Consider the following 42876-nt stretch of genomic DNA (forward strand, 5'->3'; position numbering starts at 1 on the left):
CAGTCTTGCTCGTGCTCGGTGTGGCGCTGAAAACAGCGCAGATACCTGCACATGGCTGGCTGATTCAAGTCATGGAAGCTCCCACGCCGGTCTCGGCACTCCTGCACGCCGGGGTCGTCAATCTGGGTGGTTTCGTGCTCATCCGCCTGGGGTTCCTGCTGGATGCCGTGCCCATGGCGCAATGGCTGCTCGTCGGCTTGGGCAGTGCAACGGCACTGCTTGCCGGGCTTTCCATGCTCACGCGGGTCAGCATCAAGGTCAGGCTGGCCTGGTCGACCTGTGCACAAATGGGCTTCATGCTGGTGGAATGCGGGCTTGGGCTCTACACGCTCGCCCTGGCACACATCGTCGGCCATTCCCTGTACAAGGCATACGCCTTTTTGCGCGCCGGGTCCATGGTGCAAGAAACCCTTGTGGCACGCATGGTGCTGTCAACTCCGGCCCGCGTATCGCCATGGCGCTGGGTTTCACCGATTGGCTCCGCGTTGACCTGCTGGGGGCTTGCCCGGCTTGCCAACGAGCAGGCGGCGCAATGGCTGGGTGCCGCACCTTTGCCCGCAGCGTGGCTCGTGGTCCTTGCCTTGGCTTTCGCACCCGCGCTGTGGGTCACACAGCCGGGGGACTGGCGCGAGCTGCCGCGGTCGGCGCTGGACCTCGCGGGGCTGTTTGCCGCCCTGCTGCTGTGCCATCTCGCGTTGATCCATGCTGGCTTGCGCGATGGCGCAACGCGAAGCCTGGCGTTGCAAGTCGCACCCGTCACGGCACTGGCTGTGTTGTATGCGACCCAGGCGGTCCTGGCCCACGGCGCACGGCCACGCTGGTTGCAAGCGATCGGCACCAAAGCGTATGCCGGCTTCGGCCTCGACGATTGGGCCACCCGCCTGGCCTGGCGCTTGTGGCCTGCCAATCTGCCGCAACCAACGCGTACCGTGCCCGCGGCGCGGACGATCGCCCAACCTTTCGGAGAGCGCATATGAATGCCGTTCCTCACGTTCAGCCGACGGCAACCGATGCCGATCTGCAGTTTTGCATCGATGCGGCTTGCGCGCATTGCGCCGAGTTGGCCACTCGACCAGTTCATCGCCGTCAATCCGCATTGGGGTCGTGTCGACTTGCCAATGGAGCACGCGGCAGCGCGCATCGAAGCCTTGGCCGGTATGCGCCTGACCCTGCCGCGCGAGGATTTTGCCCGGCAATGGCGCGCTGGTCGCATCACCGCTCAGGCCTTGCGGCAGGCAGCGGACGAGTTCGACTGCAGGATGGACCAAGCCGCTCTGGTTGCCGCACTCGCGCACGAACCTGAAATCCCGCAGTTGCCGACATTGTGCGAGGTCGAAGCCTTACCGGGAAACATCCACGGACCATCGTGGTCCGATCTGGCTACACACCAGATCAGCCAGTTCTGCGCCAGCCATTTCGACACCGACCAAGCCGACTGGCGAGCCGACGCTGACGAACCCATGTATGCGTCCTGGCTGGCCGCGCTACGGAATGATGGGAACATCCGGCGAAGCCTTGGCGCCAATCGATTTGCGCGCGGGACCCACGAGCTTCCGGCGCAGCCTCGTGAACTCGTGCCTTGGGCGCTCGAACGTCTTGGCCTGCCTCGCCAGCATTGGGTCGATTACCTCGAAGCTTTACTTCTGAGGGTGCTCGGCTGGGCCTCGTGGTGCGCGTATCTGCGCTGGCAGGCCCGTCTGCATGGCGACGACGACGAACACATCGCGCATCTCCTGGCGATTCGTCTGGCGTGGGAATGCCTGCTCGACGATCAAACGCGCGGCGCTGCGAGCGGCCACGCCGCCTGGGTCAGCGAATGGGCACACGCGACGGCGCGCATCGCCCGAGCCCGGCGCGAACGCGTGGTGGACTGGGTCTGGCAACGCGCGATGGAAATCGACTATGCACGCGACCTGGCCGCCAGACTGGCGGGCGCTCCGCAGCCGCGCTCCAGCGCGATCGAACTGCAGGCCGTGTTTTGCATCGACGTGCGCTCCGAAGTCATCCGCCGCGCGCTGGAGGCCTGCAGCGACCGCATTCAGACAATCGGCTATGCGGGATTCTTCGGTTTGCCCATGGCGTTCACGCCCTTGGGCAGCGATGCGGCTCGCCCGCAGCTTCCCGGCTTACTCGCCCCTTCCTTGCTCGCCACGCAAACGCTGGGTAGCCCGTCGGAGGACGCGGCGCTTGCCGCGCTACGCCGCAAGCGCTTGATGCGCCAGGCGCGTGCTTCGCGCCTGCTGCGGCTGCCCGGTGCGGCCTTCGGCACGGTCGAAGCCATCGGCGCGCTGTCCGCGTTCGGCTTGTTTCGCGGTTTGGTGGGCCGGACACAAGCGGCGCTGCCCGTTGAAAACGAAGGCTTGCCGCTCGCGCTTGCCTGCAAACTGCAATACGGGATCACCGGGATTGATGTCAACGCCCGAGTCGAACTGGCTGCCCGCGTGCTGCGCGGCATGGGCCTGACGCGTGATTTCGCGCCGGTGGTGTTGATCGTCGGCCACGCCGGCCAAAGCGCCAACAATCCTCACGCAGCCGCGCTGGATTGCGGCGCCTGCGGCGGAAACAGCGGCGAGGTCAATGCACGCACACTCGTGCATCTGCTGTGCCAGCCCGAAGTTCACGCAGGCTTGGCCGACCATGGCATCCACGTTCCAGCCGGCACCGTGTTCGTCGCGGCACTGCACAACACGACGACCGATGAAATACCCCTGTTCGATGTGCAAGGTCTTCCCGCGAAGGCGCGAGCACATGTGGAACGGGTGCGCACCTGGCTCGATGCAGCAAGCGCGGCCACCCGCAGCGAGCGGGCGCCTGCGCTGGGCCTGGTCGATGAGGCGCAAGAGCCCGCGGGCCTCCTGCAGGCTCTGCGCGAACGCGCGTCGGACTGGGCGCAAACCCGACCCGAATGGGGTTTGGCGAACAATGCCGCCTTCATCATCGCGCCGCGTGATCGAACGCGGGGCATTGATCTGAGTGGGCGGGTTTTTTTGCATGATTACGACTGGCAGAGCGACACCGACGGCAGCGCACTCGAGACGCTGATGACGGCGCCGATGCTCGTCGCCCACTGGATCAACCTTCAGTACCTCGCCTCGACCGTCGACCCGCATCACTGCGGCAGCGGCAACAAGATTCTCCACAACGTCGTCGGCGGCCGAATCGGCGTGTTCGAGGGCAATGGCGGCGATTTGCGCATCGGGCTGCCGCTGCAATCGGTGCATGACGGCGTGCGCTGGATGCACGATCCGATTCGTCTGCACATCGTGATCGATGCGCCGCAAGCGATGATCGACCGTGTGATTGCCGCGCATGAGCAAGTGCGTCAACTTGTCGAAAACCGCTGGCTCTGGCTGTGGCGGCTCGACGCCGACGGCCTGGAACCCTGCGTCCCACCGGGCTTTTCCCAGCCTGCGTGTGCAATCCGCTGAAACTCTCGTTCAAACTCTTCGAGGAGCGCTTCACATCATGCCAACCAGAATCCTGCTCGTGCGCCACGGGGCAACCCGGCTCACCGCCGAAGACCGCTTTGCGGGCTCGAGCGACATCCCGCTTTCCGACGAGGGGCGCGCACAAGCCGCGCGCCTTGGCATCCGCTTGTCAGGCGCGGACGTTGCGGCGGTGTACGCCAGCCCGATGGGTCGAACGCTCGAAACGGCGCGCATCCTTGCCGGGCCGCATGGGATCGAGGCTCAGGTCGAAGACGATCTGCGGGAGATCGACTACGGCCGCTGGGAAGGCCTGACCCGCGCCGAAGTCACCGAGCGCCATGCCGAGGAATATGCCATGTGGGAGGAAGACCCTTTGACCATTGCGCCGCAAGACGGTGAGTCTGGAATCAACGTGGTCAACCGTGCCCTGCCTTTGATGAGGAAGATCGTCGAACGGCATCGGCACCGCACCGTCATCGTGGTTTCCCACAAGGGAACCAATCGCCTGCTCGTCAGCAGCCTGCTCGGCTTCGATATGCGGGGCTATCGCGAGCGACTCGACCAGAGCCCGGCTGCGCTCACCATCCTGGACTTCATGAACGAGGTGCGCCCGCGCCTGCGCTTGTTCAACGACGTTTCGCACTATGAAGATTTTCCCGCCCGCGTCTTGTCCGAGCGGCTGTCCAAGTGGTGGCACCCGATGCTAGGGAAATGACAGAACATTCTGAAAATCGAGGCCATCCGCACCACCCCGCAACCGCCGACAACTCTCTCCTGGCCCCGGCGACGGTTCCCCCGGAAAATTTCGTATCAAGCGAGATTGACGGACAGGACCGATACCGATGCCTCAAATCAACCAGATTCCCTCTGACCGGATGGCCCCGGAGCAGCGGCGGCGAGAGATCGCCGCACAGATGGCCAACGGACTGGTGCGCCTGCGCAGCCGCAGTGTTGCGCAGTCCGCAAACCTGGCCGCAGAGAAAGCGTTTGACCTTGTCTTCTCTGGCCGCCAGCGCGTTCATACAGACCCTGTCAACAACGCGGAATCCCGATGAACACGCAACCGTTTACCACGCCGTCCTGCCCGATTTGCCCATGGCCGAGGTCAAGCGCCTGTGGCGCGATCTGTTTGACCGCGAGGCACCGACGCACAACCGGCAATTCCTCGAGCGCCGCTTGGCGTACCGGCTGCAGGAGGTCGAATTCCGCAAGAGCGACCCCAGTCTCTTGGAGTGCAATCACCGGCGCACCCAGGCGCTGATCGACACCGGACGCCCGCGCGATGACCGTCCGGCAACAGGCACCGTCCTCCTGCGCGAGTACCGCGGCGTCGAGCATCGGGTGGTGGTCACCGCCGACAACCAGGATGCGTTCGAGGGCCGGGCGTACCCGAGCCTGTTCGTCGCTGAAGGAGGTGGCCGACGTGCTGCGTCACCGCTCGCTGAACACCACGATGATCGACGCCAAGCTCGACAGCCGCAAGCTTGCCGAGGTGATACTGCCGTGGCCGGGGAGCGCAGCATGAGCGCGCCGGCCTCTGTCCAATCGCGCGTCGATCTCTACCTGGCCGAGCGCCGCCGTCTGGGGTTCTCCCGTCGCCAAGATGCCTGCACCTTGAGCCGCTGCGCGCGTCATGTTCAGTCCGTGGGCCATCGCGGACCGCTGACGGTGGAAGCCATGGCCGACTGGGCGCGACGCGACAGCCATTGCGGCAATGATCCGCACACCTGGGCGCGGCGGCTGAAGAGGCTGCGCACCTTCATGCGCTGGCTGCAGCAGTTCGAGCCGCACACCGAGGTTCCTGATGACGCGATCTTCGGACGGCCGCCCGAGCGGCTGGCACCGCACATCTACGGCGAGCGGGAGGTCGTCGATCTGTTGGCTGCGGCGCGACGGCTCGGGCCTGCGGGTCGGCGAGGCGCTGTCACTGCGCAACATGGACGTCGATCTCAAGGCCGGAATGCTGAGCATCCACCAGACCAAGTTCGGCAAGTCGCGTCAAGTGCCGATGCACCCGAGCACCGTGGACGCCCTGCGTCGGTATCGCTGGATGCGCGACCTGGCGGGCGAGCCCGATGTGGAGGACGCTGCCTTCTTCATCGGCACCCGAGGTCGACGGCGAGGCCTGCCGCTGGGCGATGGGCAGGCGCATCGCGTCTTCGTTGAGTTGCGCCGGCAATTGGGCTGGCGCAACCGGGGGGCGCCCATCACGCCCGGCGCATCCATGACCTGAGGCACACCCCATTGTCGTTCGGCGCATCGTGCAATGGCAGGCCCAGGGCGTCGATATCGACCAGGCGATGCTGTCGCTGTGGACCTACGTCGGGCATGCGATGGTGACCAACACCGACTGGTCCCTCTCGGCGGTGCCGGAGTTGATGGCGCTGGCCGCAGGGCGGTTCGAGTCGTTCATGTCGCACGCGGAGGTGGAACATGCGTAAGGCCACCGCACCGAAGCCACCGTCGTTCGCCTCGCTGGTGCGGCAGTTCTTCACCGAGTACCTGGTCGCGCAACGCGCGGTCAGCCCGCGCACCGTGGCCTGTTACCGCGACGCGCTGATGCGGTTGCTGCAGACGCCGTAACTATGTGCAGACTTCCCCGGCCTCGACCGCAGGCCGCCATAGGGGCAGGCGACATCCGTGCCGGACCACCGGCACATAGTTGCGGCCTGCGCATAGGGGTCGAGTTCAGCCAAACACCCGGTTCGCCATAAGTCCACACAGCAGGCTCTCACGACTGCTCGGACTTCCGACGGATGCATCAATTCGGCGTCGTCCGGTTCAAACCGGATTTCTTTGTGGCTGAACCCAGCCCAATCCGGATACCCGTCTTGTCTCGCCTCTGGTCGCTTATCGCCGCGCCCAGCGCCGCAGGTCGCGCCAGTCGGTGCGCACCCGAAACGATGCCGCGCCCAGCTTGCGGCGCACCAGGCGTGCGAGATCGCCCGCGATCGGCGCCGCCATGCGCCACAACTCAGGCAGCAGGATGCGCCAGTCGACCCACATCCTGGCCATCTTGCCGAAAAACAGCAACACGGCCAGCGCACCGAGCAGTCCTGTCCACCAAGCCATGCTGCCGCCGCCTTGCATGCCCAGCTTGAAGACCCAGGCGGCCAGGGCAAACGGGGCCAGCAGGATGGCCACGCCCAGGGTGTTGCGAAAGTAGGCCCAGTAACGGGTGATGGTTGGCCACATCCCCAATGGGTCCAATATCTCGCAGCCGAAACTTTCGCTTACATCGGCTGTGCAGCTCCCCTTGAGGTAGATCAAGACCAGGTCAACCAAGGGTTTACTCTGATGCGCTGCATGCGGAATACTGCATCACAACATATAGGAGAAGAGGAAGGAGCGATGATTAATTGCAATTTGATATCAATCATTTTTATAAGAACAATGACTCTTGTTAAGGAATTTTTGAGATTCTTAGTCTCCGTAGCGCTCATAGCGCTGTTCCTTTCGCAGAGTCTCCCGGCACTGGCGGATTCCGCTCTAGCCAGCGATACGTTCATTGGGATGAAGGTAGCGGCACTGCTTGCCAGTCCGGCTGGGCCCATTGTCGGTACCGTGACACCGGGAACCCCCGTCAAAGTCCTGAAGTCCGTCGGAGCAATGAGCGAGGTCGAAATCTCCGGCTGGTCGACGACGAATGCACCGACAAACGTTTTTTCGGCTGAAGGCCAGCGAATGCTCTTGGTCCACATTGCAGACCCCGCTCAACTGACCCCCGCGGTCTCGAAAGTTGTCAAGGACGAGTACGGGACGTTTTGGCAGGATGTAACGGTAAAGGCCTGGATCCAACAAGATGCCACCGTGTCAGATGTGGCGAAAGTGTGGGATGCTGCGCAGGGCCTGTACAACACAAGGTGCAGCGCGTGTCACGCGCTGCACACGCCAGATCAATTCACGGCCAATCAGTGGCCCGGGGTGCTTCGAGTCATGGCAAAGAATGCATCTCTCACGAAAGACGAGGACGCACTCATCCTGAAATTCCTTCAGACCAACGCAAAGAGCCAATGAGATCGCTATGGAAAAGAACGGTGTGAAAAAGGTCAGCCGGCGCACTTTTGTAAAAACTAGCGCGGCCATTGCTGCAGCAGTGGCCGCCAGGCCCTTGGTGTTGGCTGAAGCACAAGCGCTTATTGGGGCGATTGCCGCCAGCCCATTCATGTCGGCTGGAGCGCAAACGCTTGCCGGGCCGATTTACGACGCATCCACGGTCATGAGTTCCTCGCACTGGGGAAGCTTTCTCGCGCAGCTTGAAGGCGGGCGCTTCGTCGGGGTCCTGCCCTTCGCAAAGGACGCTTACCCTAGTCCGATGATTCAAGCTATGCCCGATCGCGTGTACGCGGCGAACCGCGTGAACTATCCGATGGTTCGCGAGAGCTATCTGAAGCATGGTTTTCGCAGCGGTCGGACCTCGCGTGGTCGTGAGCCATTCGTGCGCGTGTCATGGGACCATGCACTCGAACTCGTCGCTCAAGAACTCACCCGGGTCAAGGCAAGCCATGGGGCGCAGGCGATCTTCGGCGGCTCGAACGGCTGGCGAAGCGCGGGGAAGTTGCATGACGCGTCGACGCTTCTTCATCGGTTTCTCGGACAGTTCGGGGGCTACGTCGGTGAGAACGGAGGCTATAGCTGGGCGGCAGCAAAGAAGATCCTTCCCTATGTTGTCGGCAGCGCGCAGCCGATCAGCGGCCCACTGACAACTTGGCCGAACATTATCAAGAACACGCAATTAATGGTCGTGTTTGGATCGACGCCGCTGAAGAATGCTCAGATCCTTCGCGGCGGAGGTGGTGATCACGCGACTGTCACATGGATCCGTAAGCTCAAGGAGGCTCGGGTAGAGGTCATCTCGATCAATCCAGTCGCGGAAGAGGATGATGAATACCTGAAGCCGCAGTTGATTCGGCCGCGCCCGAACACCGATATTGCCTTGATGCTCGGCGCTGCCCATACGCTTTACACAGAGGGGCTCTACGACAAGGACTTCATCAGCAAGTACACCATCGGCTTCGACAAGTTTCTCGATTACTTGCTTGGCAAGGCCGATGGCCAGCCCAAAGACGCACAGTGGGCATCGAAAATCGCCGAAGTCGATGCAGAAGAGATCACAACGTTAGCGCGCAAGATGGCGGCAAAGCGGACGATGATCATCGCGGGGGCGGCACTCCAGCGTGCTAGTCACGGCGAGCAGGTCTACTGGACGCTCATCACGCTGGCCGCGATGCTGGGGCAGATCGGGCTTCCCGGAGGGGGCTTCGGTTTCGGCTATGGGTATTACAGCAACTACGGCGATCCTGGCGGGGCTGTTGGTGTGACTGGTATCCCCGCCGGCAAGAACCCCCTCAACCTCATTATCCCTACAGCGCGGATCAGCGATGCGATTCTCAACCCCGGCAAGTCGATCGAGTTCAATGGCAAAAAGCTGACGTATCCCGACATCAGGCTTGTGTATTGGTCCGGTGGGAATCCATTCACCCATCAGCAGGATACGAACAAACTTGTCAAGGCATGGCAGCGGCCTGAGACCATCATCGTCAACGAAATCTTTTGGACGCCTACGGCGAAGTTCGCCGACATCGTGTTGCCAGCAGTCACCGAGCTGGAGCGCAACGACCTTGCACGGGCTCAAGCCCCCGATCGTTTCATTGTCGCCATGCACCGTGCGATCGATCCCCTCTTTGAGGCGCGCTCTGACTACGACATTTTCACTGCCCTGGCCGAGCGTCTTGGCTTCAAACAGACCTTTACCGAGGGTCGTAGCGAGATGGACTGGCTACAGCATTTTTATGAAACCGCGGCGAAGAGCTCACACGCTCAGGGGTTTGAGATGCCGGATTTCAAGTCGTTCTGGGAAAAAGGCTATGTCGAGTTTCCGGAAGGCCCTGCGGACCACGTCATGTATGGAGACTTTCGCAAGGATCCGGATTCCAATCCCCTCGGCACCCCGTCCGGCAAAATTGAAATTTACTCGCAGCAGATTGCGTCTTATCGCTACGACGACTGCCCGCCGCATCCCGCCTGGCTTGAACCGGCCGAGTGGCTCGGCAGCCCCAAAGCGGCTAAATACCCGCTTCATCTCGACTCGCCGCACCCAAGAAATCGGCTTCACTCGCAGCTCGACAACACGTGGATTCGTGCATGGTATGAGGTCAATGAGCGCGAGCCGGTGTGGATCAACTCCCGCGACGCTCAAGCAAGAAAGATCGCAAATGGCGATGTCGTCCGCGTCTACAACGATCGCGGGCAGGTTCTGGCGGGTGCGGTCGTGACGGATCGAGTGCGCCATGGTGTGGTACGTATCGCGGAAGGCGCCTGGTACGACCCAGAACGTCCCGGAAGCGTCGGCAGCCTGGACAAGCACGGGAACGTCAATGTGCTTACGCTTGACGAGCCGGCGTCACGGCTTTCGCAAGGGTCCATCGCGAAAACGTCGTTGGTTCAAGTGGAAAAGTACTCGGGCGCACTCCCGCCGATTACCGCATTCACGCCGCCGCCGGAACGAACTGTCATAACGAGTTGACCTGAGGACACGCTGATTGATTCGCTCGCAGTCCACACCATGCGGCCTGCAGCGTTGAATGAGCGTCCGGAGCCGGCATCGAGCGGTGCAGTCGGCCCGCATTCGCCGCTGCGAGGTCCTGCGCGGCAAGCGCGCTCGCACACCGTGCCTGACAAACGCATGAACTGCAAACCTCGGCAAGAGGCATTAAACTAGGGTTAACCCTAATCGAGGGTTGCCTTGGCTCCCCACAAGGGAGACGCATCATGAACAAACTCTTGGGCCAACTCAAGGCCATGTTTTCCGCCAGTCACGGCTCGCGCAACGGCGATGAAGCCTATCTCGAGCAAGCCACCGACATTTACGACCTGGAGCGTCGCATGAGTGAGATCGAACACCGTCAAGGTGGCGCTTTCTCAGCGAACATCGGTCCCCTTGGTGCACTCGTCAACCACTGGAGCCCGCGGTGGTAGCACCCGCCCTGCGGGCGAGCACAACACCGCGCATGGCAGATTCGGCGGGCACCGCCAGTCCCGTCGCCCCTCCGGGAGAGGATGCCGAGGTGCTTGTCGAGACCGCAGCTCGACTCGAGCAAGAACCCTTCGACGCCTTGCCTTCGCCGTGCGCCGATGCGGTGCGCGCTGACATGGTTCAGCGGTCCCTGCTGGCCGCGAGTCGATTCGAGCGCGAGTTGGCCGCCCTTGAGCAACTGATACTGGTCCCTTCGGCGCGCAAGCCCTGAAGACCACCAAGGGCGCGACGCCTTCGATCCACGCAGCGTTCACTGGGGCATGGACAGCGTCTAATGGAGGATCTCGAAGTCCTGGAGGCCACGGCGGGAACCATGCTGCGCTGCAATATTTGCTTGCGACTGGGGACACGTCGAAACAGCAGGGCCCGCGGCCTGGGTCTACATTGGTTCGCGTGGAAACTGTCGTTTGCCGGATTTCCTGGCAGCGATGGTGCGGCACAGCAATCCAGGAGGAAAGCATGACGATATATCGCAGCCTGCATGCCAGCATCTTGCCGGCACAGACACGTTTCAGTGAAGTCGATCTCGGCCGCCCTGCCCATGTCGACATGGACGCCCCGGCCACGGCGGTGATGACCGATCTGCGGCGCGTCAGCGCAGTCACCATCAGCCCGGACGCCACCGTGGACTTGGCGCAACAACGCATGATCCACGCCCGCGTGCGGCTGTTGCTGGTGGTGGATGCGAACGATGATGTGCTGGGGATCATCACCGCGCGCGACCTGCTCGGCGAAAAACCCATCCGCGTCGCGGTGAGCGATGGCACGCCGCGTGATGCGGTGCTGGTGGAACGGGTGATGGTGCCGCGCGAGCAGATTCAGGTGCTCGACTACAACGAGGTGCAGCATTCCAGCGTTGGCGATGTGGTGATGACCCTGCGCGCCAGTGGCCGCCAGCATGCTCTGGTGCTCGAGCGCGGCCATGTGCCGACCATCCGCGGCATTTTTTCGACCACGCAAATTGGCCGTCAGCTCGGCTCTCCGATCGAGGCGACCGAGCGCCCGCAGAGCTTCGCCGAGGTCGAGCACTTGCTGGCCGCGAGCTGAACCCATCGCCTTGGTGCCGGCCCCCGCTGGCGCCAAGTCCGAATGCGCCGAGGCGCACGCCCGGGCCGCTGGTCAGCCGCCTGCGCTGCCGGACGGGATGTTGGATTTCGGCTGTACATCCGCTCGGGCGACCGCCCCAGGACGACATTCGCTTGCGCATGCATTCGCCGGCTGTCCGCAGCGGCACAATAGCCAATACCTTCGGGTACTTTGCGCCAGGTTCGGCGTCTGGCGGGCCACCGCTGGCCCGCCGATGGCCAACAAGCACGTCGTGCCCCACTTGCCTCATTTCCCCTGCACTTTGCCCACTTTGCCAAGTCACTGCCATGACCGATCTCGGCCTCGAAGCCCGCCAATTCGTCCGCGCCCATCCCAACGGCGTGCTGTCCACCTTGTCGAAACGCCTCGGCGGCATGCCCTTCGGCTCGATCGCGCCGTTCATGCTCGACCACCAGGGCCGGCCGGTGATTTTGATTTCAACCCTGGCCGAGCACACCAAGAACCTGGACGCCGACCCGCGCGCCAGCATCATCGCCCACCCCTGCGCGGACGATGCGCAGGCGGCGGGGCGCGTCACCCTCGTCGGCCGTGCGAGCCGCCTGGCGGACAAGGATGCGCTGGGCCCGCGCTATCTGCGCTACCTGCCCGAGGCCGAGGGCTACTTCGGCATGCACGATTTTTTCTTCTACCGCATCGAGGTGGAAGCGGTGCGCTTCATCGGCGGCTTCGGCAAGATCCACTGGATCGCTCCGGCCGATTTCGCCCCTCCGGCCAACAGCCTGGCCGAGTCCGAGCCCGGCATCATCCAGCACATGCATGCCGACCACGCCGACAATCTGCGCGCCTACTGCGCCCATCTCCACGGTGTGCAGGCGCAGGAGGTGAGCATGGTCGGGGTGGACACCGATGGCATGGACGTCCGTGCCGACGGCCGGCTGCTGCGCATCGATTTCGCCGCGCCGGTGCACAACGCGGGCGAGGTGCGCGAGGCGCTGGTGGCGCTGGCGCAGCAGTGCCGCGAACAGGCCTGACGCCAAGCGGCGCCCGAGCAAGCGCCTCAACAAGCCGGCAAACTCCAGGCACGGCCGCCTCGCGCAGCGCCCAGTTCCCCTCAGCCTGGCTCCAAGGGCAACGTCATCCAGAAGCTGGCGCCTTGCCCCGGGTCTGATTGCACGCCCACGCCGCCGCCGTGCTTCTCCGCCCACCAGACGCACGAAATACAGGCCCAGGCCGAAGCCGGCGGTGCGGCCGGGCTGCGTGCCCAGGCGCACATGGCGCTGAAAGAGTTGCGCCTGTTGCTGCGTATCCAGGCCCGGTCCGGCAGCGCTTGCGCGGCGTGACCGCGGTGTGCCGCATCAACCCCGCTGGTCTGCATCTGCAGCAGGCCGGCGTTCAGACCTTCAAGCTCGTCGAGCGCCGTGCCCTGGGCGATGATTCTGCGGCGCGCCTGCTGCAGCCAATGCGCCGTCAGGCATGCGGCCTGGGCATCGCTGGCCTCGACTGCGGCGCCACCCTCGGCCATGCGGCGCAGACCGTGGCGCAGTCGCAATTTGCCGGGGCTGCGCCACGGCGTCGTAGCAACTCACCGCCGCGGGCTCGTAAGCCGCAAGGCTGGGGCTGCGCAGCATCGCCGGTTGCTTCGACGGAGGCTGCGTGCTGGGGCTCAGTGCGTGCGGCCTGTCGGCAGGGTCACGGCGAGATAAAGCTCGCTCAGGGTTGAAATCACCTTGTGCGAAATGCGCGCGTATTGGCCCTTGGCCGGTTCCGTGCAGGCCGATTCGCCCGCGCCCGACTGGATCAGGCGCACCACTTCGCCGGCCTGGCGGTGGAACTCGGCCTGCTCTTCGAGCAGGCGCTTGAACAGGCCGAATTGCGCAAGGGGCATGCGCGCCGCGCGATGCAGCCAGATGCCCGGCGCGCAGCGATCGTCGCGGCAGATGGTGCCGACGTCGAGTTGCCCGTCGCTGTCGCCATGGGCGTATTCCCCGAGACGGGCCTTCCATTGTTGGTGGCTCTGGAGGGCGGAATAAAAGTTCAGCCCGCTGTCGCTCGTCTCGTTGTGTTCGGCCGCGATCTGCGAGGACAGGGCCGATTCGGCCGGACGGCTGTTTGTTGCTTCGGGCGCAGCAATGGCGTGAACAGGCCCTAGGAACGCAGCCGCGTTCGGCGCGAGCAATGCCAGCAGCTTCTTACCGCCCGCCAACGGCGGTCAACGAGGGCATGCGGACAAGGCCCTGCCACTGGCTCTATGCTTGACGCCATGCCCGACATCGACCCCGCCCTCGACGCCACCGCCCTGGCCGCGCTCATCGCACGCGGCGAGGTGAGCGCGACCGAAGTGCTCGATGCCGCACTGGCGCGGCTGGATGCGCTCAACCCGCGCATCAACGCCGTGGTGATGGACTGGCGCGAGCAGGCCCGCGCGCAACTTGGCACGCAATTCGCCCAGGGCCAGCACGGCCCCTTTGCCGGCGTGCCCTTCCTGCTCAAGGACCTGGGACAAGACGTCGCGGGCATGCCGTCCACCTGGGCTTCGCGCGCGCGCCGCGAGGTCCTGGCCAGCGCCACCAGCAGCGTGGCGCAGCGCTGGCAGGACGCCGGCTTGGTGGTGCTGGGCAAGACCAACTTGCCCGAGTTCGCGCTCAAGGCCGTGACCGAGCCGCTGCTGTTCGGCCCCTGCCGCAACCCCTGGAACCTGGACCACACGCCCGGCGGTTCGTCCGGCGGCGCGGCGGCGGCCGTGGCCGCGGGCATCGTGCCGGTGGCAGGTGCGTCCGATGGCGGCGGCTCCATCCGCATTCCCGCCGCCTATTGCGGCCTGTTCGGGCTCAAGCCCTCGCGCGGCCGGGTGAGCCATGCCCCGGCGGCCGACGAGGTTTGGGAAGGCGCCAGCTGCACCCATGTGCTCACCCGCAGCGTGCGCGACAGCGCTGCGTTGCTCGACGTGGTTGCCGGCGCCGAGCCGGGCGACCCTTACGCCGTGGCCGCGCCGCTGCGGCCCTATGCGCTCGAAGTGGGCGCCGCACCGGGGCGGTTGCGCATCGGCTTCAGCGTGGCTTCGCCGCTGGGCGGCGCGGTGCACCCCGAGTGTGTCGCCGCGGTGGAGCGCACCGCACATCTGCTGGAGTCGCTCGGCCACCGGGTCGAGCCCGCCGCGCCGGCGATTGACGGCCTGGCGCTGGCGCAAAGCTATCTCGGCATCTATTTCGGCCATGTCGCCGCCGAGATGCGGCGCTGCATCCGCGCGCATGGCGCGCGGCCGGCGGATTTCGAGCTCGACACCCGCGCCATCGCCGCCATCGGCGCCAGCCTGCCGGCCGCCGAATACGTCGCCCTGCACGCGCGTTGGAACGGTTTTGCCCGCGCCCTGGCCGCGTTCCATGCCAGCTACGACGTGCTGCTCACCCCCACCACGGCGCAGCCGCCCGCGCGCATCGGCGAACTCGACACCCCCGCCAGCCAGCAGGCCGCGCTGCGCCTGGTGCTGGCCCTGGGCCTGGGCGGGCTGCTGCGCAAGACCGGCATCGTCGACGATCTGGCGCGGCAAAGCCTGGCGCGCACCCCCTTCACGCAACTGGCCAACCTCACCGGCGCACCGGCCATGTCGCTGCCGCTGCAGGTCGATGCGCAGGGCATGCCGGTTGGCGTGCAGTTCATCGCCCCCTGGGGGCGCGAAGACCTGCTGTTGCGACTCGCCGCCCAGCTCGAAGCCGCCCAGCCCTGGGCGCAGCGCCGGCCCCTGATCTGACGGCTGTCCACACCGCTCCAGCCTCCCCGCCATCCGCGCCCTGATGGACGCCGCCTTCGCCAGATCGGCCGGGTCAGCCTGAGCCGCATGGATGAGCAGGCGCTGCCACCGCCGACTCGGCTGCGCAGCCACTGCCTGCCGAAGGAGCAAGCCCCGCTCCACAGAGTGAGCCCCGCGCTGCAGTGGTTGTGCCTGTCGCGCAGCACCAAGCCGGTGTTGGGCAACATCCCCGGCCGCGCGCGCCACTTACACTCACAGTGTGCCCATGCATTCCACCCACGCTCGCGCCAACCTCTACGCCATCGGCGCCATCACCCTCTGGGCCCTGCTGGCCACGCTCGGCGTGCAACTCGCGCGTGTGCCGCCCTTCCTGCTCACCGGGCTGGCGCTCATCGTGGGCAGCGTGCCGGCCTGGCCTTTTTTCCGTCAATGGCGCCGGGTGCGGCCCGCGGCGCTGGCGCTCGGCGTCTACGGCCTGTTCGGCTTTCACTTCCTGCTGTTCATCGCGTTGCGGCATGCGCCGCCGGTGCAGGCCAATCTGGTGAATTACCTCTGGCCCCTGCTCATCGTCGTGTTGGCACCGCTGCTGCTTCCGGGAACGAGGCTGCGGCCGGTGCACATCGGCGCGGCGGTCGTGGGTTTTGCCGGGGCGGCCGTTGCCATCGTCGGCGGGCGCGGGCTGCATGGCGGTTTCGCCTGGGGCTACGTGCCGGCCCTGGGCTCGGCCTGCATCTGGGCGACGTTTTCCCTGGGTAGCCGGCGCCTGGCGCAGCAAGGGCGCGGTTTTCCCACGGCCGCCATCGGCCTGTTCGCGCTGCTGTCGGGTCTGCTGGCGCTGGCCTGCCACGCGGCGCTGGAGCCGGCCGTGAACCTCACGGTGCCGGAGCTGATGCGTATCGCCGTGCTCGGCCTGGGGCCGCTCGGTGCCGCGTTCTACCTGTGGGACCGCGCCCTCAAACTGGGTGACCCGCGCACCCTCGGCGTGCTCAGTTACCTCACCCCGCTGGCGTCCACCACGCTGCTGGTGTGGACCACCGGCCGACCGTTCACCTGGCCGCTCGGCCTGGCGGCGCTGCTCATCGTTGGCTCGGCCCTGGTGGCGGTGCGGGCGAAGACCTGAGAGTTCCCCCAGGCCGCTGCCTTGCAGCGACCGCACCCGAAGGGGGTCAAACTTCGGGCTGCCACGCGTTGTTTCAGGCCTGCCGCAATGGCAGGCGATGCCGGGGCTCGCGGGTATCGCGATGGCTTCATCCAGCTTTTAAATTCCACTTCACACGACTTGCTGGCTGGACGCGCTCATTGCACAAGCTCGAACCTGATGCGATGCCGCCACGAATTGAACGCTCCGCGAACCAGGGGCGTCTATGGGGTGCTGCTTCAAATTCGAGCCCGCCCAAGATTCGTACGGTCTATTCTCGCTTCCGTTGTTGCGTCAAGCTGTTGACAAGGCGCCACTGCATTTGTCAAAAATCCGTCTTTGATCAGGAGAATCGAATTTGTCTGATCCCATATCTTGGACAGCTTTGCTGCGTATCCTGGGCGGGCTGGCGCTTGTGCTGGGCTTTTTTTTCCTTGTTTTGCGAGGACTTAGGCGAGTGCAACCGGGATTTGCCAGAGCGAATGCCGAATTTCGCGTGATCGCGACCCTGGCACTTTCGCCGCGGGAACGACTTTTGCTGATACAGGTCGGCGAACAGCAATTGTTGGTGGGTTCGAGTCCACAGGGCCTGCGCTGCCTGCATGTGTTGCCGCAAGCGCTCAATGTGCGAAAAACCGACGCCACCGTGGTTTTTTCGGACTGGTTGCGCAAAGCCACGGCAAGAGGCGAGCCCCAAGATCGAAGTCCATGAACCTGTCCATCCGCAAACTTTGCAACACCATCGTTCTGTTCGCCCTGTTTCTCCCGGCGTGGGCGCAGGCGCAGGGTTTGCCCGCGTTCACCAGCACACCCGCGGCGGGCGGTGGTACCGAGTACACCTTGAGCCTGCAGACCTTGTTGTTCATGACAGCGCTGGTGTTCCTGCCCGCCATGCTGCTGATGATGACCGCTTTCACCCGTATCGTCATCGTCATGTCGTTGCTCAAGCAGGCGCTGGGAACGACGACGGTTCCTCCCAGCCAGGTCATTGTCGGTTTGTCCTTGTTCCTCACCTTCTTCGTGATGAGCCCAGTGCTCAACAAGGTCAACGACGTGGCGATCAAGCCGCTGATGGACAACCAGATTTCCATGACCCAGGCGCTCGAGGCCGGTTCGGCGCCGCTCAAGACTTTCATGCTGGGACAGACTCGCCAGGAGGATTTGGCCCTGTTCGTCAAGCTTTCCGGCCATAAGCCGCTGGCTTCTCCGGCCGAAACACCGATGGCGCTGTTGATTCCGGCCTTTGTCACCTCAGAGCTGAAAACGGCATTCCAGATCGGCTTCATCGTCTTCATTCCCTTTCTCATCATCGACATGGTGGTGGCGGCCGTGTTGATGTCGATGGGGATGATGATGCTGTCGCCCGTAACCGTGTCGTTTCCGCTCAAGCTCATGCTGTTCGTGCTGGTCAATGGCTGGGAGCTTGTGATCGGTTCACTGGTGCAGAGCTTCGTGCATTGAAGGAGCCAACATGACGCCGGAAGCCATCACCACCCTCGGCCAGCAGGCGCTTTGGGTCATGTTTCTCATCTCGCTGCCTCTGCTCGGCGCAGCGCTGGTGGTGGGCCTGCTGGTGAGCCTGCTGCAGGCGGCGACCCAGCTCAACGAGATGACCCTGAGTTTCGTGCCGAAGATTTTGGCCATCGGGCTCGCGGCGGTGTTCGCTGGGCCGTGGATGTTGCATGTGTTGATGGACTTCACCATTCGCCTGTTCCAGAGTATTCCTCGCCTTCTGGGCTCATGATCGACTTCACCTCCACGCAGATCGAGACCTGGATCGGCGCCTTTTTCTGGCCCTTCCTGCGCGTGCTCGCCATGCTGTCGGTTGCCCCGGTATTCGGTGCCACGCAAGTCCCCATTCAGGTCCGGGTCGGCCTCGCAGTGCTAATCGCCGTGGCGCTCGCCCCGGCGTTGCCAACCATGCCGCCAGTACAACTAGGAAGTGGTCTGGCTTGGATGCTGGTGGTCCAGCAATTGCTGGTGGGAGCAGTCATTGGCCTGGCCATGACTCTGATCCTCAGCGCCGTGCAACTGGCTGGCAGCATCATCGGTCTCCAGATGGGACTCGGTTTTTCGACGCTGTTCGATCCAGTTCAGGGTGTGCAGGTCACCACCCTGGCGAGTTTTCTCAATCTGCTGGCGATGTTGCTGTTCGTCTCGCTCAACGGCCATCTGCTGCTGCTGGCCGTGCTGGCGCGCAGCTTCGTCCTCATTCCAGTCGGGCCTGCGCTCGGTCTGGGGGCGGCCACCTGGCACGCGCTGGCGCTGGAGGGTTCTGCCCTGTTCAGTCTCGGCCTGGCGCTGGCGGCGCCAGTGCTGGGTGTGCTCATCATCGCCAACCTGGGGCTGGCCACCCTGAGCAAGCTGGCTCCGCAGCTCAATCTGTTCGCCATTGGTTTTCCGCTGTTCTTCGCCCTGGGTTTCCTCGCTCTGTATCTGCTCATGCCGGTCATGCAAACGGTGGTTCGCCATCTGGTCGAAGTGGGCCTCGATCTGTCCACCCGCCTGCTGTTGCAGGCGGGTGCTCGTCCTGCTTGAACCATGGCTGACGAAAGCGCCCAAGACAAGGAATTACCTGCCTCACTCAAGCGCAAGCAACAGGCGCGGGACAAGGGGCAGGTGGCGCGCTCGCGCGACCTGACGTCGAGCCTCTTGTTGCTGGGCATCGCCGCAAGCGTGTTCTATGGCGGGAACTGGGTCTACCAGCAAGGCAGCACCATGCTGCAGACCGGACTGACCATCCCCACCGTCGCCACCCGCGATCCTGCGCAGATGCTTCATTTTGTCGGCCATGTCGGCCTATCCGGGCTGGCGATACTCCTACCCATCGTGCTTCTGACCATGATGGCCAGTCTCGCGGGCAGCCTAGCTCTCGGGGGCTGGGTGTTCAGCGCGCAGGCCCTGGCGCCTGACTGGACGCGCCTTGATCCGGTGGCCGGCTTGCAACGCATGTTCTCAATCACCGGCCTGGGCGAACTGGGCAAGGCCGTGCTCAAGGTTCTGGTCATCGGCGTGCTGGCCAGCGTCGTGCTGTGGACCCAGCGAGGCCCGTTGTTGCAATTACTGCAGATAGAGCCGAGCCTGGCCCCGATGCAACTGGCCATTTTGTGCGGGCAAGCTTTCGTGTGGCTGGCGGCGGCCACGCTCGTCATCGCCGCGGTGGATGTTCCGTGGCAAATCCTGCAACTCAACCGCAAGCTCAAGATGTCACGTCAGGACATGCAGGATGAAATGCGAGAAAGTGAAGGCAACCCCCAGATCAAGCAGCGCATCCGCACCCTGCAGCGCGAGCGCGCCCGCAAACGCATGATGGCTGCAGTACCCAAAGCCGATGTGGTGGTGACCAACCCGAGCCACTATGCCGTCGCCCTGGGCTACACCCAGGGGCGCAACCGGGCACCAGTGGTGCTGGCGCTGGGCGCTGACCAGGTGGCCGCACGCATCCGCGCACTGGCCGAAGAGCACGGCATTCCCGTCGTCGAGGCGCCCCCTCTGGCGCGTGCGCTGTATCGCTATGCGGATCTGGAACAGGAAATTCCGGTTGCGCTCTACAACGCCGTCGCGCTGCTGCTGGCCTACGTGTATCAATTGCGAGCGCTGCCGCAGCAGGCTGAACTGCCGCGCGATTGGGCCATTCCATCCGAACTTGATACCACCGCGGACACGGCCATGCCGGTGCATTGACCATGGCGACATCTTCCTCGTCTTCCTCGATGGCGTCCTCGGCACTGAGCACCCTGCGCCGTGCTGACTGGCGCGTGCTGGCCGCGCCGCTGTTGGTGGTGTTGATCCTGATGATGTTGGTGGTGCCGCTGCCCACCTTCCTGCTCGACCTGCTCTTCACCTTCAACATTGCGCTGTCGCTGGTGATCCTTCTGGTCACCCTGTATCTCACCCGGCCGCTGGACTTCGCCGCATTCCCGACCGCCATCTTGCTCACCACCTTGCTGCGCTTGTCGCTGAACGTGGCCGCGGCGCGGGTGATCCTGCTCCACGGACAAAACGGCACCGCGGCAGCGGGAGAGGTGATCGAGTCGTTCGGCCAGTTTGTCGTCGGCGGCAACTATGCGGTGGGCATCATCATCTTCGCCATCCTGGTGGTGATCAACTTCGTCGTCATCACCAAAGGTGCCGGGCGCATCGCCGAGGTCAGCGCACGCTTCACCCTGGACGCCATGCCAGGCAAGCAGATGGCGATCGACGCCGATCTCAACGCCGGCCTGATCGACCAGGAAGAGGCGCGCAGGCGCCGCAGCGATGTCGCCCAGGAAGCCGATTTTTTCGGTGCGATGGACGGCGCCAGCAAATTCGTCCGCGGTGACGCGGTCGCCGCCATCCTCATTCTGTTCATCGATCTCATCGGCGGCCTGGTCATCGGCGTATTCATGCACAGCCTGAGCCTGAGCCAGGCGGCGCAGAACTACACCCTGCTGTCCATTGGCGACGCGCTGGTGGCGCAGATTCCCTCGCTGATCATCTCCATCGCCGCCGGCATCGTCATCAGCAATGTCTCGACCGGACAGGACGTTGGGCGCCAGCTCATCGCTCAACTGTTCAACCACCAGCATGTGCTGGCCATCGCCGCCGGCATGCTCGGCTTCATCGGCCTCGTTCCCGGCATGCCGCATCTGTCCTTTCTGCTCGCTTCCGCAGTGCTCGGCGGCATCTTGTGGCTACGCGGGAAGCGGGAACGCCAGGCGGCCGCCACTGCCGCGGCGGCGCCGCCGCCGGCTGCTGCAGCCGAGCCCGAGGACGTGAGCTGGGCACAGATCGAGCCTGTGGACTTGCTCGCGCTGGATGTGGGCTATCGCCTCATCGCCCTGGTCGACCGTAACCAGGGCGGTGAATTGCTCGGACGCATACGTGGCGTGCGCAAAAAATTCGCACAGGAACTCGGCTTCCTCGTTTCGCCCGTGCACATCCGCGACAACCTCGAGCTGCGTCCCGGCGGCTACCGCATTGCGCTGAAAGGTGTTGAAGTAGGGGCGGGCGAAGTGTTCCCCGACATGCTCATGGCGATCAATCCGGGCCAGGCCATGGGTACGTTGCAGGGACAGGCCGCGACCGACCCGGCCTTCGGCCTGCCCGCGGTGTGGATTGCCGCCGGCCAGCGTGACCAGGCCCAATCGCTGGGCTACACGGTGGTCGATCCGAGCACCGTGATCGCCACGCATCTGAATCACCTGCTGCAGACGCACGCGGCCGAACTGCTTGGGCGCGAAGAGGTGGAAGGTCTGCTGGCGCATTTGTCAACGCGCTCCCCCAAGCTGGTGGAAGATCTGGTGCCCAAGCTCATCTCCCCGGATCGCCTGCGCAAGGTGTTGCAGAACCTCCTGACCGAGGGTGTTCCCATTCGCGACATGCGCACCATCGCCGAAGTGCTGGCCGAGAACGCCGCACAGGTGCAGGATGCCGACGAACTCACCGCCCGTGTGCGCCAGGCGCTCGGCTCCTTCATTGTTCAAACCCTATCGGCGTCGAAAGCAGAGCTGTCAGCAGCCGTGCTCGATGGCCAGCTCGAGCAGATTCTGTTGTCCAGCCTGCGCGCCGACCCGGCCCAAGCCGCCATCGAACCCGGCCTGGCGCAGCGGCTGATGGAGCGGGCGCGCGAGTTGATGCAGCGCATGGAAGCCCAGGGTGCGAGCCCCGTGCTGCTGACGGTCGCCCCCCTGCGCCAGTTCCTCGCCCGTTTGCTGGCACGCACCGCGCCGCGTCTGCGGGTGTTGTCGTATGCCGAAGTGCCGGACCAGAAACAGGTCAAGATCATCTCCACCCTCGGAGCCTAAGCCGTGAAAATCAAGCGATTCACCGGAACCAACACTCGCGAAGTGCTCGCGCGTATCCGCAACGATCTCGGGCCTGACGCGGTCATCCTGTCGAACCGCGAAATCGTCGGCGGGGTGGAACTCATGGCAGCGGTGGATTTCGACGCCAACCACATTCAGGCCGAGGCCGCCAGCGCTGACCCGACCGCACCTGAGACCACGACCGCAGCGACATCGCGCGGGCTACAGCCCGGCTCCGGGTCGTCCGCAGCAGCGCCGCGGCAAACGCAAGCCGGCTCGCCGCTCGCCAGCCCCCAGGCGGCTGCGGCACGTTCTGCAAACGCGGCGCCACCGCTGCAGCGCGCATCAGCGCCAGTTCACCATCAAGTACCCACGGCCGCAGTTGCGCCACGCGTGACAACCGTGCCGCCGCCCATGTCGAAGGCCGCGCCCCAGGCGGCGACCCATCCGGCACCTCAGGCTTCAGCGACTTCTCCAGGATCGGCGTCAGATGCGCGAAGTGCTGCGCAGCCCGCCTGGTCGGGCGAGATTCGTGAATTGCGAGACGAAGTCCAGGAGCTGCGCCAATGGGTGCTGTCTTCCGTCGCCAAGGGTGGGCCGCAGGTCGGCGAACCTGCCATTTCGCCGCTGGTCGCACGTTTGCAGGGGCTGGGTTTTTCGCTCTCCAGCGCGCGTGCCATGGCGGGTGTCGGCGCCGACCTTCCAGCCGCTCTCACGACTTACCTGCAAGGGCTGGACATGCCCTCTGAGCCGCTCGCTGAAGACGGCATCTACGCTCTTGTGGGCGCAACCGGCGTGGGCAAGACCACCACCATCGCCAAGCTGGCGGCGCGTCTGGTGCTGCGTCACGGTACGGCTGCGGTGGCGCTCATCACCACCGACACCTACCGCATTGGCGGCGTCGAGCAACTCAAGATCTATGGCCGCATCCTCGGCGTGCCAGTCGCAGTGGCGCGCGATGCCGCCGAACTCGAGCAACATCTGCAGGAGTTCGCCGACCGGCGCTTCGTGCTCATCGACACCATCGGCCTGAGTCCGCGTGACGCACGCCTGGCCGAGCAGATGCAGTGGTTGCAGGCCTGCGGTGAACGCATCACCCGCTTGCTTCTGATCAACGCCGGCATGAGCCAGGGTTTTTATGCCGAACTCTGGAAGCTCTACCAACACCTGCCCGTGGCGGCTTGCATCTTGACCAAGCTGGACGAAACGCCTGCGTTTGGCGCCGCGCTGCAATGGTTGGTTGAGCAGGGCCTGCCGCTCTGGTTCTACACCGACGGTCAGCGTGTGCCGGAAGATCTGCATGCACCCGCGCTCGCTAAGATTGCCGCTTTGCTGCAAAGCGACAGAGCCGAGCACCACACCCTGGCGCCAGCCGGCCAAGAGCCCGCACGCGCCGCTACCAGCCGTTGAGGACATGACCATGGACCAAGCCGAAGGACTGCGCCGCCTGCACCGGCCGGCCACCAAGGTCATCACCGTGGCCAGTGGCAAGGGCGGCGTGGGAAAGACCAATGTCGTGGCCAATCTGGCCATCTGTCTGGCCAAGGCCGGCAGCCGCGTGATGGTGTTTGACGCTGACCTCGGTCTCGGCAATATCGACATCTTGCTGGGCCTGACGCCGCGCCACAACATTTCGCACGTGCTATCGGGGGAAAAAACACTGGAGCAGGTGCTGGTGCGCGGGCCGCACGACATCTGGGTGTTGCCGGCATCCAGCGGCGTCAGCAGCATGGCCGCCCTGGATGCACAAAGCCAGTCGCGCCTGATCGACGCCGTCAGCAGCCTGGACCTGCCGCTGGACTATCTGTTGGTGGACTGCGCCGCCGGCATCTCGGGCGACGTGCTCACGTTCAGCCGCGCCGCGCAGGACCTCATCGTCGTGCTGTCCAACGAGCCAGCCTCCGTGGCCGATGCCTATGCCCTCATCAAGGTGCTGTCCAAGCAGTATGGGCAGCGTCGTTTCCACCTGCTGCCGAATATGGTGCGCGACGCGCGCGAAGGCCAGTCACTGTTCGCCAAGATCGTCGGCGTGACCGACCGTTATCTCGACGTCTCGCTTGACCTGGTCGGCAGTATCCCGCTCGATCCTGCCTTGCGTGCCGCCGTGCGCGCGCAGCGCGCCGTGGTCGAGTCAGCGCCGCAGAGTCCCGCCGCCGCCGCCTTTGCCTTGCTGGCATCGCGAGTGCGTACATGGCCCATACCGAAGGGGTCGAGCGGGCAGCTTGAATTCTTCATGGCGCAGTGGCTGCAGGCCGAGCAACCCGCCGCGCCCGCCTGACGCCAGTCCATCTGCATCGCGCCCGCCCAGTCGATGACCCCCGTCTCGTATACCCCGGCCGAACCGCGCGAAGAGCGCCTCGCACGCCATCTACCGATGGTGCGGCGCATCGCCGGGCAAATGGCGGCGCAACTGCCAGCCTCGGTGGACATCGCCGACCTGGAGCAGGCTGGCATGATCGGTCTGTGGGACGCGTTGGAAAGGGGGGACGAGCAATCGCCAGCCCAGTTCGGCGCCTACGCCGCCATCCGCATCCGCGGCGCCATTTACGACGAGTTGCGGCGCCAGGATTGGCTGCCGCGCCGCAGCCGCACGCAGGAGCGCTCCATCCAGAAAACCATTCAGGCGCTCACCCAGCGCCTGCGCCGCCCCCCGGAGGACGTCGAAATCGCCGCCCACCTGGGTTGGACGCTGGCGGACTACCACGCTGTGCTGGCGCAGAGCAGCCTGCAACTCGTCTACCTTGAAGACATGGCGTCCGGCGAAGGCTTGGATTTCACGGAACGCCATGCCGACACTTCCATTGCCCAGCCCGATGTAGCCTTGCAGGACGAGCAGCTCGAACGCGATCTGCAGGGCGCCATCCAGGAACTGCCCGAGCGCGAGCGCCTCATCCTCTCGCTGTACTACCAGGAAGATTTGCAGCTCAAGGAAATCGGCCAGGTGCTGGAGGTGAGTGAGTCTCGCGTGAGCCAGCTCATGAAACAGGCCGTCATGCGCCTGCGCGCCAGTTTGCAAGCGCACGGCGCCGCCCCGGCACGCTGATCGCTCAAACCCCATACGCACAGCAGGCCCAGCCTCTCACTGCCCATGGACATCCTGAGTCTCGTCGGTCTCGTCGTCGCGCTGGGTTCCATCTTGCTGGGGCAGTTGCTCGAAGGCGGCCATATCGCGTCCATCATTCAGCCCACGGCCTTTCTCATCGTCATTGGCGGGACCACGGGTGCGGTCATGCTGCAGTATCCGCTGGTCGTGTTCATGCGTTCGCTCAAAATGTTGCCTTGGGTCATCAAACCGCCTGCGCTCGATCCGCAAGCCGCCATCCGCATGATGCTGCAATGGAGCGACACGGCGCGCAAGAACGGCCTGCTCTCGCTCGAAGCTTTGGTCGACGATGTGCCTGATCCTTTCACGCGCAAAGGACTGCAGATGCTGGTGGACGGTACCGATCCGGTCAAGATCCGCACCACCCTGGAGCAGGAGATCGGCGCGGTGGAGCATCACGACAGCCAGGCCGCCAAGGTGCTCGAATCCGCCGGCGGCTACGCCCCCACCGTTGGCATTCTCGGGGCAGTCCTCGGGCTCATCCACGTGATGGAAAACCTGGCCGACCCCAGCAAGCTGGGCGAGGGCATCGCCGTGGCTTTCGTTGCCACCATCTATGGCGTGGGCTCGGCCAATTTGTTTTTTTTGCCGGTTGCCAACAAGATGAAAGGCATCGTGCATGCGCGCGCTAAATTGCAAGAGTTGATCGTCGACGGTCTGGTGTCCATCGCCGAGGGTGAAAATCCACGCATCATCGAGGGCCGCCTGCAAAGCTATTTCGCACATTGAAGGCGGCGAGCCGAAGCCGGCCGGTCAGGGAGATGAACCATGAGCCAGAGCGATGACGATTCCAATCCGATCGGGCCGGTCGAGCCTTACGCGCCGATCAAACCCGTGAGCGACCAGCCCGGAGGTCAACCCCGAAGCCAACCCGGTAGCCAGCGCCGACAGCCCAAGCCAAGCAAATCGCCAAGCGGCACTGACAAGCCCCCGGAGCCGGCGCCACCAACCAGCCCTGGCGGTTCGCGGGGAGGACAGATCGACGAATTGGCCTGACCCTGGTTGAGCTTCGATGGCCCTCGATTGATCTGACCGAACTCCCCCCACGATCCCCGCCGACACGCATCATGGTCAATCTCCTGCTAGTGCTCGCCGCGCTCATCATCTTGCTGCAAATCGGCCTCATGTCCATGGTGCGCAAGCTCATCCAGCAACTCGACCACGAGCGCAGACGCATCACGATGCTGGAAGATCAAGTGGCCTCAGGCTCGGTAGGAGCAGAAGCGCCACGGGCTGATGCACAAGGGAACTCGAATTCATGGATGCGCAATCCATCCGGCAGCTTCCAGCTTGTGCCCGAAGCTCCCCAGCCAGTCTCGTCGTCCACAGCGCCGGCACCCATGCGGCAAGCTGATCTCGCCCCACCACCCGAGGATTTCCTCGACACCGTGGGCGAAGCCCGGATTCCGGCAGCCCAGCCCCAAGCTCGAGCAGCACCAACCCAGGCTGAATTGCGTACGCAAATGCTCGATCTGATGCAGCAACTCGTGGGACAAGGCATGTCGGTGCGGGAGATCGCTGCGCGCTGCGGGCTCAGCGAGGCCGAGGCTGAGTTGATGCTCAGCCTGCAGGGAACCCAGCGGTGAGCAGCGCCTCGGTTCCGCCCGCCGGTCTGCCGCTTGCACAGGCGGGCGGTACGGCTTTCAGTGCCCGCGCCGCGTCGCAGCCTGGCAGCCAGGCAGTGCCACTGGCCCTGCCCCCTGGCGCGCGCGTGGTGGCTGAGGTGGTGCGGACGCAGACCGACGGCGAGGTCTTGCTCCGTTTGGGCCAGACCTTGCTGGCCGCGACCCTGCCCGGCGGACACACCGTTGGACAACAACTCTCGCTGGTGGTGCTGAGCGAACCAGGGGCACAACCGCTGTTGTTGTTGGCTCCTCCCGGCAATCCGGTTTCTTCGCAGGCTCAGCTATCAGCCACGGCGCTGCTACTCGGGCGTTTGCAGCAGTCGCCACAAGGCGCTGTCTTGCAGCCGACCGACCCCGTTTGGGCGCAGCCCAGCGCTGGCAGCACCGCGCAACTGGCCATGGCCCTGGGACGAAGCATCAAGGCCAGTGGTCTGTTCTACGAAAGCCACCTCGCCGCCTGGGCGCAGGGCCAGCTTCCCATGCCCGAGTTGCTGAGCGAGCCGCAGGGCCGGCTTTCGCCCGTACTCGATGGGTTGGCCCAGAAGCCCGCAGGCGCGACCGCCCCGCCCCCATCTGTTCCGGGCGCCACGCCGCCTGTTGCAGCCGAGACGGCCCAAGGGCCATTCGGGCAGACGGGACCATTCGCTCCACCGTTGACGCAAGCCGGGCGGAGCGTCACGCCCGGATTGACGCAAGCCACTTCGGGCCAGCCCCAAGTGGCAATGCCCACTGCTGATGTGGGTTCGCCACAGTCGGTTCGGCAGGCGCTGGACGCCTACGTCGGCATGCAGGCCCAGCCATTGCTGATGCAAACGGCGAGCGCCGATTTGCCGGCGCAGTTGCAAGGCCTGGTGCAGCAGCAACTGGCAACCCTGATGCATGGCTCGGTCATGTGGGCAGGGTCGATCTGGCCGGGGCAGGATCTGCAGTGGACGATCGAGCCGGACGACGCACACCGCCAGCCAGCGTCGGAGCCTGTGCAAAGTGGCTGGACTTCGGTGCTCAAGCTCGATCTTCCTCGCCTCGGCGCGCTACGCGTGACCCTGCATATTGGCGCCGATCAGCATCTGCGCGTAAGCGTGGAGCATGCCGAGCAAGCAGCAAGTCTGCTGGCGCCGCAGCGCGAAACCTTTCGCCAGGCCCTGCAGGATGCCGGCTTGCAACTCGACGCGTTGACTCTGCACACCCGGCCTGCGGCATGAAGTCGACACACCAGCCCAAGGGGGAGTCCCTGAGGGGTTCCCAAGACGAGCAGCGCGAAGGGCGCATGCTGAATCCGGCTTCGGTTCCATCCATGGCCACCACGCCGCTGCGCGAGGCCGTTGCCCTGCGTTACGAGTCGCATGAGGGCACCGCTCCGCAGGTGCTGGCCAAGGGGCGCGGGTTGATGGCCGAGGCCATCATCACCCGTGCACGCGAGGCCGGGGTCTACGTACACGAATCGCCACAACTCGTGCAATTGCTCATGGCCGTCGATCTGGACGCGCATATTCCACCCGCGCTCTACCTCGCGGTGGCCGAATTGCTCGCCTGGTTGTGGCGCATTGAGCATGAAACCGCTGCTGGTCCGGGGCAAGAAGACTCTGCCCCTGTCCGGCAACCGTAACTGCTCCAATAACCTGCTCTCAGGGAGTGCTGACAACAAAATGTCCAATACGACATCACCCGTTCAGATCGCGGATCTGGCGCGGGCCACGCTCAAGCGTCTGACCGAATCGCGCCTGCCGCCAACGCCGGAGAACTATGGCCGCATCTATGCAGAGATTGCGTACGGCGCGCCGCAGTCGGCGCCAGCACTCTCGATACGGACTCGACGTTCGGGCGGTCTGCACTTGCCCTGCCGCAGCGGCCGGGCAAGTGCCTTGGGGTGCCTTGCTGCTCAATTTACTGAACGAATGGGAACGCTCGCAAACTGGCTTGACCCAGTTGCAAAAACGCCAAGCCATCGACGCCCTGGATCCTGCCTCGGCGCCGCTGCAGGATGCGGCCACCCTGCAACAAAGACTCACACAACTGCTGAAGCAATGGGCTGCACTACCCAACCGCCAGGCAGCCGAGGCGCACGAGCGCATCCAGAGCCTGGAGGACGAGCTAGAACAAGCCAGCCAGAAATTGCAGGAAGATCCCCTCACCGGCGCGCTCAATCGGCGCGGACTTGATGTGGCGTTCGCCCGCGATATGTCCCGCGCCGAGCGGCAGCATCAACCGCTGTCTGTGGCCTTGCTCGACCTGGACCACTTCAAACGCATCAACGACGCCTATGGCCATGACCTGGGCGACGAGGTGCTGCGCTCTTTGGTGCAACTCACCCGACGCCTGATGCGTCCGACCGACGGCATCGCCCGCATGGGTGGCGAAGAGTTCATGCTGCTGCCCGATGCCGACGCCAACCGCGCCTGGGGCGTGATCGATCGTTTGCTGGAAGCGTTCTGCCATCAGCGCGTGATGCACCAAGGCAGTGGGCAGCGCGTTGCAGCCACATTCAGCGCCGGTATCGCGCAATGGTGTGTCGGTGAAGACTTCGCCGGCCTCTACCAGCGCGCCGATACTGCCCTGCTAGCTGCCAAACAAGCCGGGCGCCAGCGTCTGATGCACGCCGCGCCGTGCACGAAATCAGACAAGCCTCATGCTTGAAGCCGATCGACGAAGCGGTGCGGTTGCCCGCGACTTGGGCAGCACCTACCATGGCTGAAAGACCTAGCCGCTCATGGAACTGACCGACCTGCAAGCCCGCAATCAGCAGATCCTCGCCTTGTTGCGTGAAACGGGCCGGCCCATGCCATCGCCAGGCTCAGTAGCGCTGGAGCTGATGCGCGCGGTGGAGCGGCGCGATGTGAGCGTGTTCGAGGTCTGCAACATCGCCCGCACAGCCCCGATGCTGGTGGCCAGAACCGTGCAGATGGCCAACTCGGCGCTCTACAGTGGGCTGCGGCCAACGGCCGCGATGGAAGACGCCGTCATGCGCATCGGCGTGGTCGCGCTGGCGCGTTTGGCCGTGGGCCTGAGTCTCGTGCATGCGGCCGGCGGCTGGGACGCCGATTTCGACCTCAATCAGCACTGGCGGTGTGCCCTTGCACGCGGCTTGGTGCTGCAACACCTGGCACGGCGCTTGCGCAACCTGCCGAGTTCGGAAGCCTTCACGCTGGGTTTGCTCGGCAACATCGGCCAGCTGGCCATGGTGTCTGCCTACGGCGCACGGGCTGCCACGGCCGACGAGGGTACCGAGGACGGCTTGCTGCACCACCAGCGTCGTCTCTGGGGTTTCGACCAGAACCAGGCCAGCGCTGCGCTCCTCGATGGCTGGGGTTTTCCGATCAGCCTGTGGCTGGCGGCCTTGCCGATCGGCCAGGACACGGCGCATGCGGCAGGCCGCGGTGGCGAGCTTTCGCTGACGGTCGATGTCGCAAGATGCATGGCCGTAGCCTTGTGTGGGCCGGTCGACCAGGCCGAATTGCCGCGCCTGTACATGGGTGCTGCTCGCCTGGGGCTGGACGCGCAGGCCATGATTGCCATGCTCGACCAGCTGCGCGCCGACTTTCCCTCGATGGCACGAATCCTCGATATCAGCACGCCCAATACACAGGCCGAGGCTGAATTCCAGCGCTTGCGCGCAGCCCTGTCCACAACCCCGCCGATCGACCGCCCCGGGCCGGGGGCTGCATTGGTGATCGCCGCCGACAAGGCACGTGCGAGCGAAATCGACGACGCGCTGCAAGCCGATGCCGACCTGCGCGTGATTGTCGCGCCCGACCTCTGGCGCGGCCTCGAATGGCTGCGTGACCTCCAGCCCGATGTTCTGGTGCTGAGCGCGGAGCTTGCCGGCGTCGACGTCGTCGCTCTGTGCCGCGAGTTGCGCGCCGCGCGCGGCCCACGCCTGTATATCCTGCTGGTGACGGACGATCCAGCGGCCGAGATGGTCTTGCAGGCCATGGACGCAGGCGCCAACGACGTGTTGGCCATGCCTGCCGACGCCCGCCTCCTGCTGGCCAAGGTGCGTCTCGGTGGGCGTACCGTGCGTCTGATCGACGCCCTCGAGCAGGAGCGCCACAATGCCTTCGACATGCAGCGTGAACTTGCCCGGCTGAACGCGAATTTGCGCGCCGCTGCCTACAGCGACGATCTCACCGGCCTGCCCAACCGCCGCGCACTCGACGACTTTCTACAGCGGGTCTGGGCCGAAACGGCGCGAGTCCGGCAGGCGCTGTCCGTCGTAATCGTCGATCTCGATGCCTTCAAGCAGGTCAACGACAACCATGGTCACGAGGCTGGCGACCGGGTGCTCGTTGCCGTGGCCCAGGCCCTAAGGGCGCAGACGCGCGCTTCCGACATGCTTGCTCGCTGGGGCGGCGAGGAAATCGTGCTGGTCTGTCCCGGAACCGATGCCGCCGCTGCGGCCCTGCTGGCCGAGCGCATGCGTGGCGCAGTCGAGCGGCTGCGCGGAGATTTTCCCCAGATCACGCTCTCTGCGGGCGTAGCCCAGGCTAGCCCTGCAGACGAGGATTTTGCAGACGTGATGCGTGCGGCCGATGCCGCTTTGCTGCAAGCCAAACGCGATGGCCGCAACCGCGTCGTGGTCGCCCGGGCTCCGCGCGTGCCTGTGGGTGACTAGGGTGTGTCATCAATTGCCAGTGTCCAAACGTTCAGTTCGGATTGCGACAACCGAAGAGAACCCATGGGACGAAGGAACGCCCTGAGGGACGACCAGTGGGAGCGCATCAAAGACATGCTGCCGGGACGCGAGGGCCAGGTTGGTGTCACGGCGCGGGACAACCGGTTGTTTGTCGAGGCGGTGCTGTGATTTGGCTCAATTAAGTAACACAGTAAGACTAGCGGTCCTACATGGCGCGAGCCGTGTAGGACTTGGTGCCGTAGTAGCTGTGGATGCTCGTGGCCCAGGTTGGATCAACCATATTGGGCCAGTTGTCCTTGTCGAAGCCCGGAGCGCTTTTGAGGCGTTCCTTGTCGACATTCAGCACGAAATATTTGTGGTCGGCGTCAAGCTTCAGAGCGCCCCACGGCACGGCAAACAACTTCTCGCCCATGCCAAGAAAGCCGCCGAACGACAGCACCGCATATTCAACGCGGCCACTGCGCATGTCCAGCATGATTTCCTTGATCTCGCCCAGGTTGTCCGCCTGCTCGTTATGCACATCGGTGCCGATCAGCGTGTCGGCTCCCATCAGGCCGGTGTGGCTGCCTTCATGCAGGGCGCCCACGTTCCCGCCATTCGTCCGGCCTTTGTACATGCCATAGGTATCGCGCTCTTCGTAGTTCATGTTCATCTCGCTTCAAGAATGTGTGTTGAGAATTGACCCAAGCGCTCGCATTGGCCTGTGCCCGAGAACGCTTGAAGAGAAAGTAAGCCCATCGAAACGTGATGTCTGTTCGGCAGCGAACGCTGCGCGCATCGCCCCTTGATTCAATGCCCGGCAGGGCCATACGGCTGGGCAAAGAAGAAGCGCAGCATCTCGCCGGTGGCGTCGGGTCCGCTGGGGTCGGTGTACGAACCCTCGGCGCGCCCGCCGGACCAGGCATGCCCCGCGCCATGCAAGGTCCAGTGTTCGCTCATGGCCTGGCCTTGTCCCCCGTGGTGGCTGCGGGTGTAGCTTTGCCCACCCGCAGAAACACCTTGTTCCGTGCGGATCTGCTGTTCGGGCATGGCCGGCATGGTGCCGAGGCGTTCCATGGCTGCGGCGATGACCTGCTCGCCATTGCGCGGATGAACCGTGCGGTCCTGGTCGCCGTGGAACACGATGGTCGGCACCAGAATCCGCGGCCTGATGGGTGGGCCCGAGACCGGGACCAGACCTTTGCCCTGGCCCTGTGGGCGCAGCCCCGCCGCGCCGCCGCGCATGGCCGCGAGGGCGTCCGGCAGGTTGTTGGCCGCGCCGGGGGCGAGCCCGGAATGCACCCCGACCGCCGCGAAAACGTCCGGATAAGCCGCCGCGACGATGGCCGCCATCGCGCCACCGGCCGACAGCCCCGCGATGTAGACGCGGCGGCCATCCATGCCATGCCGCAGCACCATCGCCTGCGTCATCGCGGCGATCAAGGCCGGCTCCCCCAGGCCGCGTAACTGGTTGTCCTGCTGAAACCAGTTCCAGCAGCGCGCGGGATTGGCCTCCTGCGCTTGCTCGGGGTAGAGCACGAAGAATCCTTGCTCGCCAGCCCTTGCATTCATGGCCGTGCCGGCGGCGAAATCCTCGGGGCTCTGGTTGCAGCCATGCAGCATGACCACGAGCGGGAGCGCCCGGGCATCGTGCTCCGCTGGGATGTAGAGCTTGTAGCGGCGCGTCGTGCCCGCATGCCCGAACACGCCGTCGACGAAGGCGCTCCGGCCGCTTGGCTCCCGAACGACTCCGGCAGCGCCACGCGGCACCAGCCTGCGCCCCAGGGCGGTGAAGCCGGGTTGGCTGTCGCCGTGCGCATCCTCGATGTTCTTCTGTCGATCCATTTCGAGACCATCCCCAAGCTGCCGCGCCCCCGCGGCAGCTCCCGCGGGAAAAAGAGAACGCTCCGGGCGGCCGTGCGCTTCCTCACGCGCCGTGGCTGCCGGCGCCGGCAGTTCAAATCTGCCATCGGCAGGCGGGTCGGCGCTGGCAGCGTCGGCCCTGTCTGCACGCATCACGCCCAGCGCCCGCTGAATGGTTGCGGTGGCCTCGTCCAAACGGCCGGCCTGGGTCAGCCTCGTCGCCTCGCGAATCAGATCCTGCAGGGATGCGTGCATGGTTTGCCGGTGGCATCCGTGCTTGCCGTCATGGATGCGCTCATGGGTGTCCTTGGGCTCGATTCTGGCCCTGGTACAGGTGCCGGCAACCATCCTGGGCCAAGGGCCTGGCGTTCAATCCCTGTTTCGAGCGCCATTCAGACAGGCGGGAACATCCGCAAGTTACCTGGCTTCAGCCCCGGCGGTCTGTGCGCAAGGTAACGTAGGGTTTAGAAGGGCTTTTTGTGTTGTGCACAATGCATCCAAGGGCTTGCATGCCTGGCTGCAGATGACAAACCCGACATTGCAGCTCGCTCCAAGCCCACGCGGCGCTCGCCCGTCCTTGCGTTTGACCTGCGTTCGCCCGCGCACAGACCACTTGCAAGCTGCGTCCCTACATTGCGTTCGGAGAAGTCCCACGCCGTCTTGACCGCCTGGCGGGGCGCTTGGCTTCAGCTTGCCCGCCAACCTGTACGACTGCATTTTTCGGCCCCAACGCACCCAGCACCCATGTACTTTCGCGGAATCGGTACCGCTACGCCACCAGCGCGCTACACCAAGGCCGAGTGCCTCGACGCGTTTCAGCACTCCGACTGGTTCGCGCGGCTGGACGCGCGCTCGCACTTCATTGCCAGCACCGTCCTGCAGCGCGACAACGGCATGGAAGCGCGCCAGCTTGCGGTCGATACGCTCGGCGATGTCTTCACCATCGACCCGAACACCCTGGCCCAGCGCTTTCTCGACAACGCCCCCGTGCTGGCGGCGCAGGCGGCGCAGCGTGCCCTGGCCAAGGCCGCTCTGGAGCCCGGCGACATCGGCGCGGTCATCGTCAGCACCTGCACCGGCTACCTCTGCCCGGGGCTGTCGGGCTATGTGGTCGAGCGCCTGGGGCTGCGCGCCGATGTGCAGGCCTTCGACCTCGTGGGCCAGGGCTGTGCCGCGGCGCTGCCCAATATGCAGCTCGGCCGCGCCCTGCTCGCTTCGGGGGCAGCGGAGCATGTGCTCTCGGTTTGCGTCGAAATCTGCAGCGCCGCGATGTTTCTCGACAACGACCCCGGGGTGCTGATCAGCGCCTGCCTGTTCGGCGACGGCGCCGGCGCGGTGGTGTTGTCGAACGCGCCGAATGCCGCCGGGCCGCGCATCGCCTGGAAAGACAGCATGTCGCTGATCGACCCGACCGAGCGCAAGGCGCTGATGTTCGAGAGCAGCGACGGCATGCTGCGCAACATCCTGACGCGCGCCGTGCCGTCCCTGGCCGCCGAGCATGCGCGCCGCGTGCTCGGCACCGTGCTGGCGCGCGCCGGGCTGGGCATGGGCGACATCGGCACCTGGATCATGCATGCCGGTGGGCGCGACGTGCTGCTCGCCCTGGAACGCCAGTTCGGCCTGCCGGCCGAGAACCTGCGCTACAGTTCGACGATGCTGCGCCAGTACGGCAATCTGTCGAGCGCCTTCGTCTACTTCGTGCTGGAAGCGGCGCTGGCCGACGAGGCGCCGCCGGGTTGGTGGTGGCTCTCGTCGTTCGGCGCCGGCTTCAGTTGCCACGGCGCGCTGCTGGAGGTGACGGCATGAAGCGCTGCGCCGCCTGGCATGGGCATGCCCTGCATCAACATGAGGATCAGCGATGAAAGGCCAAGCCATGACGCCTCTGCCGCGTAGCGTCAGCGCTGAAACCCTCGACGGCCTGGCCGAGGACGACCCCGTCGCCATGCGCTCGCGCCGCGACCTGCAGCGGGTGCATCGCTGCATGGGCACGCGCTCCATCGTGCTGCGCGCCTTGCGCCGCTGGCCCATGCCGCGCGACGCGGCCACACCCTTGCGCGTGCTCGAACTCGGCGCCGGCGATGGCGGCCTGATGCTGGGCGTCGCCCGCGCCCTGGCACCGGCCTGGCCGCGCGTCGAACTCACGCTGCTGGACCGCCGGGCGCTGGTCACCCCCGCGACCATCGAGCAGTATGCCCAGGCGGGCTGGAGCGCAACGAGCAGGACCGTCGATGTCCTGGACTGGGCCGCCGAGCCGACGGAGTCCTCGCCGGGCGGCGACCACGCCGAACGCTGGGACGTGATCATCGCCAACCTGTTCCTGCACCATTTCGAGGGGCAGCAGCTTGCAGCGCTGCTGCGCGCCATCGCGGCCCGCTGCGACCACTTCTTCGCCTGTGAGCCACGTCGCGCCAGGTTTGCGCTCGCGGGCAGCCATCTCATCGGCGCCATCGGTGCCAATGCCGTCACGCGCCAGGACGCGGTCCTGAGCGTGCACGCGGGCTTCCAAGGTCTCGAACTCTCGTCGCTGTGGCCGGTGTGGGACGGCAGCTGGAACCTGCGTGAACATTCCGCCGGCCTGTTCAGCCACTGCCTGCTCGCCGAGCGCTCCGGGGCGGGCTGATGCAGGCGCCTCTCGACGCCATCATCATCGGCGCCGGGCCTGCAGGCTCGGCCGCCGCCATCCTCCTGGCGCGCGCCGGATGGTCGGTCGCGCTGGTCGAAAGGCAGCGTTTTCCGCGCCGCAAGGTTTGCGGCGAATGTCTCGCCGCGAGCAATCTGCCCCTGCTCGACCATCTCGGCATCGGACCCGCCTTCCAAGCCGCGGCCGGCCCCGATTTGCGCCAGGTCGCGCTGCTGCGCGGCCAGCAGCAGGTGCTGGCGGAACTGCCGGGCGCGGCGCAGGAAGGCCAGCGCTGGGGCCGCGCGCTCGGGCGCGAAACCCTGGACACGCTGCTGCTCGAACAGGCCCGCGCGGCGGGCGCGCAGGTGCTGCAACCCTGGGCGGTGCAGGCGGTGCGCGGCGGCAGGGGCGACTGGACCCTGGAGGCGCGCGAGGTCGAAACCAGCGCCCTGCTGACGCTGCGCGCGCCGGTAGCCATTGCCGCGCAGGGCTCCTGGGAGGTGCTGCCTTGGGAGCGCCCCCAAGGCCGGCCTTCCGAGGGTGATGAGACCGCTTCGGGCGGCCGGGCGCTTTCTCAGGACCGGCCACGGCGCCAGCGGCTGCGCCGCGACGCCGATCTGTTCGCCTTCAAGGCCAACTTCCGCCGCGCCGCACAGGCCGAGAGCCTGCTCTCGGTGCTCGCGCTCGACGGCGGCTACGGCGGCATGGTGCTGGCCGACGGCGGCATCACCACCGTGGCCTGCTGTGTGCGCCGCGACCGGCTCGCCGCCTGCAGGCGCGACGAACCCGGGCTGCGCGCGGGGGACGCCGTCGAAGCCTGGCTGATTCGAACCTGCGCCGGTGTGCGCAAGGCGCTGGCTCCGGCGCAGCGCGATGGGCCGTGGCTGGCTGTCGGGCCGCTCGACCCTGGCATCCGGCTCAGCGCCGGCGACGCCATGTTCCGCATCGGCAATGCCGCCGGCGAGGCCCACCCGATCGTGGGCGAAGGCATGAGCATGGCGCTGCAATCGGCCTGGCTGCTGTGTGCCCATTTGCTCGGGCCGAATACCGTCGATGCAGCGGGGCCGGGCACCGCGTTTTCCGCTGCGGCCATGGCCGTGCCGCACCCAACCATCGGCAGCGAGGCCTGGCAGCGCGCCATGGCCCTGCGCTATGCCACGGCATGGCGGCGCCAGTTCGCGCCGCGGCTACGGCTGGCTGCGGCCTTCGCCCACGCAGCCATGCGGCCGGCGGCGTCGGCGCCGCTCCTGACCCTTGCGCGGGCATGGCCCGGGCTGCTGACGCAAGGCGCAAGCTGGAGCGGCAAGACCCGCGGCATTGCCGGCCCAACGGCGCTGGCCTTGCCGCGCCATGCGCGCGCCACGGCAACGCCAACGCAGGGACCCTTCTCCAGCCAAGGCAAGGCCACGTCCAACCCACTCAAGGAACTGCCATGACAACGACCTTCGAGCGCCTGTGCGCCATTCTGGTGAAGGATTACAAACTCGACCCGGAATCGCTGACCCCGGATGCCACGCTGGAAAGCCTGGGCATCGATTCGCTCGGCGCCGCCGAACTGTTTTTCAACGCCGAGGATGTGTTCGGTGTCACCTTCCCGCCCGAACAGGTGCCGCTGCTCACGCTCGGCGATGTGGTGCGCTACATCGACGCGCTGCTTGCGGAACAACCTGGCGGCAAGCCCAAGACCGCGCCTGCCGCGCAACCGGTGAGATGACCGCCCCCACCCGCCCGCAAGCGGGCGCCCCCCGAGGGGGCAGGGGAACTTGGGAGCGGCCCGGCGTTTCCTTGCGACCGCCCCCACCCGCCCGCAAGCGGGCGCCCCCCGAGGGGGGCAGGGATCCTGGCGGCTGGTGGTCGGGTTGTGCTCATGAAGCGGGTCGCGGTCACCGGCATCGGCGTGCTTTGCCCGCTGGGCAAGAGTGTGGCGGAGGTTTACGGCAACGCGCATGCCGGGCGCTCCGGCGTTCACCGCCTCGAAGCGCCGTTTGCCCATCGGCTGATCGCGCCGCTCGCCGCCACGGTGCCGGGGTTCGACGGCACGGAGCATTTCGATCCGCCCAAGCTGCGCATGCTGGACCGCGTCAGCCAGTTCGCCCTGGTGGCCGCGCGCCAGGCCCTCGACGCCGCTGGCGGCAGGCTCGACGCCTGCGACCGCAACCGCGCCGGTGTTTTCGTCGGCACGGGCATGGGCGGTTGCCTCAGCAACGACGAGGGCTACCAGACGCTTTACGGCGAAGCGTCCGACCGCATCAAACCCTACACCGTGCTGCTGGGCATGCCCAGCGCGCCCGCCGGGTGGATCGGCCTGGAGCATGGCTTGCTCGGCCCCAGCCTGACTTACTCGACCGCTTGCGCCTCGTCGGCCGTGGCGATCGGCGAGGCGTGGTTGCGCATCGCCAGCGGCAGCCTGGATCTGGCCCTGGCCGGTGGCGCGGAAGCCCCGCTGGCCTTCGGCTCCCTGAAGGCCTGGGAGGCGCTGCGCACACTGGCCGCCATCGACGCGGCCGAGCCCTCGGCCTCGTGCAAGCCGTTCTCACAAAACCGCAGTGGCATGGTCCTCGGCGAAGGCGCGGCCATGCTGGTGCTGGAGCCCTGGGAGCAGGCCGTCGCCCGGGGGGCTGCGATTCACGGCGAAATGCTGGGCTACGGGCTCAGCACCGATGCCGGCCACCTCACCCGGCCGAGCGTCGCGGGCCAGGCGGCGGCGATGCGCGCCGCGCTGCAATCCGCCGCGCTCGATCCGCAGGACATCGACATGATCAACGCGCACGGCACCGGCACGCAGGCCAACGACGCGGTGGAGACGGCTGCGATCAAGACCGTGTTCGGCGCCCGCGCCCTGCACATCCCCATCAGCGCGACCAAGGCCATGCACGGCCACCTGCTCGGTGCCGCGGGCGCACTGGAATGCGCCTTGTCGCTGCTGGCCCTGCAGCACGGCACCGCCTTGCCGACCATGCACCTGCAGTGCCCGGACCCGGCGTGCGATCTGGACTATGTGCCCAACGTCGCGCGCGAGGGCGTTGCGGCGCGCACCATGCTGTCGAACTCGTTCGCCTTCGGCGGCACCAACGCCGTGCTCGTGCTGCGCGCGGCATCGCCCGCGGCCAGCGGCTGACCGCGCGATCAGCCTTCAGCTCCAAGGTCCACCAGGGCCGGCCATGTGCGCTAACGCACAGACATCAAACTTGCAACGCGATACGTTTGGCTCCTGCCCAGACTTGGCGCTGACATGCGCAACGGCGGCCGGACTGGGTTCACGCGGAGCGTCACGCTCCGCCACGACAAGGAGCGATCATGAACTGGGCACGTATCGAAGGAAACTGGAAACAGCTCAAGGGCCAGGCCAAGGAGCAGTGGGGAAAACTCACGGATGACCAGCTGGATGTGATTGCCGGCAAACGCGACCAGCTCGCCGGCAAGATTCAGGAATCGTATGGAATCACCAAGGACGAGGCCGAAAAGCAGCTCGACACCTGGCAGAAAAGCCGCAAATTCGATTGATCGATCAATCGCTGAAACACCGACCCGAGTCCATGATGCGCAAGGTCAATCGGCTGACCCGCATGTATTGATGCGACCAGATCCCGATGGATCTCGGTCTTAACCAGGAGTCTCACCATGTCATTAGGCACGATCCTGCTGATCATCCTCGTTCTAATGTTGATCGGCGTTCTTCCAAGTTGGCCCCATAGCCGCAGCTGGGGTTATTTTCCAAGCGGTATTCTCGGATTTATTTTGATTATCGTTCTTATTCTTTTTCTGACGGGCCGGATGTAAATATCGATTCGCACCCATGTCATGATTATTGAGTAATAGAACCGGCAGAACCGGATCAAACCGAATCATCAGCCGGGCGCGTCAATGCGTTCACCAGGAGTTCACCATGCGATTCAACAAGGTTCTTTATGCATTCATGCTTGCGGCGTCCGTCGCAAGCTTCACGGGTTGCGCGGCGACACCGAAACAGGACAGCACCGGCCAGTATCTCGATGACACCGCGATCACCGCCAAGGTGAAAGCCGCCATCTTCGCCGACCCCAACCTCAAGCTTTTCGAGATCAAGGTCGTGACGTTCAAGGGCGTGGTGCAGCTCAGCGGTTTCGTCGGCTCGCGCGAGGAGGAACTCAAGGCGGTGGACCTGGCCCGGCATGTGAGCGGCGTGAAGGCAGTGCAAAACAAGATGAGCGTGAAGTAAGGCATCGGCATCGAGACCCCCGGACCTTGCCGGGCGACGCCCCTGGCCCATCGCGATGCCGGAAAAAACGAGCGAGCCGCGCCGCATCCCGCCACCGTTGACGAGACGGACGCACCAGGCGGTATCGAAGGAGCCATGCGAGAAGTTCGCAGGAAATGCCATGGATCGATGCCTGCATCGGGCAAGGATCCGCATTGGCAAGTCGGCCGGTTGCGCCTCACCGCCAGCCGTGCCTTTTCAAATCAACCTGATTCGAGAGGTCACACCATGAGAACCAAGCAGAGAGTCCTACCCTCCATCGTCGCCGCAGCCATGCTGCTCGCCCTGGGAGGCTGCGCCGGCATGTCGAGGCAGAATAAAGACACGGCCATCGGCGCCGGTGTCGGCGCCGTGGGTGGCGCCGTGTTGTCGGGCGGCAGTGGCATTGGCACAGTGGGTGGCGCGGCCGTCGGCGGCATCATCGGCAACCAAGTCGGCAAGTAAGTCAGCCCCCTGCGCGAGGCGTCAGTCCAAACGCTGTGGTGTTGGTCTGATGCGGCGCACACACCCAGAGGTACCCCCCATGACTCCACACATCAAACGTCTTGCCACCGCGTTCGCCATCAGCGCCGTGATGGTTTCGCTTGTCGGCTGTCAGAAGCCCGAGGGCCCGGCGCAGAAGGCGGGCAAGGCCATCGACCAGGGCGCGGCGAAGGCTGGGCAGGCGATTCAAAACGCCGGCAACAGCATTCAAAAAACGGCCAAGGGCAACCCGTAGCAAACGCCGCTCTGACAACGGCTGACCGACCGCGTGAGCCTGACCGCCTTGCCACGCGGCGTGGCCGATCAGCACTCGGCGGCGTTGGCTGGCGCGGTGAGCGTGAGCAGGATGTCGGCATACCAGGCGCAGTTCAGCCCGAGCGACTCGTCCTGCCGCAGGTCGCGGCTGCCGATGTCGATGCGCGTGGTGTGCACGCCCAGCAGCTTCCAGGGCAGTTCCGGGTCGCCGTCGGGATGGCGCAGCACGACGGGCGCGCCACTGGTGCCGCGATGGGTGCGCGCGTCGGTGAGAAAGTAGCCCTGGCCCTGAAAGCACAGGCCGAAGGATGAGGCGATGGTCGCCTGGCGCACCACGGGCAGATGATGCAAGGTGTCGTGGAAGCCGAGCGGAAAACCAACCACGAGCAGGGGGCTGCCCACCTCCACCTCCTGCAGGCAACGCTGCAGGTGCGCGGGCGTGAAACTGCAGAGCAGGACACCGGCCGGAAGCGCGGCGCGATCGATCTCGATCACCGCCACGTCGATCTCGCCACCGTCATCGCTGCCTTGGCGCCAGCGCCGCTCGCCATGGTCGTAGAGCAGGACCGAGAGCGCGGTGGAGCAGGCGAGGTTGTCGGCCTCGGTGTGCAACTCGATTTCGATGCGGCTCGGGGCATGCCCGCTCGGCGCGTCGATCAGCACATGCCGGCTGGTGACCAGATACAGATGCTGGTCGCGCTCGAAGTAAAACCCGCTGGCCCCGGTCAACGGCCGGTCGTGATCGAAGGTCGAAATACGGGTGGTGGTCAGCAGCAGGGGTTCGATCATGAGCAGCCTCGCTTCAAGGCGCGGCGCGCCCGCCTCTTGCCGCGCCAGCCGAGGTCGCGCAGCACTGGCGCCTGAGTCGCCGACCCAGGCGCCAGTGCTGCGCGTTGTGGGTCAATCATCCGTTGAAAGCGCCTCGGTCCTGTGGTGCGGGAGGATCAGCTGGCCGTCGGCGCCGGCAATGGCTTCGATGGTGATGATGGGCGCGGACGACCGGACCGGACCGAAGATGGTGGCGAATGCCACGTCGGCCGCGTCGCGCCCGGAGCCGAAGCGCACGAAGCCCATGGGGACGGCCGTGCCCGAGGGGTCGAAGATGTACCAGCGCCCGCCCAGATAGACCTCGACATAGGCGTGGAAGTCGGTGGGGCCAAGGCCGGGGTCGGCGCCGTAGTCGATGCCAGTGGTGAAGCGCGCCGGGATGTTGCTGGCCCGGCACAGCGCAATCATCAGGTGGGCGAAGTCGCGGCACACTCCTTCGGTCGCGACCAGCGTGTCGATCGCCGAGGTGTTGGAGTTCGAGGTGTTCATCACGAAGGTCGTGTGCTGCTCCACCCAGTCGCGTATCGCCATGGCGCGGCCGTAGCCAGGCTTGAGCTGGCCGAATTCGCGCAGCGCCAGCTTGTACAGCCGGTCCGACTGACAGTAGCGGCTGGGGTAGATGTAGCCCAGCACGCGCGCCGGCAACTGCGCCACCGCGACTTCCTCGATCTGCCCGGGTTCGGCGACATGATGCTGCAGGTCGACCGTGGCGCCGTAGCGCACTTGCAAAGGGCCTGCGGCCGCGCGCAGGCGCATGGCGCGATTGCCGGAGGCGGGGTTGGTCTCGACCTTGAACTGGATGTTCTGGCTCAGCGTCAGGGTCTCCTCCAGCACATGCTGCTGCTCGGTGTGGGCGGCGTGGATATTGAAGACGAAGTCGCAACCGGGCTCGAAGACCTCGTAGTTCAACTCCAGGGTCAGACGCATGCGGATCATGGGGAGTCACGCTCGACGCGCGGGTGGTGTTTGGGTTGGTGGATGAGGCGTTGGCGGCTTGGCCGCGACGCACGGGTGCGCAGCGCCCCTGCCGCCAGGCGCGGGCCATGGCCACCGGCCTCAGGCCGCTGGCA

At 65.4% G+C, this 42876-nt stretch carries 48 protein-coding genes and 3 pseudogenes; 44 read left to right on the plus strand and 7 right to left on the minus strand.

From position 1 onward, the window contains the following. The 9 genes and pseudogenes from ACYCUK_RS11800 to ACYCUK_RS11840 all read left to right on the plus strand — a co-directional run. The coding region (locus ACYCUK_RS11800; protein WP_461594956.1) for a proton-conducting transporter transmembrane domain-containing protein at positions 1-977 on the plus strand (977 nt) is incomplete at its 5' end. Continuing rightward, positions 978-3428 carry a YbcC family protein gene (locus ACYCUK_RS11805; protein WP_461594957.1) on the plus strand — a complete coding sequence of 817 codons (2451 nt, stop codon included), beginning with the start codon at positions 978-980 and terminating at the stop codon, positions 3426-3428. A gap of 37 nt (positions 3429-3465) precedes the next feature. Beyond that, positions 3466-4143 (plus strand): histidine phosphatase family protein, encoded by a 678-nt coding sequence (locus ACYCUK_RS11810; RefSeq protein WP_461594958.1) that lies wholly within the window; start codon positions 3466-3468, stop codon positions 4141-4143. Positions 4144-4270: 127 nt separating this feature from the next. Then, positions 4271-4483 carry a hypothetical protein gene (locus ACYCUK_RS11815; RefSeq protein ID WP_461594959.1) on the plus strand — a complete coding sequence of 71 codons (213 nt, stop codon included), beginning with the start codon at positions 4271-4273 and terminating at the stop codon, positions 4481-4483. 40 nt (positions 4484-4523) lie between these two features. Then, a pseudogene (locus ACYCUK_RS11820) lies at positions 4524-4766 on the plus strand (DUF2924 domain-containing protein); the annotation flags it as partial. A gap of 61 nt (positions 4767-4827) precedes the next feature. Next, a pseudogene (locus ACYCUK_RS11825) lies at positions 4828-4953 on the plus strand (integrase); the annotation flags it as partial. 279 nt (positions 4954-5232) lie between these two features. Then, entirely contained in the window at positions 5233-5661 is a 429-nt protein-coding gene (locus tag ACYCUK_RS11830; RefSeq protein WP_461594960.1) for a tyrosine-type recombinase/integrase, read from the plus strand. Positions 5662-5689: 28 nt separating this feature from the next. Further along, entirely contained in the window at positions 5690-5869 is a 180-nt protein-coding gene (locus ACYCUK_RS11835) for a hypothetical protein (protein WP_461594961.1), read from the plus strand. After that, the gene (locus ACYCUK_RS11840; protein WP_461594962.1) at positions 5862-6011 is read left to right on the plus strand and encodes a hypothetical protein; all 150 of its coding nucleotides are present in this window, start codon (positions 5862-5864) and stop codon (positions 6009-6011) included. Before ACYCUK_RS11835 ends, ACYCUK_RS11840 begins: the two co-directional genes overlap by 8 nt. A 267-nt stretch (positions 6012-6278) precedes the next feature. Here the strand turns inward: ACYCUK_RS11840 and ACYCUK_RS11845 are convergent, their stop codons facing one another. Beyond that, positions 6279-6623, minus strand: coding sequence for a hypothetical protein (locus ACYCUK_RS11845; RefSeq protein WP_461594963.1), 345 nt, complete (start codon positions 6621-6623; stop codon positions 6279-6281). Positions 6624-6779: 156 nt separating this feature from the next. Between ACYCUK_RS11845 and ACYCUK_RS11850 the strand changes: the two genes are divergently transcribed. The 6 genes from ACYCUK_RS11850 to ACYCUK_RS11875 all read left to right on the plus strand — a co-directional run bounded on the left by ACYCUK_RS11850 (position 6780) and on the right by ACYCUK_RS11875 (position 12542). Then, positions 6780-7445: a hypothetical protein gene (locus ACYCUK_RS11850; RefSeq protein ID WP_461594964.1), complete on the plus strand. Its 666-nt coding sequence runs from the start codon at positions 6780-6782 to the stop codon at positions 7443-7445. A gap of 7 nt (positions 7446-7452) precedes the next feature. Then, complete coding sequence (locus tag ACYCUK_RS11855; RefSeq protein ID WP_461594965.1) at positions 7453-9954, plus strand: molybdopterin guanine dinucleotide-containing S/N-oxide reductase; 2502 nt, start codon at positions 7453-7455, stop codon at positions 9952-9954. Positions 9955-10199: 245 nt separating this feature from the next. Further along, the gene (locus ACYCUK_RS11860; protein WP_461594966.1) at positions 10200-10406 is read left to right on the plus strand and encodes a DUF3563 family protein; all 207 of its coding nucleotides are present in this window, start codon (positions 10200-10202) and stop codon (positions 10404-10406) included. After that, positions 10400-10675, plus strand: a complete 276-nt coding sequence (locus ACYCUK_RS11865) for a hypothetical protein (RefSeq protein ID WP_461594967.1) — start codon at positions 10400-10402, stop codon at positions 10673-10675. The genes ACYCUK_RS11860 and ACYCUK_RS11865 overlap by 7 nt, the downstream gene beginning before the upstream one ends. A gap of 248 nt (positions 10676-10923) precedes the next feature. Then, positions 10924-11511, plus strand: a complete 588-nt coding sequence (locus ACYCUK_RS11870) for a CBS domain-containing protein (RefSeq protein ID WP_461594968.1) — start codon at positions 10924-10926, stop codon at positions 11509-11511. Positions 11512-11837: 326 nt separating this feature from the next. Continuing rightward, on the plus strand, positions 11838-12542 hold the full coding sequence (locus tag ACYCUK_RS11875) for a HugZ family pyridoxamine 5'-phosphate oxidase (protein ID WP_461594969.1): 705 nt from the start codon (positions 11838-11840) through the stop codon (positions 12540-12542). Positions 12543-12622: 80 nt separating this feature from the next. On the opposite strand, the gene ACYCUK_RS11880 is transcribed toward ACYCUK_RS11875, so the two are convergent. Beyond that, positions 12623-13060, minus strand: a complete 438-nt coding sequence (locus ACYCUK_RS11880; protein ID WP_461594970.1) for a hypothetical protein — start codon at positions 13058-13060, stop codon at positions 12623-12625. A 114-nt stretch (positions 13061-13174) separates the two neighbouring features. Beyond that, complete coding sequence (locus tag ACYCUK_RS11885) at positions 13175-13714, minus strand: CZB domain-containing protein (RefSeq protein WP_461594971.1); 540 nt, start codon at positions 13712-13714, stop codon at positions 13175-13177. 57 nt (positions 13715-13771) lie between these two features. On the opposite strand from ACYCUK_RS11885, the gene ACYCUK_RS11890 reads away from it, so the two are divergent. The 19 genes and pseudogenes from ACYCUK_RS11890 to ACYCUK_RS11980 all read left to right on the plus strand — a co-directional run. Continuing rightward, positions 13772-15259, plus strand: coding sequence for an amidase (locus tag ACYCUK_RS11890; protein WP_461594972.1), 1488 nt, complete (start codon positions 13772-13774; stop codon positions 15257-15259). A gap of 265 nt (positions 15260-15524) precedes the next feature. Then, positions 15525-16379, plus strand: coding sequence for a DMT family transporter (locus ACYCUK_RS11895; RefSeq protein WP_461594973.1), 855 nt, complete (start codon positions 15525-15527; stop codon positions 16377-16379). Between the two features lie 376 nt (positions 16380-16755). After that, positions 16756-17109, plus strand: coding sequence for a flagellar biosynthetic protein FliO (fliO, locus tag ACYCUK_RS11900; protein ID WP_461594974.1), 354 nt, complete (start codon positions 16756-16758; stop codon positions 17107-17109). Beyond that, positions 17106-17858 carry a flagellar type III secretion system pore protein FliP gene (fliP, locus tag ACYCUK_RS11905; protein ID WP_461594975.1) on the plus strand — a complete coding sequence of 251 codons (753 nt, stop codon included), beginning with the start codon at positions 17106-17108 and terminating at the stop codon, positions 17856-17858. The genes fliO and fliP overlap by 4 nt, the downstream gene beginning before the upstream one ends. A gap of 10 nt (positions 17859-17868) precedes the next feature. Then, positions 17869-18141, plus strand: a complete 273-nt coding sequence (gene fliQ, locus ACYCUK_RS11910) for a flagellar biosynthesis protein FliQ (RefSeq protein WP_461594976.1) — start codon at positions 17869-17871, stop codon at positions 18139-18141. Further along, a complete protein-coding gene (gene fliR / locus ACYCUK_RS11915; protein WP_461594977.1) occupies positions 18138-18935 on the plus strand; it encodes a flagellar biosynthetic protein FliR in 798 nt (265 codons plus the stop codon). The genes fliQ and fliR overlap by 4 nt, the downstream gene beginning before the upstream one ends. Positions 18936-18938: 3 nt before the next feature. Then, positions 18939-20081 (plus strand): flagellar biosynthesis protein FlhB, encoded by a 1143-nt coding sequence (gene flhB / locus ACYCUK_RS11920; RefSeq protein WP_461594978.1) that lies wholly within the window; start codon positions 18939-18941, stop codon positions 20079-20081. A 2-nt stretch (positions 20082-20083) separates the two neighbouring features. Continuing rightward, complete coding sequence (gene flhA, locus ACYCUK_RS11925; protein ID WP_461594979.1) at positions 20084-22183, plus strand: flagellar biosynthesis protein FlhA; 2100 nt, start codon at positions 20084-20086, stop codon at positions 22181-22183. Between the two features lie 3 nt (positions 22184-22186). Next, the gene (gene flhF / locus ACYCUK_RS11930; protein ID WP_461594980.1) at positions 22187-23593 is read left to right on the plus strand and encodes a flagellar biosynthesis protein FlhF; all 1407 of its coding nucleotides are present in this window, start codon (positions 22187-22189) and stop codon (positions 23591-23593) included. A gap of 10 nt (positions 23594-23603) precedes the next feature. Next, the gene (locus tag ACYCUK_RS11935) at positions 23604-24461 is read left to right on the plus strand and encodes a MinD/ParA family protein (protein WP_461594981.1); all 858 of its coding nucleotides are present in this window, start codon (positions 23604-23606) and stop codon (positions 24459-24461) included. 33 nt (positions 24462-24494) lie between these two features. Continuing rightward, positions 24495-25226 (plus strand): RNA polymerase sigma factor FliA, encoded by a 732-nt coding sequence (fliA, locus tag ACYCUK_RS11940; RefSeq protein ID WP_112484468.1) that lies wholly within the window; start codon positions 24495-24497, stop codon positions 25224-25226. Between the two features lie 45 nt (positions 25227-25271). After that, positions 25272-26015 (plus strand): flagellar motor protein, encoded by a 744-nt coding sequence (locus ACYCUK_RS11945; protein WP_112484467.1) that lies wholly within the window; start codon positions 25272-25274, stop codon positions 26013-26015. A 39-nt stretch (positions 26016-26054) separates the two neighbouring features. Then, a complete protein-coding gene (locus ACYCUK_RS11950) occupies positions 26055-26282 on the plus strand; it encodes a hypothetical protein (RefSeq protein WP_461594982.1) in 228 nt (75 codons plus the stop codon). A gap of 71 nt (positions 26283-26353) precedes the next feature. Further along, on the plus strand, positions 26354-26872 hold the full coding sequence (locus tag ACYCUK_RS11955; RefSeq protein WP_461594983.1) for a DUF2802 domain-containing protein: 519 nt from the start codon (positions 26354-26356) through the stop codon (positions 26870-26872). Further along, complete coding sequence (fliK, locus tag ACYCUK_RS11960) at positions 26869-28113, plus strand: flagellar hook-length control protein FliK (protein ID WP_461594984.1); 1245 nt, start codon at positions 26869-26871, stop codon at positions 28111-28113. The genes ACYCUK_RS11955 and fliK overlap by 4 nt, the downstream gene beginning before the upstream one ends. A gap of 92 nt (positions 28114-28205) precedes the next feature. After that, on the plus strand, positions 28206-28517 hold the full coding sequence (locus tag ACYCUK_RS11965; RefSeq protein WP_461595000.1) for an EscU/YscU/HrcU family type III secretion system export apparatus switch protein: 312 nt from the start codon (positions 28206-28208) through the stop codon (positions 28515-28517). Positions 28518-28828: 311 nt separating this feature from the next. Next, entirely contained in the window at positions 28829-29545 is a 717-nt protein-coding gene (locus ACYCUK_RS11970) for a GGDEF domain-containing protein (RefSeq protein WP_461594985.1), read from the plus strand. 73 nt (positions 29546-29618) lie between these two features. After that, positions 29619-31520: a sensor domain-containing diguanylate cyclase gene (locus ACYCUK_RS11975; protein ID WP_461594986.1), complete on the plus strand. Its 1902-nt coding sequence runs from the start codon at positions 29619-29621 to the stop codon at positions 31518-31520. 63 nt (positions 31521-31583) lie between these two features. Further along, a pseudogene (locus ACYCUK_RS11980) lies at positions 31584-31706 on the plus strand (IS5/IS1182 family transposase); the annotation flags it as partial. Positions 31707-31746: 40 nt separating this feature from the next. Here ACYCUK_RS11980 and ACYCUK_RS11985 read toward each other — a convergent pair. Further along, positions 31747-32187 carry a PRC-barrel domain-containing protein gene (locus ACYCUK_RS11985; RefSeq protein WP_461594987.1) on the minus strand — a complete coding sequence of 147 codons (441 nt, stop codon included), beginning with the start codon at positions 32185-32187 and terminating at the stop codon, positions 31747-31749. A 143-nt stretch (positions 32188-32330) separates the two neighbouring features. Next, positions 32331-33638 carry an extracellular catalytic domain type 1 short-chain-length polyhydroxyalkanoate depolymerase gene (locus tag ACYCUK_RS11990; protein WP_461594988.1) on the minus strand — a complete coding sequence of 436 codons (1308 nt, stop codon included), beginning with the start codon at positions 33636-33638 and terminating at the stop codon, positions 32331-32333. Between the two features lie 489 nt (positions 33639-34127). Between ACYCUK_RS11990 and ACYCUK_RS11995 the strand changes: the two genes are divergently transcribed. The 10 genes from ACYCUK_RS11995 to ACYCUK_RS12040 all read left to right on the plus strand — a co-directional run bounded on the left by ACYCUK_RS11995 (position 34128) and on the right by ACYCUK_RS12040 (position 40958). Next, positions 34128-35189 (plus strand): type III polyketide synthase, encoded by a 1062-nt coding sequence (locus ACYCUK_RS11995; protein ID WP_461594989.1) that lies wholly within the window; start codon positions 34128-34130, stop codon positions 35187-35189. 52 nt (positions 35190-35241) lie between these two features. Beyond that, on the plus strand, positions 35242-36003 hold the full coding sequence (locus ACYCUK_RS12000) for a methyltransferase (RefSeq protein WP_461594990.1): 762 nt from the start codon (positions 35242-35244) through the stop codon (positions 36001-36003). Beyond that, positions 36003-37439 carry an NAD(P)/FAD-dependent oxidoreductase gene (locus ACYCUK_RS12005; protein WP_461594991.1) on the plus strand — a complete coding sequence of 479 codons (1437 nt, stop codon included), beginning with the start codon at positions 36003-36005 and terminating at the stop codon, positions 37437-37439. Before ACYCUK_RS12000 ends, ACYCUK_RS12005 begins: the two co-directional genes overlap by 1 nt. Then, positions 37436-37717, plus strand: coding sequence for an acyl carrier protein (locus ACYCUK_RS12010; protein ID WP_461594992.1), 282 nt, complete (start codon positions 37436-37438; stop codon positions 37715-37717). The genes ACYCUK_RS12005 and ACYCUK_RS12010 overlap by 4 nt, the downstream gene beginning before the upstream one ends. A 153-nt stretch (positions 37718-37870) precedes the next feature. Further along, positions 37871-39121: a beta-ketoacyl-[acyl-carrier-protein] synthase family protein gene (locus ACYCUK_RS12015; RefSeq protein ID WP_461594993.1), complete on the plus strand. Its 1251-nt coding sequence runs from the start codon at positions 37871-37873 to the stop codon at positions 39119-39121. A gap of 179 nt (positions 39122-39300) precedes the next feature. Next, on the plus strand, positions 39301-39507 hold the full coding sequence (locus ACYCUK_RS12020; protein ID WP_461594994.1) for a CsbD family protein: 207 nt from the start codon (positions 39301-39303) through the stop codon (positions 39505-39507). 117 nt (positions 39508-39624) lie between these two features. Then, positions 39625-39783 (plus strand): DUF3309 family protein, encoded by a 159-nt coding sequence (locus ACYCUK_RS12025; protein ID WP_112484528.1) that lies wholly within the window; start codon positions 39625-39627, stop codon positions 39781-39783. Positions 39784-39889: 106 nt separating this feature from the next. After that, positions 39890-40201 (plus strand): BON domain-containing protein, encoded by a 312-nt coding sequence (locus ACYCUK_RS12030; RefSeq protein ID WP_461594995.1) that lies wholly within the window; start codon positions 39890-39892, stop codon positions 40199-40201. A 267-nt stretch (positions 40202-40468) separates the two neighbouring features. Beyond that, the gene (locus ACYCUK_RS12035) at positions 40469-40684 is read left to right on the plus strand and encodes a glycine zipper 2TM domain-containing protein (protein WP_461594996.1); all 216 of its coding nucleotides are present in this window, start codon (positions 40469-40471) and stop codon (positions 40682-40684) included. A 79-nt stretch (positions 40685-40763) separates the two neighbouring features. Then, on the plus strand, positions 40764-40958 hold the full coding sequence (locus ACYCUK_RS12040; protein WP_461594997.1) for a hypothetical protein: 195 nt from the start codon (positions 40764-40766) through the stop codon (positions 40956-40958). Between the two features lie 68 nt (positions 40959-41026). Here the strand turns inward: ACYCUK_RS12040 and ACYCUK_RS12045 are convergent, their stop codons facing one another. Together ACYCUK_RS12045 and ACYCUK_RS12050 are read right to left on the minus strand one after the other, a co-directional pair. Next, complete coding sequence (locus ACYCUK_RS12045) at positions 41027-41767, minus strand: S1 family peptidase (RefSeq protein ID WP_461594998.1); 741 nt, start codon at positions 41765-41767, stop codon at positions 41027-41029. A gap of 111 nt (positions 41768-41878) precedes the next feature. Next, positions 41879-42742 carry a transglutaminase-like domain-containing protein gene (locus tag ACYCUK_RS12050; RefSeq protein WP_461594999.1) on the minus strand — a complete coding sequence of 288 codons (864 nt, stop codon included), beginning with the start codon at positions 42740-42742 and terminating at the stop codon, positions 41879-41881. Positions 42743-42876 lie beyond the last annotated feature (134 nt).

Source organism: Thiomonas sp. (assembly GCF_054608695.1).

Coding starts and splice junctions, on each gene's coding strand:
- ACYCUK_RS11805 (WP_461594957.1), top strand. CDS start 978: ATGCCGTTCCTCACGTTCAGCCGACGGCAACCGATGCCGATCTGCAGT.
- ACYCUK_RS11810 (WP_461594958.1), top strand. CDS start 3,466: ATGCCAACCAGAATCCTGCTCGTGCGCCACGGGGCAACCCGGCTCACC.
- ACYCUK_RS11815 (WP_461594959.1), top strand. CDS start 4,271: ATGCCTCAAATCAACCAGATTCCCTCTGACCGGATGGCCCCGGAGCAG.
- ACYCUK_RS11830 (WP_461594960.1), top strand. CDS start 5,233: ATGACGCGATCTTCGGACGGCCGCCCGAGCGGCTGGCACCGCACATCT.
- ACYCUK_RS11840 (WP_461594962.1), top strand. CDS start 5,862: ATGCGTAAGGCCACCGCACCGAAGCCACCGTCGTTCGCCTCGCTGGTG.
- ACYCUK_RS11845 (WP_461594963.1), bottom strand. CDS start 6,623: ATGTGGCCAACCATCACCCGTTACTGGGCCTACTTTCGCAACACCCTG.
- ACYCUK_RS11850 (WP_461594964.1), top strand. CDS start 6,780: ATGATTAATTGCAATTTGATATCAATCATTTTTATAAGAACAATGACT.
- ACYCUK_RS11855 (WP_461594965.1), top strand. CDS start 7,453: ATGGAAAAGAACGGTGTGAAAAAGGTCAGCCGGCGCACTTTTGTAAAA.
- ACYCUK_RS11860 (WP_461594966.1), top strand. CDS start 10,200: ATGAACAAACTCTTGGGCCAACTCAAGGCCATGTTTTCCGCCAGTCAC.
- ACYCUK_RS11870 (WP_461594968.1), top strand. CDS start 10,924: ATGACGATATATCGCAGCCTGCATGCCAGCATCTTGCCGGCACAGACA.
- ACYCUK_RS11875 (WP_461594969.1), top strand. CDS start 11,838: ATGACCGATCTCGGCCTCGAAGCCCGCCAATTCGTCCGCGCCCATCCC.
- ACYCUK_RS11890 (WP_461594972.1), top strand. CDS start 13,772: ATGCCCGACATCGACCCCGCCCTCGACGCCACCGCCCTGGCCGCGCTC.
- ACYCUK_RS11895 (WP_461594973.1), top strand. CDS start 15,525: ATGCATTCCACCCACGCTCGCGCCAACCTCTACGCCATCGGCGCCATC.
- fliP (WP_461594975.1), top strand. CDS start 17,106: ATGAACCTGTCCATCCGCAAACTTTGCAACACCATCGTTCTGTTCGCC.
- fliQ (WP_461594976.1), top strand. CDS start 17,869: ATGACGCCGGAAGCCATCACCACCCTCGGCCAGCAGGCGCTTTGGGTC.
- fliR (WP_461594977.1), top strand. CDS start 18,138: ATGATCGACTTCACCTCCACGCAGATCGAGACCTGGATCGGCGCCTTT.
- flhB (WP_461594978.1), top strand. CDS start 18,939: ATGGCTGACGAAAGCGCCCAAGACAAGGAATTACCTGCCTCACTCAAG.
- flhA (WP_461594979.1), top strand. CDS start 20,084: ATGGCGACATCTTCCTCGTCTTCCTCGATGGCGTCCTCGGCACTGAGC.
- ACYCUK_RS11935 (WP_461594981.1), top strand. CDS start 23,604: ATGGACCAAGCCGAAGGACTGCGCCGCCTGCACCGGCCGGCCACCAAG.
- fliA (WP_112484468.1), top strand. CDS start 24,495: ATGACCCCCGTCTCGTATACCCCGGCCGAACCGCGCGAAGAGCGCCTC.
- ACYCUK_RS11945 (WP_112484467.1), top strand. CDS start 25,272: ATGGACATCCTGAGTCTCGTCGGTCTCGTCGTCGCGCTGGGTTCCATC.
- ACYCUK_RS11950 (WP_461594982.1), top strand. CDS start 26,055: ATGAGCCAGAGCGATGACGATTCCAATCCGATCGGGCCGGTCGAGCCT.
- ACYCUK_RS11955 (WP_461594983.1), top strand. CDS start 26,354: ATGGTCAATCTCCTGCTAGTGCTCGCCGCGCTCATCATCTTGCTGCAA.
- ACYCUK_RS11965 (WP_461595000.1), top strand. CDS start 28,206: ATGGCCACCACGCCGCTGCGCGAGGCCGTTGCCCTGCGTTACGAGTCG.
- ACYCUK_RS11975 (WP_461594986.1), top strand. CDS start 29,619: ATGGAACTGACCGACCTGCAAGCCCGCAATCAGCAGATCCTCGCCTTG.
- ACYCUK_RS11985 (WP_461594987.1), bottom strand. CDS start 32,187: ATGAACTACGAAGAGCGCGATACCTATGGCATGTACAAAGGCCGGACG.
- ACYCUK_RS11990 (WP_461594988.1), bottom strand. CDS start 33,638: ATGCACGCATCCCTGCAGGATCTGATTCGCGAGGCGACGAGGCTGACC.
- ACYCUK_RS11995 (WP_461594989.1), top strand. CDS start 34,128: ATGTACTTTCGCGGAATCGGTACCGCTACGCCACCAGCGCGCTACACC.
- ACYCUK_RS12000 (WP_461594990.1), top strand. CDS start 35,242: ATGAAAGGCCAAGCCATGACGCCTCTGCCGCGTAGCGTCAGCGCTGAA.
- ACYCUK_RS12005 (WP_461594991.1), top strand. CDS start 36,003: ATGCAGGCGCCTCTCGACGCCATCATCATCGGCGCCGGGCCTGCAGGC.
- ACYCUK_RS12010 (WP_461594992.1), top strand. CDS start 37,436: ATGACAACGACCTTCGAGCGCCTGTGCGCCATTCTGGTGAAGGATTAC.
- ACYCUK_RS12015 (WP_461594993.1), top strand. CDS start 37,871: ATGAAGCGGGTCGCGGTCACCGGCATCGGCGTGCTTTGCCCGCTGGGC.
- ACYCUK_RS12020 (WP_461594994.1), top strand. CDS start 39,301: ATGAACTGGGCACGTATCGAAGGAAACTGGAAACAGCTCAAGGGCCAG.
- ACYCUK_RS12025 (WP_112484528.1), top strand. CDS start 39,625: ATGTCATTAGGCACGATCCTGCTGATCATCCTCGTTCTAATGTTGATC.
- ACYCUK_RS12030 (WP_461594995.1), top strand. CDS start 39,890: ATGCGATTCAACAAGGTTCTTTATGCATTCATGCTTGCGGCGTCCGTC.
- ACYCUK_RS12035 (WP_461594996.1), top strand. CDS start 40,469: ATGAGAACCAAGCAGAGAGTCCTACCCTCCATCGTCGCCGCAGCCATG.
- ACYCUK_RS12040 (WP_461594997.1), top strand. CDS start 40,764: ATGACTCCACACATCAAACGTCTTGCCACCGCGTTCGCCATCAGCGCC.
- ACYCUK_RS12045 (WP_461594998.1), bottom strand. CDS start 41,767: ATGATCGAACCCCTGCTGCTGACCACCACCCGTATTTCGACCTTCGAT.
- ACYCUK_RS12050 (WP_461594999.1), bottom strand. CDS start 42,742: ATGATCCGCATGCGTCTGACCCTGGAGTTGAACTACGAGGTCTTCGAG.